Genomic DNA, 54,192 nt, shown 5'->3' on the forward strand with positions numbered 1-54,192 from the left:
GAAAGGGCGGACCACATGCGGGGACGGATTCGGGGACCGGGAGCGGAGTGACCGGCGGTCGGCGCGCGGAGGAGCGGGCCGGGCGGGAGGAACGTCCGCACGATCTGTTCGAGGCCGCCACGGCATACGTCTCGGCCCGCGCGGAGGACGGTCAGGACCGGATCGGCGAGGCGGCCGCCCGGGTGTCGCCGGAGGCGCTGTCGTTCGAGATGGACGAGCCGGCGTGCCGGGCCGTGACCGCGCTCGCGCGGGAGCGGGGCGAGCCTCGGGGACGGTCGCGCGGGCGCCGCCGGGTCTTCCGGCCGTCCGAACCACTCGCCGGGGCGTGGTCGATTCGTCCCGTCGGGCCGGAAACCTGCAGCTCCGGGCATGGCCACGGGGGTCGTGACAAGCGACTCGGCGTCGGCATAGGGTGCGCGCCGGTGGACGAACCGATGGGGAGGCTGGGATGGCCGGGACGGACGAGGAAGCCGTCGCCGCCGCGGACGAGGCGCTCTATGTGCTCACGGCGGCGCTGCTGACGCCGGCGAAGTTCCCGAGCGTACTGGGCGACGACTACCCGGAGGCGTGCGCGGCGCTCGGCCTTCCACCCCTTGCCGACGGGTACGGGCTGGTGCTCGGTCAGGACGGCGGGGGCGCCCGGTGGACCGTCGTCGTCGACGACGTCTCGCTGGTCGCCGTCGCGATCGCCTCCTGGGACTGCGGGATGGAGCACGATCTGTCGCCGGACGAGGGCACGGTCGTCGCCGCGCTGCCCGGCTGGCCCCTCGCGGTGGCCGTGGCGGCGCCGCACGTGCCCGCGCCGCACGATCCCGGCCCGGACGCCGGGGCCGGGCCTTTGCTGACCCCACCGGACACCCAGGCCTGGGGACCGGCCCAGCGCCGGCTGGGTGCCGACGAGATCGCGCTGCAGTGGGCGGTCTGGCGGGAGCGGGTCGACGACGCGGCGTTCCCGGCACCGGGCGGCTCGGTCCGGGCGGCCGACGGCGCGGGGGAAGGCCGGACGGAGGAGGGCCGGACGGAGGAAGCGGGCGACCGGACGGACGGGCAGCCGGGGCACAGCGGGCTTCGACGGGTACTGGCGGAGGCACGCGCGTACGTCGACTCACCACCGCCGCTCGGCCGGGTCCGCTCGTCCTTCGCCCCGGGCGGCGCGCGCACCCTGCGTGCCGACGGCCCCGGCTGGTCGCTGGTGGCCCGGACGGACGACATCGCGTTCGTCCTGCTCGACGACGAACCCGGCGAGGTCCTGCCGGTGGGCCGGGGCCCGCAGCTGCCGGGCCTGCTCGAAGCGCTCGACCGGATGGCCGTACGGCCGCTCTGAAGTACACGCGGCACGGTCAGCAGGCCCGCGGGCGACGACGTGGTCAACTCCTGCGTGCCGAGCTCCGGTGAGGCGATGACGCCGTGGCGCCTCAGCGGCCCAGCTCCTTGCGCGAGACGCGGCGCAACCTGCGCCGCTGTGCGGGGTCCAGGGCGAGGTACGCGGCGGCCGGGACTCCCAGGATTATCAGAAGGGCGGCCCACCAGGGCAGCAGGATGAACAGGATCAGTCCGGCCGCCACGCCCCCCGCGGCGATCTTGGCGTTCTTCGACATGAGTGTCGCCTCCTTCGCGGCCACTGCCGCTCTCTGCCGTGAGAACGGGCCCGCGCCCGCGACGGTTCCGCACCGCGCCCCTGAGACGTCCCTGAGGTGCGCCCCTAAGGTCTTCGAGAACCCGTCGGGCCCCGGGCGGGAGGCCCCGGACGAGAGGCCCCGACGCGCCTTCATGGTGACCCGTCTCACAGCTCGGGCACACCCGGCCGACGCCACTCGTGCTGTACCCTCGGCGACTCCGGCTTCACTAGTCAAGTTTGAGGACCCCTGTCATCACTGCGCAGACGACTCACCCGGCGCCCTCCTCCGCACACTCCGCGTCCTCCGGGCCGGCCGACTGCCCGGCCGTATTCGTACCCGGTGACCCCGCCCGCACCGGCCGGATCGCGTTCTGGCGGCCCGACGGCTCGCCTCCGCCGGCCGTGGACGCCGACGCGGCGTCGGCCGAGGACCTGACCGTCGTGGTGCCCGGCGACGACGGGATCGAGGCGGTGCGTGTGCCCGCCACCGTGCTGCCGGTGCGCGACGCGCTCCCGTTCCTCACGCGTGCGCGTGCCGGTGGTGCCGGGCACCGGGCCACCCGGTTCTGGGGCGCCGCCGCCGTGCACGCCCTGCACATGGTGGCGCGCGGTCTGCTGCTGCCCGGCCTCTCCCCTGCCGACCACGACGCCTGGCGCGTCGGCCCACTGGACGCGGAGGACGTCGAGGCGATCCGCCGGCTCGCCGCCGCGATGCCGCCGGAGGCGCACGCGACGCCGCTGGACGGCACCGTGCCGCCTCGGCTGCCCGACCCCGAACGGCTGCTGCGCGCCTTCCTCGACGCGGTCGCCGACACCCTCCCCCGCTCCCCCGCCGCCCGCCTCGCGACCGGCACCGCCGCCTTCGCGGTACCGGAACCGCAACGGCTGCCCGGACTGCGGACCTGGGCCGCCGACATCGCCGCCGGCCACGACGCCGGCGTACGGCTGTCGCTGCGGCTCGAGGTGCGCGGGCTCACGGACGCGGCCGGCACCGCGGACGTGTCGTTCCGGGCCGTCCTCCAGATGCACGGCGTGAACGACCCCGCGCTCGTCGCGGACGCCGGCGAGGTGTGGGCCGGGACCCGTGACGCGGCCTTCGACTCCCGCGCGCGGATAAACGCCCTGCTCGCGCTCCGCCGCGCGGCGCGGGCCTGGGCGCCGCTCACCCCCCTGCTGTCGGCCACCGTGCCGGACGCGGTGGACCTCGCGGAAGAGGAAATCGCCGAACTCCTCGGCGCCGGAGGCCGGGCACTCGCCGGTGCGGGCGTCGACGTGCACTGGCCCAGGGAACTGGTCCGCGAACTCACCACCCGCGCGGAGGTCGGTCCCGTCGACGACGGACCGGGTCCCGGGAGGGCCGGGTCCGCGGACGGACCGTCGCTCCTGTCCGCCGACGCGCTGCTCGCCTTCGACTGGTGGTTCGCCCTGGGCGACCGGCGGCTCACGCGCGAGGAACTGGACCGGCTGACCGAGGCGAACCGCCCCCTCGTACGACTGCGCGACCAGTGGGTCCTGGTCGACCCGCGGGAACTGGCCCGGGCCCGTGCGCGCCAGGACCGCAGGATCACGCCGGTCGACGCGCTCGGCGCGGCCCTGACGGGCTCCGTGGAGGTCGACGGCGGCCGGATCGAGGTCCGGCCCACCGGGTGGCTGGCGGCACTGCGGGACCGGCTCGCGGACCCCGAGGCGCAGGAGCCCGTCGAGCAGCCCGCCGCGCTCGCCGCCACGCTGCGGGACTACCAGCGGCGCGGCCTGAGCTGGCTGGCCCGGACGACCTCACTGGGCCTGGGCTGCTGCCTCGCCGACGACATGGGGCTCGGCAAGACCGTCACCCTGATCGCCCTGCACCTGCACCGCCAGACCGATCCGGAGTCCGCAGGCCCCACTCTCGTAATCTGTCCGACCTCCCTGATGGGCAACTGGCAGCGGGAGATCGAGCGGTTCGCGCCCGGCACCCCGGTGCGCCGCTTCCACGGCGCGCGGCGGGCGCTGGACGACGTGGCCGACGGCGAGGTGGTGCTCACCACGTACGGCACCATGCGGCTGGACGCCTCCCGGCTCGCCGGGGTCCCCTGGGGCATGGTCGTCGCCGACGAGGCCCAGCACGTGAAGAACCCGTACTCCTCGACGGCCCGCCGGCTGCGTTCCATCGGCGCACGCGCGCGCGTGGCGCTCACCGGCACGCCGGTGGAGAACAACCTGTCGGAACTGTGGGCGATCCTCGACTGGACGACTCCCGGACTGCTGGGCCGGCTCGGCACCTTCCGGCGGCGGTACGCGGACGCCGTCGAGGGCGGGCAGGACCCGGCCGCGGCGGACCGGCTGGCCCGTCTGGTACGGCCGTTCCTGCTGCGCCGCCGCAAGTCGGACCCCGGGATCGCACCCGAGCTGCCGCCCAAGACGGAGACCGACCACGCCGTGTCGCTCACCCGGGAGCAGACGGCGCTGTACGAGGCCGTGGTGCGCGAGGCGATGGCCGAGATCGCCGGCGCCGGCAGCATGGCGCGGCGCGGACTGATCGTGAAACTGCTGACCGGACTGAAGCAGATCTGCAACCACCCGGCGCAGTTCCTCAAGGAGGAACGGCCGGTGGTCGCGGGGCGGTCGGGAAAGCTGGAACTGCTGGACGAACTCCTCGACACGGCCCTCGCCGAGCAGGCCGGTGTCCTGGTGTTCACGCAGTACGTGGGGATGGCCCGGCTGCTGGAACGGCACCTGGCCGCGCGGGGCGTGCCGACGCAGTTCCTGCACGGCGGCACACCGGTCGCCGGACGCGAGGCGATGGTGCGCCGCTTCCAGGACGGCGAGGTACCGGTCTTCCTGCTGTCGCTGAAGGCGGCCGGCACGGGGCTGAACCTCACCCGCGCGGAGCACGTCGTGCACTACGACCGCTGGTGGAACCCCGCCGTCGAGGCGCAGGCGACGGACCGCGCGTACCGCATCGGCCAGACCCGGCCGGTGCAGGTGCACCGCATCATCGCCGAGGGGACCATCGAGGACCGCATCGCCGGGCTGCTGGAGCGCAAGCGCGAACTGGCCGACGCGGTGCTCGGCTCCGGCGAGGCGGCGCTCACCGAACTGACCGACGCCGAGCTGGCGGAGCTGGTCGGACTGCGAGGGGGACTGCGATGACCCGGTACGACGGTGACGAGGCCGGCGTGGAGCGCGTCTTCGCCGCGCTGCCGCCCGCGCGGGGGCGTGCTTTCGCGGAGACCTGGTGGGGCCAGACCTGGCTGAGGGCGCTGGAGGGCACGGCGCTGGACTCCAAGCAGCTCAAGGCGGGCCGCGGGCTCGCCCGCGCGGGCGCGGTCGGCGCGGTGTCCGTACGGCCGGGGCGCATCACCGCGGTCGTACTGGACCGGGACCGTACCGCCCACCGCGCGGACGTGCTGCTGCAGGAGCTGTCCGAGGAGCAGTGGGACCGTTTCCTGGCCATGACCGTGGAGCGGGCCGGGCATGTCGCGGCGCTGCTCGACCGCGAGATGCCCACGCACCTGGTCGAGGACGCGGAGCTGGCCGGCGTCGAACTGCTGCCGGGCCTGGGCGATCTGGAACCGGAGTGCGACTGCGGGACCTGGGACCACTGCGGTCACACGGCGGCGTTGTGCTACCAGGTGGCCCGGCTGCTGGACCAGGACCCGTTCGTCCTGCTGCTGATGCGGGGACGGGGTGAACGCGCCCTGCTGGAGGCGCTCCAGACGCGTGACGACGCGTCCGCCGGGCAGCTCGCGCGGGGGGCGGAGGGCGTGGACGCGGCCGAGGCCTACGCGGCCGGCGACATCCTGCCGTCGCTTCCCGACACCCCTGTCCTCCCCGCGCAGCCGGGTGTTCCGCCGTCGCTGGACACGGAGGCGGAACCCGCGGCCGGGATCGATCCGTCCGCGCTGGAGTTCCTGGCCGCCCGGACCGCCGTGCAGGCCCACCGGCTGCTGGCGGAGGCGCTCCGGGACGGGCACGAACGGCAGTCCGTGGAACCGGAACCGGCCGTCGCGCGGGACGCGGTGCGGCTGGCCGCCGGGGAGCCCGGCCGCGCCGTGGCGGAGCGGCTCGCCGAGGGGTCCGGGCGCGGCCGGGGAGGGCTGGCCGCGGCCGTACGGGCCTGGCGACACGGCGGTGCGGCGGCCCTGGCCGTGCTCGACGAGGAGTGGACCGTGGACGGCGAGCGGCTGGCACGCGCGCGTGCCGCCCTCGACTCGGCGTGGGACGAGGACGAGCGGCCGGTGCTGCGGGCCCGGGCCAACCGGTGGACGGTGGCCGGCGCACCCGTCCAGCTGCGCCTGGACCGGGAGGGGCGCTGGTGGCCGTACCGCAAGGAACGCGGCCGGTGGACCCCGGCAGGGGATTCCTCCCGGGACCCGGCGACGGCACTGGCCACGGCGGAACACGCACCCGAAAGGTAGCCACCGGCGAGTTCGCCACCACACCGAAGCCGCAACAGACCCGGCGGCCGTACCACGAGGAACACGGCCGCCGGGCCCGGCAGGAGTTCCCGCAAGGACCCGGCGACGGTCTCGGCGGAGGGCCCTTCCAGGGGGTGGCCGTGTTCCGTGCGGTGTGGTCAGGGCAGTTCCACGTCGCCCAGGGACGGCAGGAGCGACTCCAGGCCGCTCGGCAGCTCGCTCGGGAACTCGGACGGCAGTTCCGTGGGGAATCCGGAGGGGAGCCGGCTCGGGAGGCCGCTGGGCAGCTCGGAGGGGATGCCCAGGGACGGAGCGGGTGAGCCGCCGGTGCCCGTGCCGCTCTCGGTGGGCTCCTTGTCCGGCGAATCGTCGTCGCCCGTGGCCATCAGTACGACGAGGGACACGGCCGCGATGGCGACGACGACGGCGAGCAGGACGAGCACGAGCCTGCGCCCACCGGGCGGCCCGGGAGGGCGGGGCGGCGGCGCGCCGTCGTTCGCGGGTGGTCCGAAACTGCCGCCGTCCGGCGGCCGGGGCGGTACGGGTGGCGTGGCCATGCACACCATCGTCGCCGTGGACACGGGGCCTGCGCGAGGACATCGCGCGGAAGTTGATACGGACTCAGGGCACGGGCACCATGCTGACGGCGTACCCCACGCGGAGCGCGCGCCCGGCACAGCACCGTCCGCGCGACGGGCCCGGTCCGTACCACTCGCGTGCGCCACGCGGTCGTGCCGTGCGAGGGCGCACGCGGGACGCGTACCGGGCCGGTGCGGGCCGCGCCATCGCGCGCGGGACGCCGCCGGGAGGCCCTACGTCGGCCCGGAGACACGCCACCGCGCGCGTGTGATTCCGCGCGGTCGTCACGTCGGCCACGACCGAGGGAGAACCGCACGCGGGGGCGCGGTTCTCCCGGATGCGTGTGCGAGGGCGTGGCCGTCCCGTGGCAGGGGCGGGACGGCCACGCCCTCGCGGTCGGGACTCAGCCCCGGGCGCCCAGCAGGTGGTCCATCGCCAGCTGGTCGAGGCGCTCGAAGGCCATGCCCCGCGCGGCGGCCTCGTCGACGTCGAAGTCCTCGAAGGCGGACCGGTCGTCGAGCAGGGCCTGGAGGCCGTCGGCCGCCGTGGGCTGGGCCAGCTGGTCCAGCCGGGCCGCGGCGAGCGCCTCCTGGACCTCCGGGTCCGCGCGGAAGGCCGCCGCGCGCTCCTTGAGGATCAGATAGTTGCGCATGCAGCCGGCCGCCGAGGCCCACACGCCGTCGAAGTCCTCCGTCCGCGGCGGCTTGAAGTCGAAGTGCCGCGGGCCCTCGTACCCGGCCGACTCCAGCAGGTCCACCAGCCAGAACGCCGCGCGCAGGTCACCCGCGCCGAAGCGGAGGTCCTGGTCGTACTTGATGCCGTTCTGGCCGTTGAGGTCGATGTGGAAGAGCTTGCCCGCCCACAGCGCCTGCGCGATGCCGTGCGGGAAGTTCAGCCCGGCCATCTGCTCGTGGCCGACCTCCGGGTTGACGCCGTACAGCTCCGGGCGCTCCAGGCGCTCGATGAACGCCAGGGCGTGGCCGACGGTGGGGAGCAGGATGTCGCCGCGCGGCTCGTTCGGCTTGGGCTCGATGGCGAAGCGGATGTCGTAGCCCTGGGAGGTGACGTACTCGCCGAGCAGGTCGAAGGCCTCCTTCATGCGGTCGAGGGCGTTCCGCACGTCCTTGGCGCCACCGGACTCGGCGCCCTCACGGCCGCCCCAGGCCACGTACGTCTCGGCACCGAGCTCGACCGCGAGGTCGATGTTGCGGATGGTCTTGCGCAGGGCGTAGCGGCGCACGTCGCGGTCGTTGGCGGTGAAGCCGCCGTCCTTGAACACCGGGTGGGTGAACAGGTTGGTGGTGGCCATCGGCACCTTCATGCCGGTGTCGTCCAGCGCCTGCCGGAACCGCTTGATGTGCTCCTCGCGCTCGCTGTCGCTCGCGCCGAAGGGGATGAGGTCGTCGTCGTGGAACGTGACGCCGTGGGCGCCCAGCTCGGACAGGCGCCGCACCGATTCGACCGGGTCGAGGGCGCGCCGCGTGGCGTCGCCGAAGGGGTCCCGTCCCTGCCAGCCGACGGTCCACAGTCCGAAGGTGAACTTGTCCTCGGGGGTGGGCTGGTAGTTCATGCCGCGGCTCCTTGCTCGCTGAGGCTATTTCGTCATGGCGGTTTACAAATTAGTATGCAGGAACATTTCTGGGAAGAGACACACCCCGCCGAGTCGCGGAAGTGGGTCGCAGGAGAGGGAGAGACCGATGTCAGCAGCCGAGGGTCCGCTCGTCGTCGGCGTGGACACATCCACCCAGTCCACCAAGGCGCTGGTCGTCGACGTGGCCACCGGCCGGGTCGTCGCGAGCGGCCAGGCACCGCACACGGTGACCTCCGGGGCGGGCCGGGAGAGCGACCCGCGCCAGTGGTGGGACGCCCTGTCCGAGGCGCTGCGCCAGTGCGGCGAGGCGGCGCACGAGGCCGCCGCCGTGTCGATCGGCGGACAGCAGCACGGCCTGGTCACCCTGGACGAGCACGGGGAGCCGGTCCGCCCGGCGCTGCTGTGGAACGACGTGCGTTCGGCGCCCCAGACCCGGCGGCTGATCGAGGAGCTGGGCGGCGCGAAGTTCTGGGCCGAGCGCACCGGAAGCGTGCCGGCCACCTCCTTCACGGTCACCAAGTGGGCCTGGCTGGCGGAGCACGAGCCGGACGCGGTGCGCGCCACCAAGGCGGTCCGGCTCCCCCACGACTACCTCACCGAGCGGCTCACCGGGCAGGGCACGACCGACCGCGGCGACGCCTCCGGCACCGGCTGGTGGGCCTCGGGGACGGAGGCCTACGACGAGGAGATCCTCGCGCACGTGGGGCTCGACCCGGCGCTGCTGCCCCGCGTGGTGCGGCCCGGTGAGGTCGCCGGAACCGTGCGCGACAGCCACGACCTGCCGTTCTCCAAGGGCACCCTGGTGGCGTGCGGCACCGGCGACAACGCCGCCGCCGCGCTGGGCCTCGGGGTGCGTCCCGGCACCCCGGTGATGAGCCTCGGCACCTCGGGCACCGTGTACGCGGTGGCGCAGCGCAGGCCTGCCGATCCGACCGGCACGGTGGCGGGGTTCGCCGACGCGCGCGGCGACTGGCTGCCGCTGGCCTGCACGCTCAACTGCACGCTGGCCGTGGACCGGGTCGCGGCGCTGCTGAACCTGGACCGCGAGGCCGTCGAACCCGGGCGCGGCGTCACGCTGCTGCCCTTCCTGGACGGCGAGCGCACCCCGAACCTGCCCCACTCCTCCGGCCTGCTACACGGGCTGCGCCACGACACCACCGGCGGTCAGCTGCTCCAGGCCGCCTACGACGGTGCCGTGTACTCCCTGCTGGCCGCGCTGGACCTGGTCCTCGACGAGGACGCCGACCCGTCGGTGCCCCTGCTGCTGATCGGCGGCGGCTCCCGGGGCACTGCCTGGCAGCAGACCGTACGGCGGCTGTCGGGGCGGGCCGTTCAGGTGCCCCGGGCCAAGGAGTTGGTCGCGCTCGGTGCGGCGGCGCAGGCGGCCGGGCTGCTCACCGGGGAGGACCCGGCGGCGGTCGCCCGGCGCTGGGACACGGCGGCGGGCCCGGTGCTGGAGGCCGTGGAGCGGGACGAGGAGACGCTGGCCAGGCTGGCCGGGGTACTCTCCGACGCGGCCCCGCTGCTGGACCGCGTCACGACCGACGGCTGACGGCACCCACCGGTGGGCACCGGCCTCCGGCGCCCACCGGCACGGCACCGGCTGTCCGTGCCCGCCGCCCCGGCACCGACCGGCAGGCAGGCACAGGCCGACGGGCCCGGACGACCGTCAGCACACCGACGACCGCAGAGACCGAGGAACGACGGAGGAATGAGCGCACCGCCGCACAAGACCCGCCCGGCCGGTCCGGGGCGCGCGTTGCCCGACACCCAGCAGGGCATGCGCCGCCGCAATCTGTCCCGTGTCATGCACGCCGTGAGCGCCCAGGGGCCGCTGTCCCGGGCCGCCGTCGCCTCCCGCATCGGCCTGACCCGCGCGGCGGTGTCCACGCTGGTCGACGAGCTCATCCGCTCGGGCCTGCTGGAGGAGCTGGGCCCCGAGCGGCCCGGACGCGTGGGCCGTCCCGGCTCGGCGCTGGCCGTCAGCGGACGCGGCCCCGCGGGCATCGGCGCCGAGGTCGGCGTCGACCATCTCGCGGTCTGCGCGGTCGACCTGCGCGGGCGGGTCCGGTCACGGGCGGTGCGGCACGTCCCGAACCGGGACCGCTCCCCCCAGCCGGTGCTCGGGGAACTGACCGGGCTGATAGAGCGGGTCGTCGCCGAGGCGGAGGGCGAGGGCCTGTGGCCGGCGGGGCTCGCCGTGGCCGTGCCGGGCCTGGTGGCGCGCGACGCCCGGACCGTCGTACGGGCCCCGAACCTCGGCTGGCTCGACACGGACCTCGGCGACCTGCTGCCCGCCGGACTGCCGCTCACCGTGGCCAACGAGGCCAACTTCGGCGCGCTGGCCGAACTGTGGCTCGGCGAGGGCACGCCGCGCGACTTCCTCCATGTGTCCGCCGAGATCGGCATCGGCGCCGCGGTCGTCGTGGACGGCCGGCTGCTGCACGGGAACCGCGGCTTCGCGGGCGAGCTGGGCCACGTACCGGTACGGCCCGACGGACCGGAGTGCGCCTGCGGCGGGAGGGGCTGCCTGGAGCAGTACGCCGGCGAGGAGGCGGTGCTGCGCGCGGCCGGACTGGAGCCGGGCGAGGACCGCGTCGGTCTCCTCGCGGGCCGCGCCGCGCAGGGCGACACGGACGTACGACGCGCCCTGGAGGACGCGGGAACGGCGCTCGGGATCGCCCTGACCGGTGCGGTCAACCTGCTGGATCCCGAGAGCGTGGTGCTGGGCGGGGCCCTGTCCGGGCTCGCGCCCTGGCTGCTGCCGTCGCTCCGCTCCGAGCTGGCCCGCCGTACCGCGGGGCCGGCCTGTCCCGTCTCCGTGTCCCCGTTGGGACCCGAGGGCCCGCTGCTGGGCGCGGCGCACTCGGTGGTGCGGGGAGTCCTGGACGACCCGGCGGTGGTGGCCGAACGGTCCTGACGCGCGCCCCGGAACAAGCGAACTATCCGCGCGCGAGCCTCCGTTCGAGTTCCGCGCGGTCGGCGACGAACCACATCCGGGTGCCGCGGTTCGCCTCCCGCACGAAGTCGCGCAGGGCGTCGCTGTCCGCCACGCGGGAGGCGATGCCGCCGACGATCACCAGACGGAGCCGGTCGTTGACGAACTTCCGCCCACGTCCCCGGTGACGCCCGAGCGCGGGGCGAAGAACTCGTCGGCCGGCCGCTCGACGGGGACGGCCACCACCTCCGCGTGACAGCCCATGGCGTCGCCGATCAGATCGAGGGCGGTGTCACCGCCGCTCGGCTTCCGGCCGTCGCGGTCGCACACGAGGACGGCAACGCCGTGCCGGGTCAAGAGCTCGCCGGCTGCCATGACATGATCACATGTCGGTTCCCCACCGGTGTTCCGGAAGCTTCACAACCTCACCGCTCGATTACGAATCGTCCAACTTCTGGTGTCCGGACGTTGAGCAGGCAACGATGAGGGCATGACACCGGCGCAGCGAGCCATGGAGCGACTGCTCACCTGGTCCGATCTCACGGCCTGTCCGGCCGGTTGCGGCACGGGGCAGGCGCTCCGCACCGCCCGGGCGGAGATCGTCCACTTCCACTCCGCGCGGGACGTGGACCTCCACCTCACCCGTCGCGCCATCCAGCGCTTCCACTACGACCTGGGCGGGTCGAGCGCGATACAAGTGGTGCCGAATTCCGACTGGGTGACGGTGCATCTGGACTGCGCCACGGATGTGGACCTGCTGCTCAGTCTGGTGAGCGTCGCCCTCAAGGCGCACCAGAGCAGGCCTCCGTCCGCGTCCGCGGCACCGGCGGGGTGCAACTTCCACCGCGTCACCGTGCTGCCGCGGGACGCGGTCACCGACCGCTGAACCGCGCCCGGCGCGGTGGCCTCACGGCCGCAGACCGCCGACGATGTCGGCGGTCGCCGTGAGACCGCTGTGGATCGTGGGCGCGATGCTCGTACTGGCCAGGTAGAACCCGAGCAGCAGACAGACCAGCGCGTGCGAGATCTTCAGCCCGCCGTTGCGCAGGAAGATCACCGCAAGGACCGCGAGCAGCAGCACCACAGAGATGGAAATGGCCATCGTCAACCTCCTCCGCCACATCCTTTTCGCGGCGTTCGGCCGCAAGTGTGGCGTAGCGGAGGGTTCGTCCGGGCGGCTGACCTGTCCTCCGAACGTGTGGTGTCACGCCCTCCGGTGGGCGTCGAGGAAGGATTCCAGGCCCGCGAGGTCGTCCGTGTTGAGGTGGTCGACGTCCGCCGCCACCAGTTCGCCCCAGAGCGTGTCGCGGGCGGGCCCCGGCAGGTCGGGGGTGGCCCAGAACCTCACCCGCTGCCCGCGCGCGTGGGCGGTGCCCACGATGTCACGCAGTTTCCGGCGCTCGGCGTCGGGGAAGGCACCGACGCCCTGCCAGGTGAAGTTGAGCGTCCAGTTGTCGCTGATCAGCGGGACGAAGGAGGCCGGTGCGGTGCTGCCGAGGTCGGTGAGCCGGCCGTCGTAGAAGGCGCGGCGGACCTTCTGGGCCTCCATGGGGGCACGGGCCGCGCGGTCGCCGGAGACGACGGCGGTGACCGGTCCGGGCAGCACCCTGCCGTGGACGCAGGTGGTGAACAGGTGCCGGTAGCGGCGCAGGTGGCGGTCGAGTTCGAGATAGGTGGAAGCGCCCTCGGTCTTGATGTCGATCAGCAGCTGGAGCGGCCTGCGGTACCCCCGGTACACCGAGCCGCGGTGGGCGCGGACCCGGGCGGCGAGCGGGTCGAGGTAGAGGGACTCGAGGGTGCGGGACGGGTCGAGGTCCTCGGGATCGTGGGCGACCAGGAGTTGACCGTCGACCAGGTAGATGTCGGCCTCGACGCTGCCGAAGCGGTGGTCGAGGGCGTCGAGGAGGGGACGGGGGTGCTCGTAGTCGTTGTGGGCGTGGGCTCGCCACAACGGGCTCGGGCGGTGGCGCTGTTCACCGGCCAGTGCCTGGGTCGCGGGGAGGGCGACGGTACCGGCGAGGGCGGCGCCGAGGGTGGTGAGGGCTCTGCGACGGGTGGTGAGGGCCATGCTCTGCCTCCCTGGAGGGGCCGTACGGGACCTCAGTGAGTATGCGGTCCGCAGGTGTCCAAGAGGCACGGCCGTGCGGGGAGTTGGCCGATCCGCCGTCGGTCGTTCACTTCACCGGGCCGGACAACGGGAGAGGCCCGCCCTGAAAGGGCGGGCCTCTCCCGTTGTCCGGCTGATCAGGGCGCTCTCAGGTCGACCAGTTCCGCCAGTGCCTCGCGGTGGGTGCCAGCCGTGCCGTAGGCGATCGAGTCGGCCTTGGCCCGCTTGAGGTGGAGGTGCACCGGGTGTTCCCAGGTCATGCCGATGCCGCCGTGCAGTTGCAGCGCCTCCTCGGCGGCCCGGACCGCGACGGGCGCGGCGCAGGCCTGGGCGACGGTGACCGCCACGTCGACGTCCTCGCCGGTCGCGAGCGCGTCGGCGGCGTTGCGGGCGGCCGCGCGGAGACCGACGACCTCCAGCCACAGCTGGGCGAGCCGGTGCTTGAGCGCCTGGAAGCCGCCGACGGGGCGGTTGAACTGCGTGCGGTCCTTCACGTAGCGGACGGTTTCCGTCAACGACCAGTCGGCGGAGCCGAGTTGTTCGGAGGCGAGCAGTCCGGCACCGACCCGCAGGGCGCGGCGTACCGCGGGCTCCGCGTCGCCCAGCCGGCGTCCCGGGGCGCCGTCGAGGACGACCGTCGCCACCGGCCGGGTCAGGTCGAGGGAGACCTGGGGGACGATCGTGACGGCGGCGGCGTCGACCGCGTACAGGCCGCCGTCGTCGGCGGGCACCAGCAGCACGTCGGCGACGGCGGCGTCCGCGATGCCGGTCAGCTCGCCGTGCAGGCCGCCGTTCTCGAGCCGTACGGTCTTGTGGGCGCCGCCGGCCGGGACGTTCAGGGCGACGGCGAGCGCGCCGATCACCGTGGCGGACGCCAGCTGGGACAGCAGGTCGTCGGCGCCGCACTCCAGCGCGGCCTCGGTGGCGACGACGGCGCTGGTCAGATACGGGACGGGTGCGACCGCCCGCCCCAGTTCCTCCAGCACGACCGCGGCTTCCCGGTGCGTGGCGCCCTGCCCGTCCTGCTCCTCCGGGATCAGCAGGCCCGCGAGACCCATTCCGCCGGCGAGCGTCTTCCACAGCGCGATGTCGTGCGGGGCGTCCGACTCGGTACGGGCGATCACGCCCGCCGCGTCGCAGTGGTCGGTGAGCAGGTCCCGGACGGCGGCGCGCAGCGCCTCTTCCTCCTCCGAGTACAGCAGGTCGGGCTGTGCGCTCATCGGGCCAGGTCCTTCCACGCGACGTCCTTGTCGGTGCGCGGCTCGGCCGGCAGGCCCAGGACGCGCTCGGCGACGATATTCAGCAGGACCTCGCTGGTCCCGCCCTCGATGCTGTTGCCCTTGGAGCGGAGGTACCGGTAGCCGGCGTCGCGCCCGGTGAAGTCGACCAGTTCGGGGCGGCGCATGGTCCAGTCGTCGTACAACAGGCCCTCCTCTCCGCGCAGTTCCACTTCCAGACCGCTGATCTCCTGGTTGAGGCGGGCGAAGGCGAGCTTCATGCCGGCGCCCTCGGGGCCCGGTTGCCCGGCGACGAGCTGCTGGCGCAGGCGTTCCCCGGTGAGCCGGGCGACCTCCGCGTCGACCCAGAGTTTCAGCAGCCGCTGGTGCAGGTCGTGGGTGCGCAGTTCGGGCCGGTCGCGCCAGGTCCTCGCGACCGGGCCGATCATGCCGCCCTCACGGGGCAGCCGCATGCCGCCGATGGCGACGCGTTCGTTGTTCAGGGTGGTCTGCGCGACCCGCCAGCCGTCGCCGACCTCACCGAGGCGGTGGGTGTCGGGGACGCGGACGCCGGTGAGGAAGACCTCGTTGAACTCGGCCTCGCCGGTGATCTGGCGCAGCGGCCGCACCTCGACACCGGGGTCGGTCATGTCGCAGACGAAGTAGGTGATGCCCCGGTGCTTGGGCACGTCCGGGTCGGTGCGGGCGATGAGGATGGCCCAGCGGGCGAGGTGGGCGCTGGACGTCCACACCTTCTGCCCGTCGACCACCCACTCCTCGCCCTCCCGGACGGCACGCGTGCCGAGGGCGGCCAGGTCGGATCCGGCGCCGGGCTCGCTGAACAGCTGGCACCAGACCTCCTCGCCGGTCCACAGGGGCCTCAGGAAACGCCGCTTCTGCTCCTCGGTGCCGTACTGGAGGATCGTCGGCGCGGCCATGCCCAGGCCGATGCCGATGCGGCGCGGGTCGTTGTCGGGCGCCCCGGCGGCCGCCAGTTCGGCGTCCACGACGGTCTGGAGCGCGCGCGGGAGGCCGAGTCCGCCGAGCCCTTCGGGGAAGTGCACCCAGGCGAGTCCGGCGTCGAAGCGGGCGCGCAGGAAGTCGAGGCGCTCCGTGCCGGCCGGAGGGTGCTCGGCCAGGAAGTCCCGGGTGATGCGGCGCAGTGCGGCGGCGTCGGTCATGCGGCGGCTCCGTTCTCCGTCGGGGGCAGCACGGCGACGCGCCCGGTGGTGACACCGTCGGCGACCCGCTGCACGGCGTCGGCGGCCCCGGTGAGCGGCACGCGCTCGCTCACCAGCGGCTTGATCGCGCCCCGCGCGGCGAGTTCGGTGAGCTGCTCGTGGCAGTGCTGGACCAGCTTGGGGTTCTTGGTGTTGTACAGGCCCCAGTGCAGGCCGAGGATCGCGTAGTTCTTGACGAGGGCGTGGTTCAGGGCGGGGCTGGGGATGGACCCGCTGGCGAAGCCGACGACGACGATCCGGCCCTCGAAGGCGACGGCCTTGGCGGACTGGGCGTACGCCTGACCGCCCACGGGGTCGTAGACCACGTCGGCGCCCCGGCCGCCGGTGGCCTCCTTCACGGCGGCGACGACGTCCTGCTCGTGCCGGTCGATCACCACGTCGCAGCCCAGCTCGCGGGCGACGGACGCCTTCGCGGCGCCGCCGACCACGCCGAGGACGGTGGCGCCGGCGGCCTTGCCGAGCTGTACGGCCGCGCTGCCGACCCCTCCGGCGGCGGCGTGGACGAGGAGGGTCTCGCCGGCCTCCAGGCGGGCCCGGCGGTGCAGGCCGAACCAGCCGGTCTGGTAGCCGATGTGCAGGGCGGCGGCCTCGGCGTCGTCCAGCGCGTCCGGCGCGGGCAGCAGTGCGGCGGCGTCCGCGAGGGCGTACTCGGCGAGGCCGCCGTGGGGCAGCGCGGGGTTGGCGATCACGCGGCGCCCGTCCTCGGTCTCGCCGCAGATCTCCACGCCCGGGGTGAACGGCAGCGGCGGCCTGACCTGGTACTGGCCCCGGCACATCAGCGCGTCCGGGAAGTTGATGCCGGCCGCGCGCACCTTCAGCAGGACCTGCCCGTCGGCGGGCGTCGGCCGCGCCACCTCCGCGAGGCGCATCACCTCGCCCGGCTCGCCGAGTTCGTGCACTTGCCATGCCTGCATGCGGGGCCTCCACGGGAGCGTGAACGTCGGGTTCGCCTGACCGGGTCCACCGCATACTAAGCGGTCGCTTGCCCTCTGGGAAGGGACACCCGGAGGGGACACCGAGGGAACACCGGAACGGGAGCGGCCCCGCCCGTCACCCCCGCTTGGGCCGCGCCCGCACGTGCATCCGCTCCCCCTGCGGCCCGAACAGGCTGAGGAACTCCACGGGCCCCTCCCCCGTCGACCCGAACCAGTGCGGCACCCGCGTGTCGAACTCGGCCGCCTCCCCCGCCGCCAGCACCACGTCGTGCTCGCCGAGCACCAGGCGCAGCCTCCCGGAGAGCACGTACAGCCACTCGTAGCCCTCGTGGGTGCGCGGTTCGGGTTCGAGCCTCCGCTTCGGTTCCAGCACCTTGTACGCCTGGAGGCCGCCGGGCTGGCGGGTGAGCGGCCAGTGGGTGCGGCCGTAGCGCCGGATCGGCTCGGACGCGCGGATGCGCGGATCGCCGACCGGCGGCGCGCCGACCAGTTCGTCCAGCGGCACCTGGTGGGCCTGCGCGATCGGCAGCAGCAGCTCCAGACTGGGTTTGCGCAGTCCGGACTCCAGCCGGGAGAGGGTGCTCACGGAGATGCCGGTCGCCTCGGACAGTGCCGCGAGGGTCACCTCCCGCTCCTTCCTGATCCGCCGCAGCCGGGGGCCCACTTCCGCGAGAACGTCGTCCGTAGTCATACCGGTATTGCAGGTTCGGCAAAGTCATTTGTCAATGTGGCAGTGGCCGGGGAACCCTCGTGGTGGAGGTGGTCACCATGAACGAGACATTCGGAAGCGGGACGTACGACGTGGTCGTCGTCGGAGGCGGGGCGGCGGGACTCTCCGCCGCGCTGGTGCTCGGCCGGGCCCGGCACCGCACCCTGGTCGTCGACGCGGGCGAGCCGCGCAACGCGCCCTCGTCGCACATGCAGGGCTATCTGTCCCGGGACGGGATGGCGCCGGCCGAGTTCCTGGCGCTGGGCCGGGAGGAGATCGCGCGCTACGGCGTGGAACTCGTCCGGGACCGGGTCACGGACGTCGCCAAGGACGGGGAGGACTTCACCGTCGTACTCGACGCGGGACCGGCCGTACGGGCCCGGCGGCTGATCGTCGCCACCGGGCTGAAGGACGAGATGCCGGCGGTCCCCGGGGTCGCCGAGCGCTTCGGGCGGGACGTGCTGCACTGCCCGTTCTGCCACGGCTGGGAGGTGCGCGACGAGCCGTTCGGGGTGCTCGCGTCGAGCGCGTCGAGCGTGCACCAGGCGCTGATGGTGTCCCAGTGGTCGAAGGACGTCACCTTCTTCCTGCACGAGGTCGCCGAGGAGGAACTGTCCGACCAGGACCTGCGCCGGCTGGCCGTCGCCGGGGTCGCGGTGGTGCCCGGTGCGGTCGCGGAGCTGGTGGTCGAGGACGACCGGCTCACCGGGGTGCGGCTGGCCGACGGCACCGCCCACGCCCGCTCCGTGCTCTTCGTCGGGCCGCGCCCGGTGCCTCGTACGTCCTTGCTGGAGGCGCTGGGCGCCGAGATGAACGAGACCCCCTTCGGCACGTACCCGGTGATCGACTCGACCGGCCTGACCACGGTGCCCGGGGTCTGGGCGGCGGGCAACACGATCGGCTTCTCCGAGCAGGTGGTGCACGCGGCGAGCGGTGGTTACCGCGCGGCGGCCGCGATCGTCGGGGACCTGCTGATGACCGATCTGGACGCCGCGGTGAACGGGTAGCCGCCGGACGGCCGGGGTGTGGAACACCCGCCCCCGGAGCACTATGACTGCATGCTGCTGTCCCGGCTGGCCCGTGTGTCCCAGGAGGTCGCCGCCGCCCCGGCGCGGTCCCGGAAGATCGAGCTGCTCGCCGAGCTGTTCCGGGAGGCGGAGGCGGAGGACGTGCCGGTCGTCATCCCGTATCTGGCCGGCCGGCTGCCGCAGGGCCGCATCGGGGTCGGCTGGAAGGTGCTGAGCCGTCCGGTCGCCCCCGCCGCCGAGCCGTCCCTGACGGTGCGCGAGGTCGACGCGCGGCTCACCGCGCTCGGCGAGGTGTCCGGCCCGGGATCGCAGGCGGAGCGGGCCCGGCTGGTCGGCGAGCTGCTGGGCGCGTCCACCGAGGAGGAGCAGCGGTTCCTGTCCGGGCTGCTCACCGGCGAGGTCCGGCAGGGCGCCCTGGACGCGGTCGCGGTGGAGGGGCTGGCGCGGGCGACGGGGGCGCCGCCGGCCGATGTGCGGCGGGCGGTGATGCTGGCCGGCTCGCTCCGGTCGGTGGCCGGGGCGCTGCTGGCGGACGGCCCCGGGGCGCTGGATCGGTTCCGGCTGACCGTGGGCCGGCCGGTGCTGCCGATGCTGGCGCACAGCGCCTCCTCGGTCGCGGAGGCGGTGGAGAAGCTGGGGGCCTGCGCGGTCGAGGAGAAGCTGGACGGCATCCGCGTCCAGGTGCACCGCGACGGGGACACCGTGCGCGTGCACACCCGCACCCTCGACGACATCACCGACCGGCTGCCGGAAGTGACGGCGGCGGCGCGGGAGCTGCGGGGCGAGCGGTTCATCCTGGACGGGGAGGTCATCTCCTTCGACGAGGACGGCCGCCCCCGCTCGTTCCAGGAGACCGCCGGACGGGTCGGCTCCCGGGTGGACGTGGCCACGGCCGCACGGGAGGTCCCCGTCTCCCCCGTCTTCTTCGACGTGCTCTCCGTCGACGGCCGCGACCTGCTGGACCTGCCGTTCACCGAGCGCCACGCGGAGCTGGCCCGGCTGGTCCCGGAGCCCATGCGGGTGCGCCGCACCCTGGTGTCGGGTCCCGTGGACCTGGGCGCGGCGGAGGGGTTCCTCGCCGAGACGCTGGAGCACGGCCACGAGGGCGTCGTGGCCAAGGGCCTGGACGCCCCCTACAGCGCGGGCCGGCGCGGCGCGTCCTGGCTGAAGGTCAAGCCCGTCCACACGCTCGACCTGGTGGTGCTGGCCGCCGAGTGGGGCCACGGCCGCCGCACCGGGAAGCTCTCCAACCTGCACCTGGGCGCCCGCACCGCCGACGGCGGCTTCGCCATGCTCGGCAAGACCTTCAAGGGCCTGACCGACGCGATGCTGACCTGGCAGACCGAGCGGCTGCGGGAGCTGGCGGTCGACGAGAGCGGCTACGTCGTGACGGTGCGCCCCGAACTCGTCGTGGAGATCGCCTACGACGGCCTCCAGCGCTCCACCCGCTACCCGGCCGGCGTCGCCCTCCGCTTCGCCCGCGTGATCCGCTACCGCGAGGACAAGCGCCCCGAGGAGGCGGACACGGTGGAGACCCTGCTCGCCGCGCACCCCGGGGTACGGCCGTGAGGGGCGCCCGGAGCGCCGGACTGCTGTTGTTCCGGCACACCGGTCAGGGCGTCGAGGTGTTGCTCGGTCATATGGGCGGCCCGTTCTTCGCCCGGCGGGACAGCGGGGCGTGGACCGTGCCGAAGGGCGAGTACGACCCCGGTGAGCCGGCCTGGGAGGCGGCGCGCCGCGAGTTCCGGGAGGAGCTGGGGCTGCCGCCGCCGGACGGGGAGGCGCTGCCGCTCGGGGAGGTCCGGCAGTCCGGCGGGAAGACCGTCACGGCCTGGGCGGTGGAGGCGGACCTCGACCCGGCGGCGGTCGTCCCGGGCACGTTCGAGATGGAGTGGCCGCCCGGGTCGGGGCGGGTCCGGGAGTTCCCGGAGCTGGACCGGGTGGCGTGGTTCCCCCTGGACCGGGCCCGTGAGGTGATCGTCGGTGCGCAGACCGCGTTTCTCGACCGCCTGGCGGAGCACTCGCCCTGAGGAGACCTCCCCGCGTTGCGCCGCCCACCACCGCGCGGGAAGGTCAAGAAGCACAGCCCGCCCCAGGGAGGTCAGCGATGCACATCGCCACGGTGAACCCGGCGAACGGCGAGACGGTCAAGACGTACCACCCCATGGACGAGGAGGAGATCGGGCACCGGATCCAGCTCGCGGAGGCCACGTTCCGGACGTACCGGACGACGACCTTCGCCGAGCGTGCGCGTCTGATGCACCGGGCCGCCGAGATCCTCGACGAGGATCAGGAGACCATCGGCCGGGTGATCACCACGGAGATGGGCAAGCCGGTCAAGCAGGCCCGCGCGGAGGCCGCGAAGTGTGCCAAGGCGATGCACTGGTACGCCGATCACGCGGCGGAACTCCTCGCCGACGAGGAACCCGACGCCTCCGACGTGAAGGACTCCGGCGCCTCCCGGGTCCTGGTGCGCTACCGGCCGCTGGGCCCGGTGCTCGCCGTGATGCCGTGGAACTTCCCGCTGTGGCAGGTGGTGCGGTTCGCCGCGCCCGCGCTGATGGCGGGCAACGTGGGCCTGCTCAAGCACGCCTCGAACGTGCCGCAGACCGCCCTGTACCTGGAGGACCTGTTCCACCGCGCGGGCTTCACCGAGGGCTGTTTCCAGACCCTGCTGATCGGCTCCGCCGCGGTCGACGACCTCCTGCGGGACGAGCGGGTGAAGGCGGCCACCCTCACCGGCAGCGAGCCCGCGGGCCGCGCGGTCGCCGCCACCTCCGGGGAGATGATCAAGAAGACGGTGCTGGAGCTGGGCGGCAGCGACCCGTACGTGGTCATGCCCTCCGCCGACCTGGACCGGGCCGCCGAGGTGGCGGTCACCGCGCGGACGCAGAACACGGGGCAGTCCTGCATCGCCGCCAAGCGGTTCATCGTGCACACGGACGTCTACGACGCCTTCGCCGAACGCTTCGTCGCGGGCATGAGGGCGCTGAAGGTCGGCGACCCGATGGACGAGGAGACCGACGTCGGCCCCCTCTCCAGCGAGAAGGGCCGCAGCGACCTGGAGGAACTGGTCGACGACGCCGTCCGCGCGGGCGCCACCGTGCTGTGCGGCGGCGAGCGCCCCGACGGGCCAGGCTGGTTCTACCCGCCGACCGTCCTGGCCGGCATCGGCCGGGAGATGCGCATCCACCGCGAGGAGGCCTTCGGCCCGGTCGCCACGCTCTACCGCGCGGCGGACGTCGACGAGGCGGTCCTGATCGCCAACGACACCGACTTCGGCCTGAGTTCCAACGTCTGGACCCGCGACGAGGCCGAGGTCGACCGGTTCGTACGCGATCTGGAGGCCGGCAGTGTGTACGTGAACGGGATGACGGCGTCCCATCCGGCGTTCCCGTTCGGCGGGGTGAAGCGGTCGGGGTACGGGCGTGAGCTGTCCGGGCACGGAATCCGCGAGTTCTGCAACATCACCACGGTTTGGCAGGGTGCGTGATGTCCGCGCGGCTACGATCCCGACTGTGAACCGCGAAGTGACTCTGCCTCTGATCGTCGACGACCGCGGGACCCTGCAGGTGGCCGCCGCCGATGTCAGCAGGCTGCTGCGTACGGTGGGCGGGCGGTGGGTCCGGCTCGTCGAGGCGGGGGAGGACGGGCTCGACGAGGACACGGTCGCTGCGCTGACGATCGAGCTGGCGAAGCTTGCCGATCGGATCGACGTGGCGTGTATTGCCCATAGCAGTGGGGGTCCGCCGTAGCTCCGCGGGTTCAGCGCCGGGTGCGGGTCTGTCGTGGTTTCTCGCGCAGTTCCCCGCGCCCCTGGGTGTGCTGTCCGAGCGTTGCCCAGAACTTCGCCTCGTACGCCTGGAGCAGACGGGCGTAGTCGCGGGCGCGGTTCTCGTCGAGGCGGCCCTCGTCAAGGGCGGTCCGCACTGCCTCCGTGGCTGCTTCGTCCAGGGCCGGGGCCGGTTCGGCGAAGAAGTCGAAGAAGGCGCAGGCTTCGTCCGTGAAGCCGTAGTGGGTGCGCAGGGCCTTCGCGATCGTCGCGCAGTAGCCGCCCCAGGCCGAGAAGTTCGTCGTCAGGGCCAGCACCACGTCCGGCGGTTCGGCGTTCAGGGCCAGCCAGGCCACGTACGCGGGATAGGACTGGCAGCCCGGCAGGGGCTCGTACGCGTCCGCCCGCTTCTCGTCCACGTCGCACGCGGCCGTGAACGTCTTCAGGTGCTCCGCCGCCAGGGCCTCGCCCTCGGCCAGGGCGGTGAAGTACGCGGCCGACTCCGGATCGGCCCGCTCCGCCAGGTGCAGGAAGGCGCGGCGGTCCGCCGGGATCACCCGGCGCTGCTCCAGGGCGAGCGCGGCCAGGACGGCCCGGTCGGCCTCGCCGCGGGCGATCAGGGGGACCAGGGGGTTGGACCCCGGGTCGGGGGCGAGTTCCCTGGTGGTCGTCTCCAGCAGTTCCCGGGCGGTGCGTGTCATCGCGTCCTCCGTCGCGTCGGTCACGCACGAGCCTTTCCCGGGAGCGGGGCAGGGGTAACCCGGCGGTGCCGTCCGCACCGCCGGGTCGTCCGGGTGGCCGGTCTCAGCGGATGGGCATACCCGACAGGGTGCGGGCGATCACCAGGCGCTGGATCTCGCTCGTGCCTTCGAAAATGGTGTAGATGGCGGCGTCGCGGTGCATGCGCTCCACCGGGTACTCGCGGGTGTAGCCGTTGCCGCCGAGGATCTGTACGGCCTGGGCGGTGACCTTCTTGGCGGTCTCGCTGGCGAACAGCTTGGACATCGAGCCCTCGGCCGCCGTGAACGGCTTGCCGTTGATCGCCATCCAGGAGGCGCGCCACACCAGCAGGCGGGCGGCGTCGATCTGCGTGCGCATGTCGGCGAGCTGGAAGGCGACGCCCTGGTTGTCGATGATCGGGCGGCCGAACTGCTCGCGCGTGGTCGCGTAGTCGAGGGCGACCTCGTACGCCGCGCGGGCGGTGCCCACCGCCATGGCGCCGACGGCGGGCCGGGACGCCTCGAAGGTGGCCATGGCGGCGTTCTTCACGCGCTCACCGCCCTGCTTCGCCTTCTCGCGGGCGCGGGCGAGGCGTTCGTCCAGCTTCTCCTTGCCGCCGAGCAGGCAGGAGCCGGGGACGCGCACGTCGTCCAGGATGACCTCGGCGGTGTGCGAGGCGCGGATGCCGTGCTTCTTGAACTTCTGGCCCTGGGAGCAGCCCGGCGTGTTCGGCGGGATGATGAAGGAGGCGTGGCCCTTGGATCCGAGGTCCGGGTCGACGACCGCGACCACGACGTGGACGTTGGCGATGCCGCCGTTGGTGGCCCAGGTCTTGGTGCCGTTGATCACCCACTCGTCCTTGGCCTCGTCGTACACCGCGCGGGTGCGCATCGAGGCCACGTCGGAGCCGGCGTCGGGCTCGGAGGAGCAGAACGCGGCGACCTTGACGTCGTTGGCGTCGCCGTACATCTGGGGGATCCAGGTGCCGATCTGCTCCTCGGTGCCGTTGGCGAGGACGCCGACGGCGGCCAGGCCGGTGCCGACGATCGACAGGGCGATGCCGGCGTCGCCCCAGAAGAGCTCCTCCATGGCCATCGGGATGCCGAGGCCGGTCGCATCGAAGTACTGCTGGGCGTAGAAGTCCAGGGAGTAGATGCCGACCTTGGCGGCCTCCTGGATGACCGGCCAGGGAGTCTCCTCACGCTCGTCCCATTCGGCGGCCGCGGGGCGGATCACATCGGCGGCGAAGCCGTGCAGCCAGTCCCGGACCTCCTTCTGTTCGTCGTTGAGCTCCATGGTGAACTCGGCCATGACCCCTCCAGCGGCGCACATGCATGTTACTTGCGGTAACGCCGAGTCTGTTACCGGTGGGTAGGAAAAGTCAACTCCTCTGGACCGGTCGGTATCCCGTTCGATGACCGAGGCGCCGTCAGTGTTACTTTGCGCAGGCGTCACCGAATCAGCACGGGTGGGGAGAGCTCATGAACACCACACAGCGGACCGATCAGCAGCGGTCCGCGGACCGACGCCGGCGCGAGCTGCTGGAGGCCGCCGACCGGGTGGTGCTGCGCGACGGCCCGGGGGCCTCGATGAACGCGATCGCCGCCGAGGCCGGCATCACCAAGCCGATCCTCTACCGGCACTTCGGTGACAAGGGAGGACTCTACGCCGCCCTGGCCAAGCGGCACACCGACGCCCTGCTGGACTCGCTGCGGGCCGCGCTGGACGCCCCGGCGGACCGGCGCGAACGGGTCGAGGCCACCCTGGACACCTACCTCTCGGCGATCGAGGCGCGGCCCCAGGTGTACCGGTTCCTGATGCACCCGGCGGAGGGGTCGCAGAGCGACCAGGGCTTCGACGTCGGCAAGCACTCGGCGCCGCTGCTGCGCCGGATGGGCGAGGAGCTGGCCCAGGTCATCGGGGACCGGCTGGACCTCGGACCGGACGGCCGGCGGCTGGCCCGGGTGTGGGGGCACGGCATCGTCGGCATGATGCACGCGGCGGGCGACTGGTGGCTCGGCGAACGGCCCTGCTCGCGGGCGGAGCTGGTGCGGAGCCTGGCCGATCTGCTGTGGGGACGTCTGGCGGCCGCGGGGGACAAGGTGGGAGGTCCGGGGTTCTGACCGCCGCGGGCCACGTGCGGACGCGTCCACGTCCGGGCGCGCGCGGGCGGCGGAGCCGCACAGCGGCGCGGCCCCCGCTCCCGGGGGTTCAGCCCCCCCGGCGCCAAGAGGCCCGGGCCACCCGCCGCATCAGTCTCCGGTGCCGCCATCCCGTCAGGCGGTCGGCGTAGACCCGGCCCTCCAGGTGGTCGCACTCGTGCTGCAGGCACCGGGCGAAGAACCCGGTGCCGTGGACGGTGACCGGCTCGCCGGTCACCGTGAAGCCCTCGACGACCGCGTGGTCGTACCGCTCGGTCCCCGCCTCCAGGCCGGGCAGGGACAGACAGCCCTCGGGGCCGCGCACCACCACCCCGTCCGTCCCGGTCAGCCGCGGGTTCACCACATGGCCCAGGTGGCGGACGTCCTCGTCGTCCGGGCAGTCGTAGACGAACACCCTGAGCGGCTCGCCGATCTGGTTGGCGGCCAGGCCCACGCCCTGCGCCGCGTACATCGTGGCGAACAGATCGTCCACCAGACGGGCGAGCCGCGGGCCGAAGTCGGTGACCTCCCGGCAGGGCGCGTGCAGCACCGGGTCGCCGAACAGGGTGAGGGGCCGCACACGTCCGTGGACGCCGGGCAGGGAGCCTTGTCGCATGACCGTCAGAGTACGGTCCTTGCAGCAACGCCCGTCTCACGATGGTGCCGCGGTTCTGGAGTGCGAATGGATCTCGATAGGCTGAGGTCCCACCACGTGGCCGTCAGGCACAGACGCGGCGCGTACGCAAGGAGGATCGAGAACTGATGGCAGGCAACTCGGACCCGCTCACGCCGCGGGCCAAGCTGGCCGTGACCGCGGGCAAGGCGGTCGCGGCGGCATCCCGCGCCGCCGGACGCGGCAGCGGTTCGGTGATCGGTGGCCGGGTGGCACTCAAACTCGACCCCGATCTCCTCGCCCGGCTCGCGCAGCACCTGGACGTGACCCTGGTCTCGGCGACCAACGGCAAGACCACCACCACCCGGCTCATCGCCGAGGCCCTCAAGGCCGCCGGCCCGGTCGTCTCCAACGCGCTCGGCGCCAACATGCCGGCCGGCATCACCTCGGCGCTGGCCGGCGGCTCGGATGCCAGGTTCGGCGTCATCGAGGTCGACGAGAAGTACCTCGCGGGCGTCGCCCGGGACACCGACCCCAAGTGCATCGCGCTGCTCAACCTCTCCCGCGACCAGCTGGACCGCGCCGCCGAGACCCGCATGCTCGCGGAGAACTGGCGCGAGGGCCTGGCCGGCTCCAAGGCCGTGATCGTCGCCAACGCCGACGACCCGCTGGTGGTGTGGGCCGCGTCCTCCTCCCCCAACGTCATCTGGGTCGCCGCCGGCCAGATGTGGAAGGACGACGCCTGGTCCTGCCCGTCCTGCGGCGGTGTGATGCAGCGCCCGGGCGACGACTGGTTCTGCGGCGAGTGCGGCTTCCGGCGGCCCACCCCGAGCTGGGCGCTCTCCGGCGACCACGTGCTCGACCCGCACGGCTCCGCCTGGCCGATCCACCTTCAGCTGCCGGGCCGCGCCAACAAGGCCAACGCCGCGAGCTCCGCAGCCGTCGCCGCCGTCTTCGGGGTGCCGCCGCAGGTCGCCCTGGAGCGCATGTACCAGGTGCAGGCCGTGGCCGGCCGCTACGATGTCGTGCAGTTCGAGGGCCGTGATCTGCGCCTGCTGCTCGCCAAGAACCCCGCGGGCTGGCTGGAGACGTTCTCGCTGATCGACCCGCCGCCCACGCCGGTGATCCTCTCGGTGAACGCGCGTTCCGCCGACGGCACCGACACCTCCTGGCTGTGGGACGTCGACTACACCCGGCTGACCGGCCACCCGATCTGCGTCATCGGCGACCGGAAGCTGGACCTCGCGGTGCGTCTGGAGGTGGCGAACCAGCAGTTCCAGGTCTGCGACAACCTCGACCAGGCGGTGCAGCTCTGCCCGCCCGGCCGGATCGAGGTCATCGCCAACTACACCGCGTTCCAGGACCTGCGCCGCCGCGTCGGCAACTGACCAACGACACCTCAGGGGACTTGACAGTGAGCGACAACCAGCTGCGGGTGGTGTGGATCTACCCGGACCTGCTCAGCACCTACGGCGACCAGGGCAACGTCCTCGTCGTGGAGCGCCGGGCCCGGCAGCGCGGCCTGGACGTGGCACGGCTCGACGTGCGCAGCGACCAGCCGATCCCGACCTCCGGCGACATCTACCTGATCGGCGGCGGCGAGGACCGTCCGCAGCGGCTGGCCGCCGAGCGGCTGCGCCGGGACGCCGGTCTGCACCGGGCCGTGGAGAACGGCGCCATCGTGTTCTCGGTGTGCGCCGGCTACCAGATCCTCGGCCACGAGTTCATCAACGACCTCGGCCAGCGCGAGCCCGGCCTCGGCCTGCTCGACGTGGTCTCGGTCCGCGGTGAGGGTGCCCGGTGCGTCGGCGACGTGCTCGGTGACGTCAACCCGCAGCTGGGGCTGCCCCCGCTGACCGGGTTCGAGAACCACCAGGGCGTCACCCACCTGGGACCCACGGCCCGCCCGCTCGCCCAGGTGCGCTTCGGCAACGGCAACGGCACCGGGGACGGCACGGAGGGCGCGTTCAACGAGACCGTCTTCGGCACGTACATGCACGGTCCGGTGCTGGCCCGCAACCCGCAGATCGCGGACCTGCTGCTGAAGCTGGCGCTCGACGTCAACGCGCTGCCGCCGACCGACGACCGGTGGTACGAGGCGCTGCGCAACGAGCGCATCTCGGCGGCGCAGCAGCCCGCCTGAGAAGGTCCGCGGACCCGCGTCCGCGGACCGCGGCACCTGGGCGTCGGACGGGCGTCAACGGCCCGTCTGACGGCAGGTCCGCACAGGTGAGCGGGGTCGTCCAGCAGGCGGACGCCAGGTGCGGCCCCGCCCCCCGAAACCGCTAGGGTGGCGGGGATCGAGCCGGACAACGCGGTCCGGTCCCGGCCCACTTCGAGAAGGTTGTTTCGGGCTATGCGCATTGGTGTCCTCACGTCCGGCGGCGACTGCCCCGGCCTGAACGCCGTCATCCGGTCCGTCGTGCACCGTGCCGTCGTCGACCACGGCGACGAGGTCATCGGCTTCCGGGACGGCTGGAAGGGCCTCCTGGAGTGCGACTACCTCAAGCTCGACCTCGACGCGGTGAGCGGCATCCTCGCCCGCGGCGGCACGATCCTCGGCTCCTCCCGGGTGCGTCCCGAGCACCTGCGGGACGGCGTGGAGCGGGCCAAGGGCCACGTCCGGGAGCTCGGCCTCGACGCGATCATCCCGATCGGCGGTGAGGGCACGCTGAAGGCCGCCCGGCTGCTGTCGGACAACGGCCTGCCGATAGTGGGCGTGCCGAAGACCATCGACAACGACATCGCCGTCACCGACGTCACCTTCGGCTTCGACACGGCCGTCGGCGTGGCGACCGAGGCCCTGGACCGGCTGAAGACCACCGCCGAGTCGCACCAGCGAGTGCTGATCGTCGAGGTCATGGGCCGGCACACGGGCTGGATCGCGCTGCACTCCGGCATGGCGGCCGGCGCTCACGCCGTCGTCGTGCCCGAGCGGCCCTTCGACATCGACGAGCTGACCGCGAAGGTCGGCGCGCGGTTCTCGGCCGGCAAGCGGTTCGCGATCGTGGTCGCCGCCGAGGGGGCCAAGCCGAAGGCCGGGACCATGGACTTCGACGAGGGCGGCAAGGACGTCTACGGCCACGAGCGGTTCGCCGGGATCGCCCGGCAGCTCTCCCTGGAGCTGGAGGCGCGGCTCGGCAAGGAGGCGCGGCCGGTGATCCTCGGGCACGTCCAGCGGGGCGGGACGCCCACGGCGTACGACCGGGTGCTGGCCACACGGTTCGGGTGGCACGCGGTGGAGGCGGTGCACCGCGGGGAGTTCGGGCGGATGACCGCGCTGCGGGGGACGGACATCGTGATGGTTTCGCTCGCCGAGGCGGTCGAGACGCTGAAGACGGTGCCGGAGGAACGGTACGCGGAAGCGGAGTGCGTGCTGTGAGCCCGCGGCGCCGGTGAGAGCCCGGCCCGCCGCGGACCGCGGGCCGTAGGCGCATTGCCGCGCCCACGCGGCGGAGCCTCATGCCGATACGGCCCCGCGCCCCCGCAGGTGTTCCCCCCGACCCCGGCCACAGGTGTGGCCGGGGTCGGCCGTACTCTGAGTGCGGACGGATTGCGTACAACCTGCACGAAACAGGAGCCGGTGGATGGATCACAGCGGGCACGGCATGACCATGGATCTGCCGCCGTTCACGCTGGGGCGAGGGCTCGCCTGGTCGGCGGATTCCTTCTTCCTCATCGCCTGCCTGCTGGGGCTGGCACTGTACGGCTGGGGTGTGGTCCGGCTCGTACGACGCGGTGACAAGTGGCCGGTGGGACGCACCGTCGCCTTCGTCGCCGGTGTGCTGAGCATCGGGCTCGTGATGTGCACCAAGCTGAACGACTACGGCATGGTCATGTTCAGCGTGCACATGGTGCAGCACATGGTGATCAGCATGGTGTCACCGATCCTGATCCTGCTCGGCGCCCCGGTCACCCTCGCCCTGCGCGCACTGCCGCCGGCCGGGCGGGGCCGCAAAGGGCCGCGCGAACTGCTGCTGATGCTGCTGCACAGCCGCTACATGCGGGTCGTCACCCACCCGGTGTTCACCATCCCGATGTTCATCGCGAGCCTGTACGCGCTGTACTTCACCCCGCTGTTCGACTTCCTGATGGGCTCCCGGGTCGGGCACATCGCGATGATGGTGCACTTCCTCGCCGTCGGCCTGGTCTTCTTCTGGCCGATCATGGGGGTGGACCCGGGTCCGCACCGGCCGGGGTACCTGATGCGGATGCTGGAGCTGTTCGCGGGCATGCCGTTCCACGCGTTCTTCGGCATCGCCCTGATGATGGCGTCGTCCCCGATGGTCACGACGTTCGAGAATCCGCCCGGTTCGCTCGGCATCGACGCCCTGTCCGACCAGAACGCGGCCGGCGGCATCGCCTGGGCGTTCAGCGAGGTCCCCTCCGTACTCGTACTGCTCGCGCTGCTGTTCCAGTGGTACGCCTCGGACCAGCGGCAGGCCCGGCGCAAAGACCGCGCCGCCGACCGGGACGGGGACAAGGAGCTCGAGGCGTACAACGCCTATCTGGCCTCACTGAACGCACGCGGAAACTGAATTCACCGTCTCCCCGATCCCCTTGAACGGGGAATTTCCACCGGTAGCATGAATGCGTCAGGGGGAACCGCCGGGGGGAGCGGTGATGGTACTTCGCACGTTCGTGCACAGGGCGGGAAAATCAGCGATTCGGAAGATCGCCGTCCTGTCATTGTTGCTTCTCGTCACCAGTGGGTGCGATTCGGCCACACCTTTGTTCGACGTGAAAGCGGTGGCCGCGGGGGCCGCCTCCCTCGCGCCGTTCTTCGACGAGCGCGTCGGACTCGGACGGGACGCCGCCGTGCGGTCGCGGCCCGTCCACGGCGGTCTGCAGCAGGGGGACACACCCGGCCTGTACGGGGGCACCGGCGAGGCGGCGATCTGCGACGTCGAGCGGTTGAAGCGGTATCTCGCCGAGCCGCGCAACGACCGCAAGGCACGGGCCTGGGCCGGGGCGCTGGATCTCCGCACGGACGAGATACCGGAGTATCTCGACCGGCTCACCCCTGTTCTCCTGCGTCACGACACTCTGGTGAAGAACCACGACTACAAAAAGGGAAAGGCTGTTCCCTTCAACGCGCTGCTCCAGGCGGGAATCGCGATTCTGGTCGACGAACAGGGGCTGCCGGCGGTGAAGTGCTCGTGCGGAAATCCACTGCGCCCCTTCGAGGGGGACAGGAGCAGGATTTCCGTCTCCTTCGACGACGGAAACGAGAAGTGGAAGGGGTACGACCGTTCCGAGGTCGTGGTCGTGCGGCCCGCCTCCCACAAGCTGGATCGGATCGCCCTCGTCGACGTGGAGGATCCCGACCGGGGTGTCGAGCGGCCCGTGGGGACGACGGGCGAGGAGGACACCGCCTTCGACACGAGGAAGCGGCAGGCGGTGCCGCCCCTCGTCGGCACCACGTTCGGTGAGGCGAGCCGACGGCTGGCCGGGCGGGGGCTGGCGGTCGCGTACGACGGGGAGGACGTGCCGCCGGACGGCGCGCGGGTCACGGCGTCCGATCCGGCCGCCGGGGCCGAGCTGCGGTTCGGGGCGCACGTCACGCTGAGCGTGGCGGAGGACACGGGTGCGTCCGGCGGCGGGACCACTCCCCCGGGTCCGGAATCGTCGCGGGCGACGAAGGACCCCGGACCGCCGCCACCGTCGTCGCCGCCGTCCGGATCGCCCTCCGGGCCGGTGACGTCCGAGGGTCCGGTGACGTCCGAGGGGCCGCGATCGCCGAGCGGGACGCCGGGGGACACGTCCGCGCCGGCCGGCTCCACTCCGCCGCCCCCGCCGGACACCGGCTCCTCCCCGCCCCCCACGCGCTCCACGCCCCCTCCGGCGTCCCCGGAGGCTTCCCGGACCGGCTCCCCGCCTCCCGGCTCGACCGGACCGCCGCCGAGGACCACCGTCTCCTCGTCCCCGGCCGGTGACCCCGTCACCAGCGGCACGCCCCCGCCGTCGGCCGGCCGGCCCACGAGCAGCGCTCCGGCCACGAGCGTGTCCGCCGCCCCCGGAGCACCCACCACGAACGCCCCCGCCGAGCGTCCCCGTCGAACCCGGGAGTGACCGGATGTCCTCATCTCCGACGCCGGGAGTGGGCCGGATCGTCGCCGGCCGCTACCTGCTGCTGCACCGGCTGGGCAGCGGCGGCATGGGGCACGTCTGGCTCGCCCACGACCAGAGACTCGCGTGCGAGGTCGCGCTGAAGGAGGTCGTGTTCGGCGACCCGGCCGAGCCCGACCAGGAGCGGGAGACCCGGGTCGCCCGGGCGCGCGCCGAGGCCCGGCACGCCGCGGGGCTGCGCGGTCACCCCCACGTGGTGACCGTGCACGACGTGCTGGAGCACGAGGGGCTGCCGTGGATCGTCATGGAGTACGTGGCGGGCGCCGTCGACCTGCGGGAGCTGCTCGCCCGGGGCGGTCCGCTCGCCCCCGCCGAGTGCGCCCGTATCGGGCTGGCCGTGCTGGACGCGCTGACCGCCGGGCACGAGCGGGGCGTGATGCACCGGGACGTGAAACCGGCGAACATCCTGCTCGCCCCGGACCGCACCGGATCGCCGTACGGACGGGTGCTGCTCACCGACTACGGCATCTCCGTGCAGCCGGACACCGGGGAGACGCGGTACACGATGGCGTCCGCGCTGGTCGGCACGGCGGGCTATCTGGCGCCGGAGCGGGCCACCGGCGGTCCGCCCACCCCCGCGGCCGACCTGTTCTCGCTGGGCTGCACGCTCTACCACGCGGTGGAGGGGCACGGCCCCTTCACCCGGGAGTCCCCGCTGGCGTCGGTCACCGCGGCGGTGCTGGAGGACCCGCGCGCGCCGGTGCGGGCGGGCGCGCTGGAGCCGGTGCTGCGGGGGCTGCTCGCCAAGGACCCGGACCTGCGGTCGACGGCGCGGGAGGTGGAGGCCGAGCTGGCGCGGATCGTGACGCCCCAGACGGAGACGTACGCGCGGACCCAGACGGACCTCGGCTCCCAGCCGCCCTGGGCCGCCTCCGCGCACCCGGCGCCCGAAGCGGCCGGCCGTGACCCGGTCGCCGGCGGGGCCCGTCGGCGACCCCACCCGCACGCGCTGCGCGCGGCCCTCGCCGGAGGGCTGGGACTGGTGCTGGCGCTGGGCGGTGCCTGGTACGCGCTGGCCGACCGGGAGAACGGCGGCGGGACGGGGGCTCCGTACGGGGAGGCCGTCGGGCTGGTCGAGCCGCTGAAGGCGGGCGACTGCGTGCTGGCCGACTGGCCCGGCGACGCCCGGTTCAGCGGCACGCCCCGGCTGACCCTCGACCCGACCTGTGCGGACCAGGCACCCGACGGGCAGGTCGTGGCCTTCGTCGAGGCCGCCTCGGACGAGGAGGCGCGGGAGCGGGGCCCGGCCCTGTGCGAGGAGCGGACGCGGGAACTGCGCGGCCGGCTGGCCGACGTCCGCGGCCTGGCCGTCGTGCCGACGGCGGACGGGTTCGAGGCGGCCGGGGGGCGTACCGCCTGTCTGGTGCTGGGGGCGCACGGGCCGGTGTACGGGCCGCTCGGGGACCGGCGCCGCCCGGGGACGGCGTTCGCCGACACGGCGACGATGCAGCGGCGGGACTGCCTGGACGTGCGGTCCCGCCGGGAGGCGCGGCTGGTGTCGTGCGACGGGAGGTACGACGAGCAGGTGCTCGGGTTCACCCGGCTGGGCGAGGACGTCACGCTCGCCGAGGCGCGCACCGAGTCGGACGCGGCGTGCGCACGCGAGGTGCCTCCGCGCGACTACGGCTTCGACCCGTCGGTCCACGAGGCCGGGTCGTGGACCAGTGAGGGGCCCTGGAAATCCGGCACACATGTCGTCGTGTGCACCGTGAGGAGGCAGAACGGGGGCACCATGGAGGGAGCCGAACCATGAGGAGGGTGTCGCGATGCCCGGTTCCACGAACGGTTCCACGTCGACGAAGACCATGGGGGTGTTCACCGTCGGCGGTCTGGTCGCCGTGACGGCGTACACGGTGGCGCTCGGCAGCAACGGCTGGCTGTGGTTCGGCTGGGTCGTCCTGGGGCTGATCACCTTGGGGATGGTCGCCACCCGCAGCACCTGAGGGGCGCCGGGGCGGCCGGCCTCACTTCGGGGTGAGCCGCCCCGCCAGGTGCACGCCCGGCTGGTACTTCGGCAGCCGGACGGTGATCTTCATGCCCGCGCCGACGGCGGTCTCGATGACGAGGCCGTGGTCGTCCCCGTAGACCTGGCGGAGCCGCTCGTCGACGTTGGACAGTCCGATGCCGCCGGTGGGGCTGACCTCGCGGGCGAGGATGCGGCGCAGCAGGCCGGGGTCCATCCCGGCGCCGTCGTCCTCGATGACGACGAGGGCCTCCGCGCCGGCGTCCTGCGCGGTGATCTGGATGCGGCACGTGTCGGCCTTGCCCTCCAGGCCGTGCTTGACGGCGTTCTCCACCAGCGGCTGGAGGCAGAGGAAGGGCAGCGCGACCGGCAGTACCTCGGGGGCGATCTGCAGGGTGACGGAGAGGCGGTCGCCGAAGCGTGCCCGTACCAGCGCCAGATAGTGGTCGATGGCGTGCAGTTCGTCGGCGAGGGTGGTGAAGTCGCCGTGCCGGCGGAACGAGTAGCGGGTGAAGTCGGCGAACTCCAGGAGCAGTTCGCGGGCCCGTTCGGGGTCGGTGCGCACGAACGAGGCGATCACGGCGAGCGAGTTGAAGATGAAGTGCGGGGAGATCTGGGCGCGCAGGGCCCTGATCTCGGCCTCGATGAGGCGGGTGCGGGACTGGTCGAGGTCGGCGAGTTCCAGCTGGACGGAGACCCAGCGGGCGACCTCCCCGGCGGCCCGGGCCAGGACCGCGGACTCGTGGGGGGCGCAGGCGACGAGCGCGCCGTGCACCCGGTCGTCCACGGTGAGCGGGGCCACCACGGCCCAGCGCACCCGGCAGTCGGGGGTGTCGCAGGTGAGCGGGAAGGCCTCGCCGCGGCCGGTGTCGAGGGGGCCGGTGAGGCGTTCCATGATCTCGGCGCGGTGGTGGGCGCCCGCGCCGTCCCAGACGAGCACCCGGTCGCGGTCGGTGAGGCAGAGGGCGTCCGTGCCGAGCAGGGAGCGCAGTTTGCGGGCGGACTTGCCGGCGGTCTCCTCCGTCAGGCCGGCCCGCAGCGGGGGCGTGGCCAGGGAGGCGGTGTGCAGGGTCTCGAAGGTGGCGTGTTCGACGGGGGTGCCGAGGCCGGCGAGGCCGGCGGGGCGGGCGGTGCGCCGGCCGATCCAGAACCCGGCGGCCAGCAGGGGCAGGACGGCGACGAGCAGGCCGGCGAGGAAACCGCTCATGCGGACACCTCCGTACGGAGTTCCTCCGGCAGGTGGAAGCGGGCCAGCACCGCCGCCGTGCCGGGCGGCACCCGGCCGGGGGTGGCTAGGGACACCAGGATCATGGTGAGGAAGCCCAGCGGCACCGACCACAGCGCGGGCCAGGCGAGCAGGGCGTGCAAGGGGCCGTCGCCCGGGTAGCCGGCCATGGTCGCGGCGACGGCGAGGAACGCGGAGCCGCCGCCCACCAGCATCCCGGCCGCCGCTCCGGGCGGGGTCAGCCGGCGCCACCAGATGCCGAGGACGAGCAGCGGGCAGAACGACGAGGCGGAGACGGCGAAGGCGAGCCCCACGGCGTCGGCCACCGGCAGCCCGCCGACCAGGAGGCTCGCCCCGAGGGGGACGGCCATGGCGAGCACGGTGCCGAGCCGGAAGTGCCGTACGCCCCGCGAGGGGAGCACGTCCTGGGTGAGCACGCCGGCCACCGCCATGGTGAGCCCGGAGGCCGTCGACAGGAACGCGGCGAAGGCGCCCCCGGCGACCAGTGCCCCGAGGAGGTCGCCGCCCGTCCCGCCGATCATCCGGCCGGGCAGGAGCAGGACGGCGGCGTCCGCGTCGCCGGTGAGGGTGAGCTCGGGGGCGTAGAGCCGGCCGAGGGCCCCGTAGACCGGGGGGAGGAGGTAGAAGGCGCCGACCAGGCCGAGGACCGCGACGGTGGTGCGGCGGGCGGCGACGCCGTGCGGGCTGGTGTAGAAGCGGACCACCACGTGGGGCAGTCCCATGGTGCCGAAGAAGGTGGCGAGGATCAGCCCGTACGTGGCGTACAGCGGGCGTTCCTCGCGGGACTCGGCGCGGGAGGGCGACAGGGCGTCGTCGGCGCCGGGTCCGGCGGCGGGGACCTCGGCGCCCTCGGCGAAGGTGAGCCGGGTGCCGCCGTCGACGCGGTGGGTGCCGGCGGGCAGGCTCACTTCGGTGCCGTCGAGGTCGCGGCCATCGACGGTGCCGTCCACCGTGACGGTGAGCGGTCCCTCGAGCCGGAGGTCGAGGGTGTCGTCGACGCGGACCACCCGCTGCTCACGGAAGGCGGCCGGTTCGTCGAAGGCGTGGCTGGGGGCGCCGTCGCTCTGCCAGGCGGCGATCAGGAAGAGGGCGGGCACGAGCAGGGCGGTGAGTTTCAGCCAGTACTGGAAGGCCTGGACGAAGGTGATGCTGCGCATGCCGCCCGCGCCGACGATGACGGTGACCACCACGGCGACGATCACCCCGCCGAGCCAGTCGGGTGCTCCGGTGAGGACGGTCAGGGTGAGTCCCGCGCCCTGGAGCTGCGGCAGCAGGTACAGCCAGCCGACGCCGACGACGAAGGCGCCCGCGAGCCGCCGCACCGTCTGCGAGGCGAGCCGGGCCTCGGCGAAGTCGGGCAGGGTGTAGGCGCCGGAGCGGCGCAGCGGGGCGGCGACGAACAGCAGCAGCACCAGATAGCCGGCGGTGTAGCCGACTGGGTACCAGAGCATGTCCGGGCCCTGGACGAGGACGAGTCCGGCGATGCCGAGGAAGGAGGCGGCGGAGAGGTACTCACCGCTGATGGCGGCCGCGTTGAGGCGGGGGCCGACGGTGCGGGAGGCGACGTAGAAGTCGGAGGTGGTGCGGGAGACGCGCAGGCCGAAGGCGCCGACGAGGACGGTCGCGAGGACGACGAGGGCGACGGCGGGGACGGCGTAGGTGGAGTTCACGGCGGTGTGCGTCCCGGTCTCAGCGGTCCTCGACGAGCCGCACGAAGTCGCGTTCGTTGCGTTCGGCGCGGCGCACGTACCAGCGGGCGAGCAGGACCAGCGGGGGGTACAGCCCGAAGCCGAGCACCGCCCACTCCAGGCGGCGGGCGTCCGGGGCGGCGGCGAAGACCAGCGGGAGCGGGCCGATGAGCAGGACGAGGACGGCGAACACCACGAGTCCGGTACGCAGCTGGATGCGCATCAGGGAGCGGACGTAGGTGTGGCCGAGGGTGGTCTGCTCGTCGATCTCGGTGCGCGGGCGGTAGTGGGCGGAGGAGTGGGGGTACCGCCCGCGCGAGCGGAGCCGAGCGTGGGGGAGGGCACGGCGGGGCGGGCCGGTGACGACCACGCGGCGTTCGGTCGGGTCCTGGGGCACGCGTCCTCCCCCTAGCTCGTGGTCCGGCGCATCAGCAGGTCCCGCAGTTCACGGGCGTGCCGCCGGCTGACCTGGAGTTCCTCGGAGCCGACCAGGACGCTCACGGTGCCCGCGTCGAGCCGGAGTTCGCCGATGTGGCGCAGGGCGACCAGATGGCGGCGGTGGATGCGGACGAAGCCGCGGGAGCGCCAGCGCTCCTCCAGGGTGGAGATCGGGATCCGTACGAGGTGGCTGCCCCGGTCGGTGTGCAGGCGGGCGTAGTCGCCCTGGGCCTCGACGTGGGTGATGTCGTCGACGGCGACGAAGCGGGTCACGCCGCCGAGCTCGACGGGTACGTGGTCGGGGTCGGGTTCGTGCACGGGGATGCGCGGGGCGGCGGTGCCGCGCCCTGCGGCGGCGCCCAGTTCGACGACGCGGCGGACCGCCTCGGCCAGGCGTTCCCTGCGGACGGGTTTGAGGACGTAGTCAGCGGCCTTGAGGTCGAAGGCCTGGACGGCGAAGTCCTCGTGGGCGGTGACGAACACGATGAACGGCGGCCGGGCGAAACCGCTGAGCAGCCGGGCCAGGTCGAGTCCGTCGAGGCCGGGCATCTGGATGTCGAGGAAGACGACGTCGATGGCCTCGGGCCCGTCGGGGCCCGACTCCAGGGCGCGGTTGATGCGGCGCAGCGCCTCGGTGGCGTCTCCGGCGCCCTCGGCGCTGCCGACGCGCGGGTCGGCGTTCAGCAGGTAGAGCAGTTCCTCCAGTGAGGGGCGTTCGTCGTCGACGGCAAGGGCGCGCAGCATGAAGGTGGAGTGTAGGGGGGTTTCCCACGTCTGGACATGCCCCGGACATGGGCGTTCGCGCTGGGTACAGTGCCCGCATGCACAGCGGGCCCGCGTCGTTCGACGAACTCGACCGGAAGATCGTCACCGCGCTGATGGCGAACGCCAGGACGTCCTTCGCCGAGATCGGCGCGGCCGTCGGGCTGTCGTCGACGGCGGTCAAGCGCCGGGTGGACCGGCTGCGCGAGACCGGGGTGATCACCGGCTTCACGGCGACGGTGCGGCCGTCCGCGCTGGGCTGGCGCACCGAGGCGTACGTGGAGGTGTACTGCGAGGGGGCGGCGCCGCCGCGGCGGCTGGCGGAGGTGGTGCGCAACCATCCGGAGATCGCCGCGGCGATGACGGTGACCGGGGGCGCGGACGCGCTGCTGCACGTGCGGGCGCGGGACGTGCAGCACTTCGAGGAGGTGCTGGAGCGGATCCGCCAGGAGCCGTTCATCCGGAAGACGATCAGTGTGATGGTGCTGTCCCATCTGCTGCCGGACAGTCCTGAGGCGGGAGTGAGTCAGCCGGCGCCGGACGGCGCAGCGGACGTGCGCTGAACGGGGGAACCACGCAGCATTCCTGCGTGAACGCGCAGCTTTTGTTCCTTGTCGCCCGTATCACTCGCTTCCTACCGTGGTCTCACCCCCTGTCGCAACCGCGTGGAAGCGGAGGAACCCCTCTGTGCCCGACTTCCGTGTGGCGTCCCGGCGGCGCTACCTCGTCTGCGAACCCAGACACTTCGCCGTCCGGTACGCGATCAACCCCTGGATGCGTCCCGACCGTCCCGTCGACGTCGCCCTGGCGCAGCGCCAGTGGCGGACGCTGGTCGACGCCTACCGCGAGCACGGTCATACCGTGGAGAGCGTGACGCCGGAGCCCGGACTGCCCGACATGGTGTTCGCCGCGAACGCGGCGGTCGTCGTGGAGGGCCGCGTCCTCGGCTCCCTGTTCCTGGCGCCCGAGCGACGCCCGGAGTCCGTGCCGTACGAGGCCTGGTTCAAGGCCGAGGGGTACGACGTCCAGCACCCCGGGTCGGTGTGCGAGGGCGAGGGCGACCTGGTGCCCGCCGGGCGCTGGATCCTCGCCGGCACCGGCTTCCGCACCACTCCCGAGGCGCACCGCGAGGCGCAGGAGTTCTTCGGGGTGCCGGTGATCGGCCTGACGCTGGTGGATCCGTACTTCTACCACCTGGACACGGCGCTGTTCGTGCTGGACGAGGAGAACGTCGCGTACTACCCGGAGGCGTTCTCGCCGGGCAGCCGCGAGGTGCTCGCCCGGCTGTATCCGGACGCGGTGCTCGCGACCCGTGAGGACGCGATGGCGTTCGGGCTGAACTCCGTCTCCGACGGGCGCCACGTGTTCGTCTCCCCCGGGGCCACCGCCCTGGCCGCCCGGCTCGCCGACCGCGGCTACGTCCCCGTCCCCGTCGACCTGTCCGAGTTCCACAAGGCGGGCGGGGGCATCAAGTGCTGCACACAGGAGATCCGCTCATGACCGCTGTCGTCCCCGCGCGTACGTCCGCCGAGCTGATCGGCGCGGAGGAGCCGGTCCTCGCGCACAACTACCACCCGCTGCCCGTGGTCGTCGCCCGCGCGGAGGGCGCGTGGGTGGAGGACGTGGAGGGCCGGCGGTACCTCGACATGCTGGCCGGCTACTCGGCGCTCAACTTCGGCCACCGGCATCCGGCGCTGGTCGAGGCGGCGCACCGCCAGCTCGACCGGCTCACGCTGACCTCGCGCGCGTTCCACAACGACCGGCTCGCCGAGTTCGCGCGGCGGCTGGCCGCGCTGACAGGTCTCGACATGGTGCTGCCCATGAACACCGGCGCGGAGGCGGTGGAGAGCGGCATCAAGGTGGCCCGCAAGTGGGCCTACGACGTGAAGGGCGTCCCGGCGGACCGGGCGACGATCGTGGTGGCGGCGGACAACTTCCACGGCCGTACGACGACGATCGTGAGCTTCTCGACGGACGAGGTGGCGCGGGCCGGGTTCGGTCCCTTCACCCCGGGCTTCCGGGTGGTGCCGTACAACGATCTCGCGGCGCTGGAGGCGGCGGTCGACGAGACGACGGCGGCGGTGCTGATCGAGCCGGTCCAGGGCGAGGCGGGCGTGATCGTCCCGGACGACGGCTACCTCACCGGGGTGCGGGAGCTGACGCGCCGCGCGGGGTGCCTGTTCGTCGCCGACGAGATCCAGTCGGGGCTGGGCCGCACCGGCCGTACGCTCGCCGTGGAGCACGATTCGGTCGTCCCGGACGTGGTGCTGCTCGGCAAGGCGCTGGGCGGCGGCATCATCCCGGTGTCGGCGGTGGTGGCCCGGCGGGAGGTGCTCGAGGTGCTCCATCCGGGTGAGCACGGGTCGACCTTCGGCGGCAATCCGCTCGCCGCGGCGGTCGGTACGGCCGTGGTGGAGCTGCTGGAGACGGGTGAGTTCCAGCGCCGGGCGGCGGACCTGGGCGGGATCCTGCGCGAGGGCCTGGAGACGCTCGTCGGCAAGGGTGTCGTCGGGTTCCGCTCCCGCGGTCTGTGGGCGGGCGTGGACGTCGACCCGGCGCTCGGCACCGGCCGCGAGGTCAGCGAGCGCCTGATGCGGGAGGGCCTCCTGGTCAAGGACACCCACGGCTCCACCGTCCGCCTGGCCCCGCCGCTGACCATCACCCCGGAGGAACTCCAGGGCGCCCTGCACACCCTGGAGAAGGTTCTGGCCCGGCAGGTCTGAGCCGCCGCCGTCCCCCTGCCGGGGCCCGGCGGGGGGGACGGCGGGGGGACGGCGGGGACGGCCTATCCCAGAGAGCCCCCATCCCCCCCAAGGGTGAATATGGGGACAAGAGGGGGTAGACCACTCTCAGCGACAGAGAGGTCGGCCGTGGGCGGACACAAGGAGCAGGACGTTGCCCGGCAGGGGTTCGATGTGGCCGACGCCGTTCCCCTGTTGCTCGATCCGCACGGCATGGTGTCGAGCTGGACCGCCGGGGCCGAGCGGCTGCTGGGGTACCGCGCCGCCGAGGCCGTGGGCCGCAAGTTCGCCGAGCTGCTGGCCCCCGAGGACTCCGAGCGGGTGCCGGACCTGGTCGAGCGGTGCCGCTCGGGCGGTGACTGGGCGGGGCTGATGACCGCCCGGCATCGGGACGGGCGACCGGTCGCGGTGATGGTGCGGATCACGCCGACGGTGGAGCCGCGGGGCCGTTCGTCGCTGCTGGTCCTGCTGTCGGAGCTGGCCGACTCGCCCGGCTGGGACATGAGCCGCTCCGTGCTGGAGCAGATGGTCGCCGGGACGTCGATCGGCATCGCGATCGTGGACACGGAGCTGCGCTTCGTGTGGTCCAACGCCGCGCTCGAACAGTTCGGCGGCGGGCCGGCCGGGCGGCGCCTGGGGCTGCGGTTCGCGGACATCCAGCCGGGGATGGACGCCGAGGCCGTCGAGGAACGGATGCGGTACGTCCTGGACACCGGGGAACAGGTGGTCGACTACGAGCTTGTCGGCCGGGCCCGCTCGGCACCGCTGCGCGAGACCGCGCACGTGCTGTCGTTCACCCGCCTCGACGACGCCCGGGGCCGTCCGAAGGGCGTGTACTACACCGTCGTGGACGTCACCGAGCGGCACCGCGCCCGTCGGCGCCTCGCCCTGCTCGACCGGGCCGGCAAGCACATCGGCCGCTCCCTGGACGTCCTGCGCACCGCGCAGGAACTGGCGGACGTGGCCGTGCCGGAACTCGCGGACTACGTCGTCGTGGAGCTGCTGGAGCCGGTGCTGCGCGGCGCCGAGGTCCAGCCGGGCGCGCCCACCGGTTCCGACCGGGTCCCGCTGTGCCGGGCGGGCGACCGGTCGCTGTACGAGGATCTGCCGCGGGCGGCCGTGGAGACCGGGACGGTCCTGTGGTACCTGGCGGATTCCCCGCCGGTGCACTGTCTGACCACGGGCCGGTCCTGGCTCCAGGAGCGGCTCGACCCGCTCGCCCTGGCGTGGGCCACGCCGCCGGGCGGCCGGGAGTCCACCTTCCTGGAGCTCGGCCTGCGGAGTGCGATGATCGTCCCGGTCCGGGCCCGGGGCGTCACCCTGGGCATCACCGGGTTCTTCCGCCGTCGGCACGACCCCTTCGACGAGGACGACCTCCATCTGGCCGAGGACCTCGTCTCCCGCGCCGCCGTCTGCGTGGACAACGCCCGGCGCTACACCCGCGAGCGGGACGCCGCGCTGGTCCTGCAGCGCAGCCTGCTGCCCCGCCTGCTGCCCGAGCAGGACGCCGTGGAGGTGTCCGCCTGCTACCGCCCGGCGGACGAGCTGACCGGTCTGGGCGGCGACTGGTACGACCTGATCCCGCTGTCCGGCGCCCGTGTCGCCCTGGTCGTCGGCGAGGCGCCGGGGCACGGCATCGGCGCCGCCGCGGCCATGGGGCGGCTGCGCACCGCCGTACGGACGCTGGCCGCGATCGACCTGCCGCCCGAGGAGGTGCTCGCCCATCTGGACGACCTGGCGTCCCGGCTGGCGCGGGAGGAGGGCGACGGGGACTTCCCCGGCCGGTCCGTCGGGTCCGGCTGCCTGTACGTCGTCTACGACCCGGTGACCGGGCAGTGCACGATGGCGGCCGCCGGCCATCCCGCGCCCGCCGTGGTGGCACCCGACGGCACGGTCACCTTCGTCGACCTCCCACAGGGACCGGCGCTCGGTGTGGGCGGCCCGCCGTTCGAGGCGGTGGAGCTGGCCCTGGCCGAGGGCAGCACGCTCGCCCTGCACACGGACGGTCTGCTGACCGGCGGGAAACCCTCGTCCGACGGGAGGCCCCCACCCGACGGGACGGACCGCGAACGGCTGCGGCAGGCCCTGCGGGGCGCCGCGACCGCGCTCGAACCGAGCTGCCACGCGGTGGTCGACATGCTGGTCCCGGCCAGGCCGTACGACGACGTGGCCCTGCTGATGGCCCGTACCAAACGTCTCGACCCCGGACGGATCGCGGTCTGGGACCTGCCGGCGGACCCGGCGGTCGTGGCCGAGGCCCGCAGGACCAGCGCCCGGCAGCTGACCCGCTGGGGGCTGGACGACCTGGTCTTCACCACGGAGCTGGTCGTCAGCGAACTGGTCACCAACGCCATACGGCACGCCGGCGGCCCCGTGCGGCTGCGGCTGATCCGTGAGCGGGCGCTGGTGTGCGAGGTGTTCGACGGCGGTGCCACCGCACCCCATCTGCGGCACCCCCGCGCGATGGACGAGGGCGGGCGCGGGCTGCTGCTGGTCTCCCAGCTGGCCCAGCGCTGGGGTACCCGGTTCGTTCCCGACGGGAAGATCATCTGGGCGGAGCAGTCGCTGACCGCGCCGCCGGAGTGAGGCGATGGCCCATGACGGAGGCGTCGATCGACTACGCGGCGGTCTACCAGGCCCTGCCCGGCATGGTGGCGCTGCTGACCCCGGACCTGGTGTACGCGGACGTCAACGAGGCGTTCGTCAGCGGGACCGGGCGCCCCCGCGAGGCCGTGGTGGGCCGTTTCCTGTTCGACGTGTTCCCGGAGAACCCGAACGACCCGGGGGCCGTGGGCGCGCGGCAACTGCGCGCCTCGCTGCGGCGGGTCCTGTCCACGGGTGAGCGCGACACCATGCCGGTGCAGCGTTACGACGTGGAGAACCCGGAGCGTTCCGGGAAGTGGAGGAGCGCCACTGGAGTCCGGTGAACACCCCGGTGCTCGGCCCCGACGGGCGGGTCGTGCTGATCGTGCACCGGGTCGAGGAGGTCACCGAGCTGATCCGGGTCCGGGGCGGCGCGGGCGACGGCCGGGGGCGGATGCTGGAGACCGAGCTGTACGCGCGCGCCCGCGAGCTGCAGGAGCTCAACAACCGGCTGCGTCAGGCGCACGCCCGGGAACGCGAGGTGGCCCTGGCGCTGCAGGAGGCGATGCTGCCCGCCCGCCGGCAGGTCGGCCACCACCGGGCCGCCGTGCGTTACCGGCCCGCGGTGGGCGCGCTCAACGTCTGCGGGGACTGGTACGACCTGGTCGACCTGGTGGGCGGGAAGCGCATCGGCGTGTCCGTGGGCGACGTGGTCGGGCACGGGCTGGCGGCGGCCGGGGTGATGGGGCAGCTGCGCAGCGCGCTGAGCGCCGCCTCCCGGGTGGCGGACGGGCCCGCGCAGGCGCTGAACGTGGTGGGCCGCTACGCGCATGTGGTGGACGGCGCCGAGTCCGCGACCGCGGTGACGACCTTCATCGACTTCGACCGGCACACCATCACCTACAGCAGCGCCGGGCATCCGCCGCCCGTGCTGCTCCATCACGACGGACGCGTGGAATTCCTCGACCGGGCCACCGACCCGCCGCTCGACGCCCAGCCGGACCCGACGCCCCGGCCGGAGGCGGCGACCGGGTTCGAGCCGGGGGCGACCCTGGTGCTCTACACCGACGGGCTGATCGAACGGCGCCGGGAGGACATCGACACGGGGCTGCTGCGACTCGCCGGGGCCCTGCGCCGGCACCGGGCGCAGGATCCCGAGACGCTCGCGGACAACGTGCTGCTGGAGCTGCTGCCGCCGGGCGGCGCCACCGACGACACGGCGCTGGTCGTCGTACGGCTGTGACCGGTGGGTCCGGGGCGGGTCAGGAGCCGGCGCGCTCCCGGTCGAGGAGTTCCGTGCGTTCCACGTTGCCCCGGTCCTCCGGGTCGTCGCTGGGCGCGCCGGCGAACCAGGCGTCGAGGATCTCCGTCAGCAGCGGCCCGGACGTCAGCCGCAGACTGAGCGCCAGCACGTTGGCGTCGTTCCAGCGGCGCGCGCCGTCCGCCGTGTAGGCGTCGGTGCACAGGGCGGCCCGGACACCGGGCACCTTGTTCGCGGCGATCGAGGCACCGGTGCCGGTCCAGCAGCACACCACCGCCTGGTCGGCCGTGCCGACGGCGACCTCGCGGGCCGCCGCCTCGGAGCAGACGGCCCACCGCGGGTCGTCCCCGGGGTTCAGGGCGCCGTGCGCGCGCACCTCGTGGCCGCGCTCGCGGAGCTCGGTGAGGAGGGCGCGGGCCACGGGTTCGTCCATGTCGGAGGAGACGGAGATCCGCATGCGTCCGAGCCTACTCCCCCGCGGTGCGCCCCTGACGGGCTCTCAACACCCCGGCCCGGCGCGTTCCGTCGCGTCGGACGTGGTGTCGGGCCGGGGCGCCCGGACCTAGACTGGCACCCCACGACGTGCCGGACGGCCCGCCGGGGCGCGGTGGCACCGCCCGTCCGCCGGAGTCGAGGAGCGTGTCCTTGTTCTACCACCTGCTCAAGTACGTGCTGCTGGGCCCGCTGCTGCGTCTGCTCTTCCGGCCGCGCATAGAGGGCCTCGAGCACGTGCCGTCGTCCGGCGCCGCCATCGTCGCGGGGAACCACCTGTCGTTCTCGGACCACTTCCTGATGCCGGCCGTGCTCAAGCGGCGCATCACCTTCCTCGCCAAGGCCGAGTACTTCACCGGTCCCGGCCTGAAGGGCCGGCTGACGGCGTTCTTCTTCCACAGCGCGGGACAGATCCCCGTCGACCGCTCCGGCAAGGAGGCCGGGCAGGCCGCCATCCGGGAGGGCCTCGGCGTACTGGACAAGGGGGAACTGCTCGGCATCTACCCGGAGGGCACGCGCTCGCACGACGGCCGCCTCTACAAGGGCAAGGTCGGCGTCGCGGTGATGGCCCTCAAGGCGGGCGTCCCGGTGATCCCCTGCGCGATGATCGGCACCTTCGAGGCCCAGCCGCCCGGAAGGAAGATCCCCCGCATCCACCCGGTGGTGATCCGCTTCGGCGAGCCGCTGGACTTCTCGCGCTACGCGGGGATGGAGAACCAGAAGGCGGTCCTGCGCGCCGTCACCGACGAGATCATGTACGCCATCCTCACCCTGTCCGAGCAGGAGTACGTCGACCAGTACGCGGCCGTCGCCAAGGCGGAGGACGCGACGCGCGAGGCGGAGACCGGGCGCCGCTTCCCGCGCACGCCGCTGAGCTGATCCTGCCGCGCACACGGGGGCGGGGGCTACGGCTCCGGCGTGGCGTGCGGTGCGCAGGTCGCGTCGGACCGGCCCGCCTCGCCGGTGAGCAGGCGGGTGTCCACCCGGTCGTCGACACAGGGGGCGACCGGCCGGGCCGTCAGCCGCCGTCTTCGGCCGGGCGCATCGTCGTCAGTGCCCGCAGGCCGTCGACCAGCGTCCGTTCGGAGATTTCACCGAAGAGGGCCGTCTGGACGGCGAAGCCCTGCACGAGCGCGATCAACGCCCGCGCCATGGCGTCGGCGTCGGCGTCGGCGTCCACCAGACCGGCGTCCTTGTAGCTCTCCACCATCCGCCCCCAGGCCGCGCGGGCGTGCCGGTACCCCTCCCCCAGCACGGCCGCCAGTTCGGGACTGCGCGTGCTCTCGCTCCACACCTGGATCATCAGCCGCGGGAACATCCACTCACCGTCGCCCGACATCATCGGCCGCCGCTCCCGCATCTGGGCCAGGGCGCGCGGAACGAGGATCTCGGGGGTCGGCGGCGGGCTCTCCAGGGCTGCCCCGTGGAAGATACCGCGCACCGTGTCGAGCACTTCGGTCGCGATCGCGGCGATCAGCTCGTCCTTCCCGCGGAAGTACCGATAGACGGCGCCCGCGGAGAGGTCCGCCTCCTTGAGGACGTCCTGCATCGAGGTGGCGTGGAAGCCGTTGCGGGCGAAGCAGGACGCGGCGCCGTCGAGGATCTGGCGGCGGCGGGCGTCGAGGTGTTCCTGGGATACGCGGGCCATGGCCGCAATCTAAAACGAACATTCCTTCTTGACAAGGAGCGGGTGGAGCGGGACGGTGACGGTAACGAAAAACGAACGATCCTTCTTTTTACCGTGGGAGTCGTCATGTCCCCCTCCTCACTGTCGTCACACCGCCGCGTCGTCGCCGTGACACTGCTGGTCCCCGCCCTGGTGGCGCTGGCGCTCTGGGCCTTCGCCTGGCCCGCGGCCCGTACGGCGCCCCGCGACCTGCCGCTCGGCGTCGCCGGCCCCACCGCGGCGACCGCACCGGTGGAGCAGCGGCTGGGGAGCCGGGAGGGCGCCTTCGACCTCCGCCACTACGCCGACGAGGCCGCCGCCCGGGAAGCGGTCGAGGACCGCGAGGTGTACGGCGCGGTCGTCGTCACCGCGCGGGGGCCGAAACTGCTCACCGCGTCCGCCGCGAGCCCGGTCGTGGCCCAGTTGCTGCAGCAGGCGGTGACCTCCCACGCCTCCGCCCCGGGCGGCCGGGTCGCCACCGTGGACGTGGTGCCCGCCCCCGAGGGGGATCCGCGCGGCGCGGTCCTGAACACGAGCGTGCTGCCGCTGGCCCTGGCCGGGATCGGCGCCGGCACCGCGGTGACGCTGCTGGGGCTGCGCGGTGCCCGCGCGGTGGCCGCGCTGGCCGGGTCCGCCGCCCTGGTCGGCGCGGTGGCCACGGTGCTGGCGCACAGCTGGCTGGACGCCGTTCCGGGGAACCGGTGGACCGTGGCCGGCACGTTCGCGCTGGCCGCACTGGCCATGGGCGCGGCGGTCGCCGGACTCTCCGCGCTGCTCGGACGGGCCGGCATCGCGCTCGGCGGCCTTGTGATCATGCTGCTCGGCAACCCCTTCTCGGGGGCGTCCTCGGCGCCGGAGATGCTGCCCGAGCCGGCCGGGGCTATCGGCCAGTGGCTGCCGCCGGGAGCGGGCGTGTCGCTGCTGCGCTCGGTGTCCTTCTTCGACGGCGCGGCGGCGGCCGGCCCCGCCCTGACGCTGACCTGGTGGGCGGCGCTGGGCCTGGGCGCCGTACTCCTCGGCCGTGCGCCGAAGGAGCGCGCGGGGAACGCGGAGCCCGCCGTCGAGCCGGAGCCGGCCCCCGCCGGCTGACCGGCCCCACGAGGGCCGTCCTCCGGCCGTACGGAACGACCGCGCATCCCACGCCGTGACGGACGGGGTGCGCGGTTCCGTCGTGAGGGCCTACGACGTGGCCGTCCCCCGGTGCTCCGCCGCGATGCCGAAGCGCTGCCGTTCGCGAGGAGCGGACGCGACCTCGCGGACACCGGCCACCGTGCTGATCACCTGCTCCTCGGCGGACTCCGGCGCCTCCCCGAGTTCTTCGAGTCGTCGCAGGTCATCGGCGGACACGAGGGCGACCAGGGGCTTTCCGTGCCGGGTCACGACGACGTGCTCACCGCCATACACCACACGGTTGATGAGGTCGGCGAGCTCAGCCCTGGCTCGGGTGACCGGAATCTCGTAGGCCATGACCCCATCATAACGTCACGTACGTCCTGTACATTTTTTACAGAGGCGACCAGACAGGAGGAGCTCTCATGACCCGACCGTCCGCCCGTCACGTCCTGCCCGGGCTCACCGAACGCACGGCAGCCGGGAGCCGGACGACGGATCCCTACTCGAAGCTGCTCGAGGAGCGGATCGTCATCCTCGGGACACGGATCGACGAGACCTCCGCCAACGACGTGATGGCGCAGATCATGTACCTGGAGCACCACTCTCCCGACCGGGACATCTCGCTCTACGTCAACTCCCCCGGCGGCTCCTTTCACGCGATGTCGGCGATCTACGACACGCTGCGCTACGTCACCTGCGACGTGGAGACGGTCTGCCTGGGCCGGGCGGAGGGCGCCGCCGCGCTGCTGCCGGCCGCCGGCACCCCGGGCAAGCGACTGCTGCTGCCCGGTTCCCGTCTGGTGCTCCGCGAGCCCTCCCTCCCGGAGCCGGTCGAGGGGCAGGCCGGCGATCTGGCGATCCAGGCGGAGGAGTTGGCCCGCGTCCGGTCGCGGATGGAGGAGATCCTGGTCCGGCACACGGGCCGCACCCCGGAACAGGTCAGGGCGGACGTCGAGCGGGACAAGGTCCTCGACGCGCGGGCGGCGGTGGAGTACGGCCTGGCGGACCGGATCGTGCCCGGCCACAGGAGCGCGCCTTCCGCTCCCGGCCCGAGGTGAGCCGCGGATGCTGCCACCGGAGCTGCCGCCGCTGCCCGCGCTGACCCGCGCGGAGGCCGAGTTGATCGACCGTTACCTCGAGGCCGTCGACCTGCTCGGCCGGGTCAACCCGGCCCTGGGCGGTGACACCTATCGCGGACTGCGCGCCGCTCAGGCACTGGTCGGCAAGGCCGTCGCGCTGCGCGACGCGCTGGCCCTGATGCACCAGCGCGGCGAGAGCGAACTGCACTCCGGCACGCTGGCCCGGGCCCTGCGGGTGCTGGACGGCGAGCGGCGCACGGCCCGGGTCACCCTGCCGCCGGACCCCGGCAGTTGACGTCCGCGGACCCCCGGACTGCGGCCCCGGTGGACAGTGCGCCCTTGCCGGGGTTGAAACGGACCAAACGGCGTACCCCCGTCCGGCGTAGACGAACCTGCTGTTTTCGGGCCTTCGAAGTTGCGCAGCGCGCGTACCGCACGACCGGAACGGCGCTTTTCACCCCTGGTCCGGGGCTCCCCGGACGCCCGGCGGGGACCAGGACGGAGAAGTGTCCACCCGATCGGATGAGTGGTGAGTAACAACACAAACCCCACGTTCCGTTGGGATTTCGACCGCGTCATGAGCCAAGATCCCTGACTGACGACAAGACCCCGCCGCCGCGGCGGGGCGATCCGGGCGGACGCCGAGTCCTGCCGCCGCCCGGATGACCGGTCGACAGGAGTGGATCGGCAGGAGTGGAGGACCCAAGCACGACGGGCCGCCGGGACGTCAGTTCCGAGCAGCCCTTGGGGTGAAGCCGCACGCGTGCGGCCGGGCCACTTCGCCAGCCCGAATCCGACAGGTCATCCTTCACAGGCGGCTGACGAAGGGTTGCGCATGACTGCGCTCAATCGTGTCCCGTCTCTCATGGCCCGGGCCGGCACGGCCTCGGCCCTCACCCTGGCCGCGGTGGGCGGCTCCATCGTGGTCCCCGGAGCCGCCTCGGAGGCGGCCGCCGCGAGCCCGGCCACCAAGGCGCTGCGCATCGCCGCCTCCAAGCAGGGCTCGCCCTACAAGTGGGGCGCCACGGGGCCGTACAGGTTCGACTGCTCGGGTCTGACGCTGTATTCGTTCAAGAAGGCGGGCAAGAAGCTGCCGCGCACCGCCGCCCAGCAGTACAACAAGACGCGCCACATCTCCGCCGGGAGCCGCAGGGCGGGGGACCTGGTGTTCTTCCATTCGGGTGGCTACGTCTACCACGTCGGCATCTACGCGGGTAAGGGCAAGATCTGGCACGCCCCGAAGACCGGGGACGTGGTGCGCCTGCAGAAGATCTGGACCCGCAGCGTCTGGTACGGCCGGGTGAAGTGACCGCGGGGACGGGGGCGGCGGCCCGCCGCGCCGCCGCTCCCGCCTCCTTCGGCCGAGGCGGCTCCTACTGCTCCTGCTGTCCAGCCGCCGTGGCCGCTTCGGCGGCCCGGGCGGTCCACGGCAGTTCGACCGACACGGTCTTGCCGCCCTCACGCGTGGGGCGCACTCTGAGCCTGCCGCCGCGTTCCGCGGTCAGCCAGCGGATGATGACCAGCCCGCGGCCGTTGTCCTGCTGGACCGCCGCGGGCAGCCGCTTGGGGAGCCGCGGGTGGCTGTCCGTGACACCGATGTGCAATCGTTCGTCCTGGACCAGGACGACGTCCACGGTGAACGTGGGCGACTGCCCGAACGTGTGCTGCACGGCGTTGGTGGCGAGTTCGGAGACGATCAGCCGGACCGTTTCGCACAGTTCCGTGTCCGCCGGCACGCCCCATTCCTCCAGTGCGCCCACCACATGGGCGCGGGCGGCCGAGACCGAGGCGGGATCGCTCGGCAGAGTGACGGATGCTTCCAGATGGTCTGCCATGGCGACGTCGTCCCTTTCCCACGGGACCGGGGTCCGACACGGAGCGGATGGTTCGAGTACGGTCCCGCACTGGTGCTTCACCGCCAGACTGCCATCACCGCGCGGCGCAGGACGGCGATCCGCCAAGATGTGCATATATCTGTCGCCCGAAGCGGTGAACTCTGCGACGGGAGACCGTATCCGGGCGACTCGGAAGGAGTAAGGAGTAGCCCATGCAGCACGGTCCCGCGGTGCGCCGCCGGAAACTGGGCGCCGAACTGCGCGCGCTGCGCACCTCGGCGGGACTCACCAGCGGCGAGGCGGCCCGCCTCGCGGGCTGGCACCAGTCGAAGGTGAGCCGGATCGAGACGGGCACGAGCGGGGTGAAACCGCCCGACGTGCGGTTACTGCTCGACGTCTACGGCGTGACCGACCCGCAGTTGCGGGAGTTGCTGCTGGTGCTGTCGGGCTCCGGCGACGGGGACGGACGGCACCACTGGTGGCACGCCTACCGCGGTGTACTGCCGCCGACCTACCGGGACTTCATCAGTCTGGAGTCGCAGGCGAGCACGATGCGCACCCTGGAGACCACGGTGATCCCGGGACTGCTGCAGACGCCGGAGTACGCGCGCGCGGTGACGGAGGCGGCCCTGGAGGACGCGTCGGAGGAGCGGCTGGACGCGCTGGTGGAGGTGCGGCTGGCCCGGCAGGACGTGCTGCGGGCGACGCCGCCGCTGGAACTGAGCGCGGTCCTGGACGAGGCGGTGCTGCGCCGGGAGGTCGGCGGCCCCGGCGTGATGGCCCGACAGCTGAACCGGCTGGTCGAGGCGGCCCTCCTCCCCCAAGTGCGCTTGCAGGTCCTGCCGTTCGGCGCCGGCGCCCACATCGGCATGACCGGTCCTTTCGTAATCTTTTCATTTTCGCGCACTTCTGATCTGGACGTGGTTGTTCTCGACCACTTGACGAGTAGCCTCCATCTGGAGCGGAAAGAAGACCTCCGGGTGTACTCGGAGGCCTTCGACGCCCTCTCGATCCACGCCCTTTCACCCGAGGACTCGTTGGATTTCATCGCCGGCGCAGCCGCCGGCGCGTAAGGAGGCACGATGCCCGTACCGCCTCGGACCATCCCTTCCGGCCTCGTACCGCACGATGTGAGGTGGCTGCGCAGCAGCTACAGCACGGGGGCGAACAACTGTGTGGAGACGGCCCGTCCGGCCGCCGGCCCCCTGGCCGGACTGCTCGCCGTACGCGACTCCAAGGCCCCGGACGGGCCCGCGCTGCTCTTCTCCCCCGCCAGCTGGACGGAGTTCGTGACCGCGGTCGGCTGACGAGCCGACCGGTCAGCCCGTCGTCGGGCGACGCACGGCCGTGTCCCGCCGACTCATGGCCGCGTCTCGCCGATCACCCGTACAGCGCGTTCGATCTCCGCCCCGGACAGGTCCGCGCGGGCGGTCAGTCTGAGCCGTGAAACGCCGTCGGGCACGGAAGGAGGACGGAAGCAGCCCACGGACAGGCCGGCCGCCCGGCAGTCGGCCGCCCATCGCACGGCCCGCTCCGGGGAAGGAGCACGCACGGAGACGACCGCGGCGTCCGGACGCACCGCTTCCAGACCCGCGGCCGTCAGCCGGTCGTGCAGTTCCCGCGCCACCTCGCCCGCCCGTGCCGCGCGCCCGGGTTCGCGGCGCAGCAGCCGCAGGGCCGCCAGGGCCGCGCCCGCGGCGGCGGGGGCGAGTCCCGTGTCGAAGATGAACGTGCGGGCCGCGTTGACCAGGTGTTCGACCACCCGGGCCGGGCCGAGCACCGCTCCGCCCTGGCTGCCGAGCGACTTGGACAGCGTCACCGTCACGACGACGTCGCCGGCGCCCGCCAGCCCCGCCGCGTGCGGGGCCCCGCGCCCGCCGTCACCGAGCACGCCGAGACCGTGCGCGTCGTCGAGCACCAGACCCGCGCCGTGCTCCCGGCACGCCGCGGCGAGCCCGGTGAGCGGGGCGGCGTCGCCGTCCACCGAGAACACCGTGTCGGACACCGCGACCGCGGGTCCGTCGTGCCCGTCCAGCGCCTTGCGCACGGCGTCGGGATCGGAGTGCGCCACGACCTGTGTCGTACCGCGGGCCAGCCGGCAACCGTCGATCAGCGAGGCGTGGTTGCCCGCGTCGGAGACGATCCTGGAGCCGTGCGGGGCCAGCGCGGTGACGGCGGCGAGGTTGGCCGCGTAACCGGAGGAGAAGACCAGGGCCGCCTCGAAGCCGCAGAAGGCGGCCAGTTCGCGTTCCAGTTCGGTGTGGAGGCCGGTGGTGCCGGTGACGAGCCGGGAGCCCGTCGCCCCGCCGCCCCAGGTCCGCGCGGCCCGCGCGGCGCCCTCGGTGACCTCCGGATGCCGGGCCAGGCCCAGGTAGTCGTTGCTCGCCAGATCGAGCAACGGCGTGTCGGCGGCCCGGGGACGCAGGGTGCGTACGAGTCCGGCCCGGCGGCGCAGTTCCGCCTGCTCGTCGATCCAGCCGAACGCCATGGGTCCTCCGGGTTTTTGTAGGCAGTGCACAGACATTAGCGGGAGGCCGGACGGACCACTGTGTGGTGATACCCACACATCGAAGTGCCCCTGTTGTACGAACCCACCTTGGCCCGGGCCGGTCGGGTAGGACAGGATCGGCTCCCATGGACCTGCTGAACACGCTGGTGGACAAGGGGCTTCGGCGCGAGACGCCGACCCGCGGGGAAGCTCTGGCCGTCCTCTCGACGTCCGACGACGACCTGCTCGATGTGGTGGCCGCGGCCGGGAAGGTGCGGCGGCACTGGTTCGGCCGACGGGTGAAGCTCAACTATCTCGTCAACCTCAAGTCCGGCCTGTGCCCGGAGGACTGCTCCTACTGTTCCCAGCGGCTCGGTTCCAAGGCCGACATCCTGAAGTACACCTGGCTCAAGCCGGACCAGGCGTCCCAGGCGGCCGCCGCCGGACTCGCGGGCGGCGCCAAACGGGTGTGCCTGGTGGCCAGCGGCCGGGGTCCGACCGACCGTGACGTGGACCGGGTCTCCGACACCATCAGGGCCATCAAGGAGCAGAACGAGGACGTCGAGGTGTGCGCCTGTCTCGGCCTGCTCTCCGACGGCCAGGCGGAGCGGCTGCGCGAGGCGGGCGCGGACGCCTACAACCACAACCTCAACACGTCCGAGTCGACGTACGGGGACATCACGACCACGCACACGTACGCCGACCGGGTGGACACCGTGCGGAAGGCGCACGCGGCCGGTCTGTCCGCCTGCTCCGGGCTGATCGCCGGCATGGGCGAGACCGACGAGGACCTGGTCGACGTGGTCTTCTCGCTGCGCGAGCTGGACCCGGACTCGGTGCCGGTCAACTTCCTGATCCCGTTCGAGGGGACGCCGCTCGCCGAGGAGTGGAACCTGACCCCGCAGCGGTGTCTGCGCATCCTGGCGATGGTGCGGTTCGTCTGCCCGGACGTCGAGGTGCGGATCGCCGGCGGCCGTGAGGTGCACCTGCGCACCATGCAGCCGCTCGCGCTGCACCTGGCCAACTCGATCTTCCTCGGCGACTACCTCACCAGCGAGGGCCAGGCCGGCAAGGCGGACCTGGAGATGATCGCGGACGC

At 73.2% G+C, this 54,192-nt stretch carries 54 protein-coding genes, 2 pseudogenes and 1 riboswitch (1 of these 57 cut by a window edge); of the genes and pseudogenes, 33 read left to right on the forward strand and 23 right to left on the reverse strand.

Annotated features, from left to right (window positions below; all coding sequences use genetic code 11):
• Positions 1-47: 47 nt before the first annotated feature.
• Together ACH5AO_RS01980 and ACH5AO_RS01985 are read left to right on the forward strand one after the other, a co-directional pair.
• Positions 48-304: pseudogene (locus ACH5AO_RS01980) on the forward strand (hypothetical protein); the annotation flags it as partial.
• Between the two features lie 144 nt (positions 305-448).
• Positions 449-1,324 (forward strand): hypothetical protein, encoded by an 876-nt coding sequence (locus tag ACH5AO_RS01985; RefSeq protein WP_398920767.1) that lies wholly within the window; start codon positions 449-451, stop codon positions 1,322-1,324.
• Positions 1,325-1,415: 91 nt separating this feature from the next.
• Here the strand turns inward: ACH5AO_RS01985 and ACH5AO_RS01990 are convergent, their stop codons facing one another.
• A complete protein-coding gene (locus tag ACH5AO_RS01990; protein WP_398920768.1) occupies positions 1,416-1,598 on the reverse strand; it encodes a hypothetical protein in 183 nt (60 codons plus the stop codon).
• A 272-nt stretch (positions 1,599-1,870) separates the two neighbouring features.
• Here ACH5AO_RS01990 and ACH5AO_RS01995 point away from each other — a divergent pair, with 272 nt between their 5' ends.
• Entirely contained in the window at positions 1,871-4,750 is a 2,880-nt protein-coding gene (locus ACH5AO_RS01995; protein ID WP_398921083.1) for a DEAD/DEAH box helicase, read from the forward strand.
• A complete protein-coding gene (locus ACH5AO_RS02000; RefSeq protein WP_398920770.1) occupies positions 4,747-6,018 on the forward strand; it encodes an SWF or SNF family helicase in 1,272 nt (423 codons plus the stop codon). Before ACH5AO_RS01995 ends, ACH5AO_RS02000 begins: the two co-directional genes overlap by 4 nt.
• Before the next feature lie 158 nt (positions 6,019-6,176).
• Here the strand turns inward: ACH5AO_RS02000 and ACH5AO_RS02005 are convergent, their stop codons facing one another.
• Positions 6,177-6,575, reverse strand: coding sequence for a hypothetical protein (locus ACH5AO_RS02005; RefSeq protein ID WP_398920772.1), 399 nt, complete (start codon positions 6,573-6,575; stop codon positions 6,177-6,179).
• Positions 6,576-7,000: 425 nt separating this feature from the next.
• Complete coding sequence (gene xylA, locus ACH5AO_RS02010) at positions 7,001-8,167, reverse strand: xylose isomerase (RefSeq protein WP_398920774.1); 1,167 nt, start codon at positions 8,165-8,167, stop codon at positions 7,001-7,003.
• Positions 8,168-8,294: 127 nt separating this feature from the next.
• On the opposite strand from xylA, the gene xylB reads away from it, so the two are divergent.
• Positions 8,295-9,740 (forward strand): xylulokinase, encoded by a 1,446-nt coding sequence (xylB, locus tag ACH5AO_RS02015; protein WP_398920776.1) that lies wholly within the window; start codon positions 8,295-8,297, stop codon positions 9,738-9,740.
• Between the two features lie 159 nt (positions 9,741-9,899).
• A complete protein-coding gene (locus tag ACH5AO_RS02020; protein ID WP_398920779.1) occupies positions 9,900-11,108 on the forward strand; it encodes an ROK family protein in 1,209 nt (402 codons plus the stop codon).
• 22 nt (positions 11,109-11,130) lie between these two features.
• Here ACH5AO_RS02020 and ACH5AO_RS02025 read toward each other — a convergent pair whose 3' ends face one another.
• Together ACH5AO_RS02025 and ACH5AO_RS02030 are read right to left on the reverse strand one after the other, a co-directional pair.
• Complete coding sequence (locus ACH5AO_RS02025; RefSeq protein WP_398920780.1) at positions 11,131-11,268, reverse strand: DUF4180 domain-containing protein; 138 nt, start codon at positions 11,266-11,268, stop codon at positions 11,131-11,133.
• Positions 11,265-11,501: a hypothetical protein gene (locus ACH5AO_RS02030; protein ID WP_398920782.1), complete on the reverse strand. Its 237-nt coding sequence runs from the start codon at positions 11,499-11,501 to the stop codon at positions 11,265-11,267. The genes ACH5AO_RS02025 and ACH5AO_RS02030 overlap by 4 nt, the downstream gene beginning before the upstream one ends.
• Positions 11,502-11,616: 115 nt before the next feature.
• Between ACH5AO_RS02030 and ACH5AO_RS02035 the strand changes: the two genes are divergently transcribed.
• A complete protein-coding gene (locus tag ACH5AO_RS02035) occupies positions 11,617-12,012 on the forward strand; it encodes a luciferase family protein (RefSeq protein WP_398920784.1) in 396 nt (131 codons plus the stop codon).
• 21 nt (positions 12,013-12,033) lie between these two features.
• Here ACH5AO_RS02035 and ACH5AO_RS02040 read toward each other — a convergent pair whose 3' ends face one another.
• The 6 genes from ACH5AO_RS02040 to ACH5AO_RS02065 form a co-directional block, all read right to left on the reverse strand.
• Positions 12,034-12,228, reverse strand: a complete 195-nt coding sequence (locus ACH5AO_RS02040) for a hypothetical protein (protein ID WP_030865562.1) — start codon at positions 12,226-12,228, stop codon at positions 12,034-12,036.
• A gap of 102 nt (positions 12,229-12,330) precedes the next feature.
• On the reverse strand, positions 12,331-13,194 hold the full coding sequence (locus ACH5AO_RS02045; RefSeq protein ID WP_398920786.1) for a phosphatidylinositol-specific phospholipase C/glycerophosphodiester phosphodiesterase family protein: 864 nt from the start codon (positions 13,192-13,194) through the stop codon (positions 12,331-12,333).
• Positions 13,195-13,370: 176 nt separating this feature from the next.
• A complete protein-coding gene (locus tag ACH5AO_RS02050; protein WP_398920788.1) occupies positions 13,371-14,453 on the reverse strand; it encodes an acyl-CoA dehydrogenase family protein in 1,083 nt (360 codons plus the stop codon).
• A complete protein-coding gene (locus ACH5AO_RS02055; RefSeq protein ID WP_398920790.1) occupies positions 14,450-15,631 on the reverse strand; it encodes an acyl-CoA dehydrogenase family protein in 1,182 nt (393 codons plus the stop codon). Before ACH5AO_RS02055 ends, ACH5AO_RS02050 begins: the two co-directional genes overlap by 4 nt.
• On the reverse strand, positions 15,628-16,605 hold the full coding sequence (locus ACH5AO_RS02060) for an NADPH:quinone oxidoreductase family protein (RefSeq protein ID WP_398920792.1): 978 nt from the start codon (positions 16,603-16,605) through the stop codon (positions 15,628-15,630). The genes ACH5AO_RS02055 and ACH5AO_RS02060 overlap by 4 nt, the downstream gene beginning before the upstream one ends.
• A gap of 136 nt (positions 16,606-16,741) precedes the next feature.
• A complete protein-coding gene (locus tag ACH5AO_RS02065; RefSeq protein ID WP_398920795.1) occupies positions 16,742-17,317 on the reverse strand; it encodes a helix-turn-helix domain-containing protein in 576 nt (191 codons plus the stop codon).
• A 77-nt stretch (positions 17,318-17,394) separates the two neighbouring features.
• Between ACH5AO_RS02065 and ACH5AO_RS02070 the strand changes: the two genes are divergently transcribed.
• From ACH5AO_RS02070 to ACH5AO_RS02090, 5 genes are all read left to right on the forward strand, one after another.
• Positions 17,395-18,342, forward strand: coding sequence for an NAD(P)/FAD-dependent oxidoreductase (locus ACH5AO_RS02070; protein WP_398920797.1), 948 nt, complete (start codon positions 17,395-17,397; stop codon positions 18,340-18,342).
• Positions 18,343-18,393: 51 nt separating this feature from the next.
• Positions 18,394-19,932 carry an ATP-dependent DNA ligase gene (locus ACH5AO_RS02075; protein ID WP_398920799.1) on the forward strand — a complete coding sequence of 513 codons (1,539 nt, stop codon included), beginning with the start codon at positions 18,394-18,396 and terminating at the stop codon, positions 19,930-19,932.
• Positions 19,929-20,393: an NUDIX domain-containing protein gene (locus ACH5AO_RS02080; protein ID WP_398920801.1), complete on the forward strand. Its 465-nt coding sequence runs from the start codon at positions 19,929-19,931 to the stop codon at positions 20,391-20,393. Before ACH5AO_RS02075 ends, ACH5AO_RS02080 begins: the two co-directional genes overlap by 4 nt.
• A 77-nt stretch (positions 20,394-20,470) precedes the next feature.
• Entirely contained in the window at positions 20,471-21,856 is a 1,386-nt protein-coding gene (locus tag ACH5AO_RS02085; protein WP_398920803.1) for an NADP-dependent succinic semialdehyde dehydrogenase, read from the forward strand.
• A 25-nt stretch (positions 21,857-21,881) separates the two neighbouring features.
• Positions 21,882-22,118 carry a DUF6213 family protein gene (locus ACH5AO_RS02090; protein WP_398920805.1) on the forward strand — a complete coding sequence of 79 codons (237 nt, stop codon included), beginning with the start codon at positions 21,882-21,884 and terminating at the stop codon, positions 22,116-22,118.
• Positions 22,119-22,128: 10 nt separating this feature from the next.
• Here the strand turns inward: ACH5AO_RS02090 and ACH5AO_RS02095 are convergent, their stop codons facing one another.
• Positions 22,129-22,836 (reverse strand): transcriptional regulator, encoded by a 708-nt coding sequence (locus ACH5AO_RS02095; protein WP_398920807.1) that lies wholly within the window; start codon positions 22,834-22,836, stop codon positions 22,129-22,131.
• A 103-nt stretch (positions 22,837-22,939) separates the two neighbouring features.
• The gene (locus ACH5AO_RS02100) at positions 22,940-24,166 is read right to left on the reverse strand and encodes an acyl-CoA dehydrogenase family protein (RefSeq protein ID WP_398920810.1); all 1,227 of its coding nucleotides are present in this window, start codon (positions 24,164-24,166) and stop codon (positions 22,940-22,942) included.
• A gap of 170 nt (positions 24,167-24,336) precedes the next feature.
• Between ACH5AO_RS02100 and ACH5AO_RS02105 the strand changes: the two genes are divergently transcribed.
• Positions 24,337-24,978 (forward strand): TetR family transcriptional regulator, encoded by a 642-nt coding sequence (locus ACH5AO_RS02105; protein ID WP_398920813.1) that lies wholly within the window; start codon positions 24,337-24,339, stop codon positions 24,976-24,978.
• An 88-nt stretch (positions 24,979-25,066) separates the two neighbouring features.
• Here ACH5AO_RS02105 and def read toward each other — a convergent pair whose 3' ends face one another.
• Entirely contained in the window at positions 25,067-25,612 is a 546-nt protein-coding gene (def, locus tag ACH5AO_RS02110; protein ID WP_398920815.1) for a peptide deformylase, read from the reverse strand.
• A gap of 146 nt (positions 25,613-25,758) precedes the next feature.
• Here def and ACH5AO_RS02115 point away from each other — a divergent pair, with 146 nt between their 5' ends.
• The 7 genes from ACH5AO_RS02115 (at position 25,759) to ACH5AO_RS02145 (ending at position 33,681) form a co-directional block, all read left to right on the forward strand.
• Positions 25,759-26,997: a MurT ligase domain-containing protein gene (locus tag ACH5AO_RS02115; protein WP_398920817.1), complete on the forward strand. Its 1,239-nt coding sequence runs from the start codon at positions 25,759-25,761 to the stop codon at positions 26,995-26,997.
• A gap of 26 nt (positions 26,998-27,023) precedes the next feature.
• Positions 27,024-27,752 (forward strand): type 1 glutamine amidotransferase, encoded by a 729-nt coding sequence (locus tag ACH5AO_RS02120; protein ID WP_398920819.1) that lies wholly within the window; start codon positions 27,024-27,026, stop codon positions 27,750-27,752.
• Positions 27,753-27,965: 213 nt separating this feature from the next.
• A complete protein-coding gene (locus ACH5AO_RS02125) occupies positions 27,966-28,991 on the forward strand; it encodes a 6-phosphofructokinase (protein WP_398920821.1) in 1,026 nt (341 codons plus the stop codon).
• A gap of 205 nt (positions 28,992-29,196) precedes the next feature.
• Positions 29,197-30,147 (forward strand): cytochrome c oxidase assembly protein, encoded by a 951-nt coding sequence (locus tag ACH5AO_RS02130; RefSeq protein WP_398920823.1) that lies wholly within the window; start codon positions 29,197-29,199, stop codon positions 30,145-30,147.
• A 202-nt stretch (positions 30,148-30,349) separates the two neighbouring features.
• The gene (locus ACH5AO_RS02135) at positions 30,350-31,681 is read left to right on the forward strand and encodes a DUF6777 domain-containing protein (protein WP_398920825.1); all 1,332 of its coding nucleotides are present in this window, start codon (positions 30,350-30,352) and stop codon (positions 31,679-31,681) included.
• Between the two features lie 4 nt (positions 31,682-31,685).
• Positions 31,686-33,491 (forward strand): protein kinase, encoded by a 1,806-nt coding sequence (locus tag ACH5AO_RS02140; protein WP_398920827.1) that lies wholly within the window; start codon positions 31,686-31,688, stop codon positions 33,489-33,491.
• 13 nt (positions 33,492-33,504) lie between these two features.
• Positions 33,505-33,681 (forward strand): hypothetical protein, encoded by a 177-nt coding sequence (locus ACH5AO_RS02145; RefSeq protein ID WP_398920829.1) that lies wholly within the window; start codon positions 33,505-33,507, stop codon positions 33,679-33,681.
• Positions 33,682-33,702: 21 nt separating this feature from the next.
• Here the strand turns inward: ACH5AO_RS02145 and ACH5AO_RS02150 are convergent, their stop codons facing one another.
• From ACH5AO_RS02150 to ACH5AO_RS02165, 4 genes are read right to left on the reverse strand one after another with little or no spacing between them, the layout of a single operon-like run.
• Positions 33,703-34,908 (reverse strand): sensor histidine kinase, encoded by a 1,206-nt coding sequence (locus ACH5AO_RS02150; RefSeq protein ID WP_398920831.1) that lies wholly within the window; start codon positions 34,906-34,908, stop codon positions 33,703-33,705.
• A complete protein-coding gene (locus tag ACH5AO_RS02155) occupies positions 34,905-36,617 on the reverse strand; it encodes a cation acetate symporter (RefSeq protein WP_398920833.1) in 1,713 nt (570 codons plus the stop codon). The genes ACH5AO_RS02150 and ACH5AO_RS02155 overlap by 4 nt, the downstream gene beginning before the upstream one ends.
• Positions 36,618-36,636: 19 nt before the next feature.
• Positions 36,637-37,032, reverse strand: coding sequence for a hypothetical protein (locus tag ACH5AO_RS02160; RefSeq protein WP_398920835.1), 396 nt, complete (start codon positions 37,030-37,032; stop codon positions 36,637-36,639).
• 11 nt (positions 37,033-37,043) lie between these two features.
• Positions 37,044-37,817, reverse strand: a complete 774-nt coding sequence (locus ACH5AO_RS02165; RefSeq protein ID WP_398920837.1) for a LytR/AlgR family response regulator transcription factor — start codon at positions 37,815-37,817, stop codon at positions 37,044-37,046.
• A 77-nt stretch (positions 37,818-37,894) separates the two neighbouring features.
• Between ACH5AO_RS02165 and ACH5AO_RS02170 the strand changes: the two genes are divergently transcribed.
• From ACH5AO_RS02170 to ACH5AO_RS02190, 5 genes and pseudogenes are all read left to right on the forward strand, one after another.
• Entirely contained in the window at positions 37,895-38,398 is a 504-nt protein-coding gene (locus ACH5AO_RS02170) for an Lrp/AsnC family transcriptional regulator (RefSeq protein WP_398920839.1), read from the forward strand.
• Positions 38,399-38,522: 124 nt separating this feature from the next.
• Positions 38,523-39,335 carry a dimethylargininase gene (gene ddaH / locus ACH5AO_RS02175; protein WP_398920840.1) on the forward strand — a complete coding sequence of 271 codons (813 nt, stop codon included), beginning with the start codon at positions 38,523-38,525 and terminating at the stop codon, positions 39,333-39,335.
• On the forward strand, positions 39,332-40,558 hold the full coding sequence (gene rocD, locus ACH5AO_RS02180) for an ornithine--oxo-acid transaminase (protein ID WP_398920842.1): 1,227 nt from the start codon (positions 39,332-39,334) through the stop codon (positions 40,556-40,558). Before ddaH ends, rocD begins: the two co-directional genes overlap by 4 nt.
• 147 nt (positions 40,559-40,705) lie before the next feature.
• Complete coding sequence (locus ACH5AO_RS02185; protein ID WP_398920844.1) at positions 40,706-43,162, forward strand: SpoIIE family protein phosphatase; 2,457 nt, start codon at positions 40,706-40,708, stop codon at positions 43,160-43,162.
• An 11-nt stretch (positions 43,163-43,173) separates the two neighbouring features.
• Positions 43,174-44,402, forward strand: a pseudogene (locus ACH5AO_RS02190) (PP2C family protein-serine/threonine phosphatase).
• Positions 44,403-44,421: 19 nt separating this feature from the next.
• On the opposite strand, the gene ACH5AO_RS02195 reads toward ACH5AO_RS02190, so the two are convergent.
• Positions 44,422-44,877 (reverse strand): RpiB/LacA/LacB family sugar-phosphate isomerase, encoded by a 456-nt coding sequence (locus ACH5AO_RS02195; protein WP_398920846.1) that lies wholly within the window; start codon positions 44,875-44,877, stop codon positions 44,422-44,424.
• A gap of 188 nt (positions 44,878-45,065) precedes the next feature.
• On the opposite strand from ACH5AO_RS02195, the gene ACH5AO_RS02200 reads away from it, so the two are divergent.
• Positions 45,066-45,791: a lysophospholipid acyltransferase family protein gene (locus tag ACH5AO_RS02200; protein ID WP_398920848.1), complete on the forward strand. Its 726-nt coding sequence runs from the start codon at positions 45,066-45,068 to the stop codon at positions 45,789-45,791.
• 139 nt (positions 45,792-45,930) lie between these two features.
• On the opposite strand, the gene ACH5AO_RS02205 is transcribed toward ACH5AO_RS02200, so the two are convergent.
• Positions 45,931-46,560 carry a TetR/AcrR family transcriptional regulator gene (locus tag ACH5AO_RS02205; protein ID WP_398920851.1) on the reverse strand — a complete coding sequence of 210 codons (630 nt, stop codon included), beginning with the start codon at positions 46,558-46,560 and terminating at the stop codon, positions 45,931-45,933.
• A gap of 105 nt (positions 46,561-46,665) precedes the next feature.
• Here ACH5AO_RS02205 and ACH5AO_RS02210 point away from each other — a divergent pair, with 105 nt between their 5' ends.
• A complete protein-coding gene (locus ACH5AO_RS02210; RefSeq protein WP_398920853.1) occupies positions 46,666-47,667 on the forward strand; it encodes an ABC transporter permease in 1,002 nt (333 codons plus the stop codon).
• 90 nt (positions 47,668-47,757) lie between these two features.
• Here ACH5AO_RS02210 and ACH5AO_RS02215 read toward each other — a convergent pair whose 3' ends face one another.
• Positions 47,758-48,045, reverse strand: a complete 288-nt coding sequence (locus tag ACH5AO_RS02215) for a type II toxin-antitoxin system Phd/YefM family antitoxin (RefSeq protein WP_398920855.1) — start codon at positions 48,043-48,045, stop codon at positions 47,758-47,760.
• 68 nt (positions 48,046-48,113) lie between these two features.
• Between ACH5AO_RS02215 and ACH5AO_RS02220 the strand changes: the two genes are divergently transcribed.
• The 3 genes from ACH5AO_RS02220 (at position 48,114) to ACH5AO_RS02230 (ending at position 50,079) form a co-directional block, all read left to right on the forward strand.
• On the forward strand, positions 48,114-48,749 hold the full coding sequence (locus ACH5AO_RS02220; protein WP_398920857.1) for an ATP-dependent Clp protease proteolytic subunit: 636 nt from the start codon (positions 48,114-48,116) through the stop codon (positions 48,747-48,749).
• Between the two features lie 7 nt (positions 48,750-48,756).
• Complete coding sequence (locus ACH5AO_RS02225; protein ID WP_398920859.1) at positions 48,757-49,065, forward strand: hypothetical protein; 309 nt, start codon at positions 48,757-48,759, stop codon at positions 49,063-49,065.
• A 334-nt stretch (positions 49,066-49,399) separates the two neighbouring features.
• Positions 49,400-49,602, forward strand: a riboswitch (cyclic di-AMP (ydaO/yuaA leader).
• Between the two features lie 3 nt (positions 49,603-49,605).
• Positions 49,606-50,079 carry a C40 family peptidase gene (locus ACH5AO_RS02230; protein ID WP_398920861.1) on the forward strand — a complete coding sequence of 158 codons (474 nt, stop codon included), beginning with the start codon at positions 49,606-49,608 and terminating at the stop codon, positions 50,077-50,079.
• A gap of 64 nt (positions 50,080-50,143) precedes the next feature.
• Here ACH5AO_RS02230 and ACH5AO_RS02235 read toward each other — a convergent pair whose 3' ends face one another.
• Positions 50,144-50,605 (reverse strand): ATP-binding protein, encoded by a 462-nt coding sequence (locus ACH5AO_RS02235; protein ID WP_398920863.1) that lies wholly within the window; start codon positions 50,603-50,605, stop codon positions 50,144-50,146.
• Between the two features lie 212 nt (positions 50,606-50,817).
• Between ACH5AO_RS02235 and ACH5AO_RS02240 the strand changes: the two genes are divergently transcribed.
• A complete protein-coding gene (locus ACH5AO_RS02240) occupies positions 50,818-51,678 on the forward strand; it encodes a helix-turn-helix domain-containing protein (protein WP_398920865.1) in 861 nt (286 codons plus the stop codon).
• Positions 51,679-51,687: 9 nt separating this feature from the next.
• Complete coding sequence (locus tag ACH5AO_RS02245; protein ID WP_398920867.1) at positions 51,688-51,912, forward strand: DUF397 domain-containing protein; 225 nt, start codon at positions 51,688-51,690, stop codon at positions 51,910-51,912.
• Positions 51,913-51,965: 53 nt separating this feature from the next.
• Here the strand turns inward: ACH5AO_RS02245 and ACH5AO_RS02250 are convergent, their stop codons facing one another.
• Positions 51,966-53,093: an 8-amino-7-oxononanoate synthase gene (locus ACH5AO_RS02250; RefSeq protein ID WP_398920869.1), complete on the reverse strand. Its 1,128-nt coding sequence runs from the start codon at positions 53,091-53,093 to the stop codon at positions 51,966-51,968.
• Between the two features lie 146 nt (positions 53,094-53,239).
• Here ACH5AO_RS02250 and bioB point away from each other — a divergent pair, with 146 nt between their 5' ends.
• On the forward strand, positions 53,240-54,192 hold the 5' portion of the coding sequence (gene bioB / locus ACH5AO_RS02255; RefSeq protein ID WP_398920871.1) for a biotin synthase BioB. The gene runs 199 nt beyond the window's last position; 953 of the gene's 1,152 nt are visible here — the first part of the coding sequence; the start codon lies at positions 53,240-53,242; its stop codon lies off the right edge, out of view.

Source organism: Streptomyces sp. NPDC018964, from assembly GCF_044390325.1.
Classification (GTDB): Bacteria; Actinomycetota; Actinomycetes; order Streptomycetales; family Streptomycetaceae; genus Streptomyces.

Bases quoted from the DNA above. Each gene is read 5' to 3' on its own strand.
- ACH5AO_RS02125 (WP_398920821.1), top strand. From the start codon at position 27,966: ATGCGCATTGGTGTCCTCACGTCCGGCGGCGACTGCCCCGGCCTGAAC.
- ACH5AO_RS02020 (WP_398920779.1), top strand. From the start codon at position 9,900: ATGAGCGCACCGCCGCACAAGACCCGCCCGGCCGGTCCGGGGCGCGCG.
- rocD (WP_398920842.1), top strand. From the start codon at position 39,332: ATGACCGCTGTCGTCCCCGCGCGTACGTCCGCCGAGCTGATCGGCGCG.
- ACH5AO_RS02130 (WP_398920823.1), top strand. From the start codon at position 29,197: ATGGATCACAGCGGGCACGGCATGACCATGGATCTGCCGCCGTTCACG.
- ACH5AO_RS02030 (WP_398920782.1), bottom strand. From the start codon at position 11,501: ATGGCAGCCGGCGAGCTCTTGACCCGGCACGGCGTTGCCGTCCTCGTG.
- ACH5AO_RS02235 (WP_398920863.1), bottom strand. From the start codon at position 50,605: ATGGCAGACCATCTGGAAGCATCCGTCACTCTGCCGAGCGATCCCGCC.
- ACH5AO_RS02205 (WP_398920851.1), bottom strand. From the start codon at position 46,560: ATGGCCCGCGTATCCCAGGAACACCTCGACGCCCGCCGCCGCCAGATC.
- ACH5AO_RS02250 (WP_398920869.1), bottom strand. From the start codon at position 53,093: ATGGCGTTCGGCTGGATCGACGAGCAGGCGGAACTGCGCCGCCGGGCC.
- ACH5AO_RS02145 (WP_398920829.1), top strand. From the start codon at position 33,505: ATGCCCGGTTCCACGAACGGTTCCACGTCGACGAAGACCATGGGGGTG.
- ACH5AO_RS02240 (WP_398920865.1), top strand. From the start codon at position 50,818: ATGCAGCACGGTCCCGCGGTGCGCCGCCGGAAACTGGGCGCCGAACTG.
- ACH5AO_RS02095 (WP_398920807.1), bottom strand. From the start codon at position 22,836: ATGACACGCACCGCCCGGGAACTGCTGGAGACGACCACCAGGGAACTC.
- ACH5AO_RS02070 (WP_398920797.1), top strand. From the start codon at position 17,395: ATGAACGAGACATTCGGAAGCGGGACGTACGACGTGGTCGTCGTCGGA.
- ACH5AO_RS02245 (WP_398920867.1), top strand. From the start codon at position 51,688: ATGCCCGTACCGCCTCGGACCATCCCTTCCGGCCTCGTACCGCACGAT.
- ACH5AO_RS02195 (WP_398920846.1), bottom strand. From the start codon at position 44,877: ATGCGGATCTCCGTCTCCTCCGACATGGACGAACCCGTGGCCCGCGCC.
- ACH5AO_RS02000 (WP_398920770.1), top strand. From the start codon at position 4,747: ATGACCCGGTACGACGGTGACGAGGCCGGCGTGGAGCGCGTCTTCGCC.
- ACH5AO_RS02045 (WP_398920786.1), bottom strand. From the start codon at position 13,194: ATGGCCCTCACCACCCGTCGCAGAGCCCTCACCACCCTCGGCGCCGCC.
- ACH5AO_RS02230 (WP_398920861.1), top strand. From the start codon at position 49,606: ATGACTGCGCTCAATCGTGTCCCGTCTCTCATGGCCCGGGCCGGCACG.
- ACH5AO_RS01990 (WP_398920768.1), bottom strand. From the start codon at position 1,598: ATGTCGAAGAACGCCAAGATCGCCGCGGGGGGCGTGGCGGCCGGACTG.
- ACH5AO_RS02225 (WP_398920859.1), top strand. From the start codon at position 48,757: ATGCTGCCACCGGAGCTGCCGCCGCTGCCCGCGCTGACCCGCGCGGAG.
- ACH5AO_RS02005 (WP_398920772.1), bottom strand. From the start codon at position 6,575: ATGGCCACGCCACCCGTACCGCCCCGGCCGCCGGACGGCGGCAGTTTC.
- ACH5AO_RS02150 (WP_398920831.1), bottom strand. From the start codon at position 34,908: ATGAGCGGTTTCCTCGCCGGCCTGCTCGTCGCCGTCCTGCCCCTGCTG.
- ACH5AO_RS02165 (WP_398920837.1), bottom strand. From the start codon at position 37,817: ATGCTGCGCGCCCTTGCCGTCGACGACGAACGCCCCTCACTGGAGGAA.
- ACH5AO_RS02220 (WP_398920857.1), top strand. From the start codon at position 48,114: ATGACCCGACCGTCCGCCCGTCACGTCCTGCCCGGGCTCACCGAACGC.
- ACH5AO_RS01985 (WP_398920767.1), top strand. From the start codon at position 449: ATGGCCGGGACGGACGAGGAAGCCGTCGCCGCCGCGGACGAGGCGCTC.
- ACH5AO_RS02140 (WP_398920827.1), top strand. From the start codon at position 31,686: ATGTCCTCATCTCCGACGCCGGGAGTGGGCCGGATCGTCGCCGGCCGC.
- ACH5AO_RS02060 (WP_398920792.1), bottom strand. From the start codon at position 16,605: ATGCAGGCATGGCAAGTGCACGAACTCGGCGAGCCGGGCGAGGTGATG.
- ACH5AO_RS02170 (WP_398920839.1), top strand. From the start codon at position 37,895: ATGCACAGCGGGCCCGCGTCGTTCGACGAACTCGACCGGAAGATCGTC.
- ACH5AO_RS02055 (WP_398920790.1), bottom strand. From the start codon at position 15,631: ATGACCGACGCCGCCGCACTGCGCCGCATCACCCGGGACTTCCTGGCC.
- def (WP_398920815.1), bottom strand. From the start codon at position 25,612: ATGCGACAAGGCTCCCTGCCCGGCGTCCACGGACGTGTGCGGCCCCTC.
- ACH5AO_RS02105 (WP_398920813.1), top strand. From the start codon at position 24,337: ATGAACACCACACAGCGGACCGATCAGCAGCGGTCCGCGGACCGACGC.
- ACH5AO_RS02085 (WP_398920803.1), top strand. From the start codon at position 20,471: ATGCACATCGCCACGGTGAACCCGGCGAACGGCGAGACGGTCAAGACG.
- ACH5AO_RS02115 (WP_398920817.1), top strand. From the start codon at position 25,759: ATGGCAGGCAACTCGGACCCGCTCACGCCGCGGGCCAAGCTGGCCGTG.
- ACH5AO_RS02100 (WP_398920810.1), bottom strand. From the start codon at position 24,166: ATGGCCGAGTTCACCATGGAGCTCAACGACGAACAGAAGGAGGTCCGG.
- ACH5AO_RS02065 (WP_398920795.1), bottom strand. From the start codon at position 17,317: ATGACTACGGACGACGTTCTCGCGGAAGTGGGCCCCCGGCTGCGGCGG.
- ACH5AO_RS02075 (WP_398920799.1), top strand. From the start codon at position 18,394: ATGCTGCTGTCCCGGCTGGCCCGTGTGTCCCAGGAGGTCGCCGCCGCC.
- xylA (WP_398920774.1), bottom strand. From the start codon at position 8,167: ATGAACTACCAGCCCACCCCCGAGGACAAGTTCACCTTCGGACTGTGG.
- ACH5AO_RS02035 (WP_398920784.1), top strand. From the start codon at position 11,617: ATGACACCGGCGCAGCGAGCCATGGAGCGACTGCTCACCTGGTCCGAT.
- ACH5AO_RS02040 (WP_030865562.1), bottom strand. From the start codon at position 12,228: ATGGCCATTTCCATCTCTGTGGTGCTGCTGCTCGCGGTCCTTGCGGTG.
- xylB (WP_398920776.1), top strand. From the start codon at position 8,295: ATGTCAGCAGCCGAGGGTCCGCTCGTCGTCGGCGTGGACACATCCACC.
- ACH5AO_RS02210 (WP_398920853.1), top strand. From the start codon at position 46,666: ATGTCCCCCTCCTCACTGTCGTCACACCGCCGCGTCGTCGCCGTGACA.
- ACH5AO_RS02050 (WP_398920788.1), bottom strand. From the start codon at position 14,453: ATGAGCGCACAGCCCGACCTGCTGTACTCGGAGGAGGAAGAGGCGCTG.
- ACH5AO_RS02215 (WP_398920855.1), bottom strand. From the start codon at position 48,045: ATGGCCTACGAGATTCCGGTCACCCGAGCCAGGGCTGAGCTCGCCGAC.